Here is a 50,443-nt window from a genome sequence, read left to right as displayed (position 1 = left end):
AGCCGGGCTTAGGGGCGAGCGTAGCGGTACTCGTTTTCGGATAAGATTCTTCCTTGCTCGTCACGCACGCGTTGCAAACGGCCTAGCGCGTCGTATTCATAAAAGAGCGTGCGTCCGTCTGGGCCCGTTTGGGAACTTAAGCCTACCAAATGTCGGTAGGTGTAGGTCGCCAATTGGCTGCCGACCAAGTGCAGCCGCACCTCATCCACCCGCACGCTTGTTCCCTGACTATTGAGACGTATCGAACTGCGAATCGGAACGCGAACCTGATAGAGTGCCCAATTGCCGTGGCGGGCAACGGGGGCAGACAAGAACTGTGTGGTCTGATCAGCCACTATGGTCGGCACCCCCATTGCCCAGAAACTGAGTTGATAGATGCCTGGCGCTAGACCTGCGCGCGTTAACTCGCGACCAGCAGCCAAGTCATAGGACCACTCCCCACTTAGACCTCCAGGCACGCGGCCAGCCTCGGTAAATGTCCAACTGCCCGATGCACCCGGCTCGAAGCTACTGAAGGCTAATTGATCTAACGACAAGGCTTTACCTTCAGCTAGGAGTTGCCCGCTGAACTGATCCCAGAGGTAACTAGTACTGACCCCGCGCGGAGTGTGGGCTTGAGTGATGCGCGCCTGCGTATCATAGTGGTCTACGATCAACTCGGGCTGATAGGCAGTCGCGTAAGTTAACGCCCCCTGTCGGATGGCGGAAAAGGTAAAATTCTTTACGGAAATCGGGGCCGCCAAGCGCAGGGCCAGTTGCTGGTTGGGTACTACTATCCCTGGTGAGAGAATACGTGGCAGGAGCAGACTACCTTGCGTGACGAGCGTGTCGGTACCACGGATTCGTAAGGTTGTCTGTTCCAAGACTTGACTTACCTGATGATTGCGCAGCCATTGCCGGATTGCTAGCGCCTCACTACTACTCACTTGCGCCGTATCGTAGTCCGCTGCGTAGCGAGTCCGCTGCTGGCGCACTTCGCCCGATACAGTGGTTTCGACTAGGGTCGGTTGCTGATGGCGAGGGTTAGCATACTGGTAGGAGGTCGTACTCAGGTGGTAGCTGGTTGTGTCTCGTATGTTGTACTGATAGCGTTTAGTCCGATGTAGAGCTTGCCAGCCAATCGTCTGCCGAGTCTTCTCCCACCCGTAAGCATACACGCCATCTCGTTCAGCGGTGGAGAAGGGGTCGTAGGTGATGGTTGCGTTAAGGCCTGCACTGAAGCCCATGATCTGTACGGAGTCAGTCGATACTTTGTATTCGTTTTCCAGACGGGAAACTAACTGCTGTCCCGTCCGCTCAGTTGTATAGACGTCCTGCCGTAGCAGGTGGTCTCGTTGCCAACTATTGCTGATTTGTGGAACAGGTGGATTCCAGCCTCCACCATCATCACTCATACTTCCATACCAACTGATCGTACGACCAGCCGTTTCGCCCGTACTGGAGCTATCCACTACCTGCACGACGTAGTATCCTGCTACCCGGTCACTGCCCGACAATTCTGTGTAGGAATTAGAGCTGAGTACGGTATATACGATGTCAACTGGTGGCGGTGGCGGACCACCCATGCCGCAGTCACTACAGTTATTAAATACCCCGCGTACCCGCGTAATTTGCTGGCGGCTATATAGGGGCACAGATTTGCCAACCAGATAGCCACTGCTTAACGTCGAGCCTGGAGCTTGGTAATAGTAGCGCTTGATGGACAGGGGTTGTTGTGGTGCAGGCTGCAGATGTAGCTCTCGTATCCGTACGCCACCTATTACCTCGTTTCGATAGGCATCTAGCCGAACTCCGGACTGATGTGTCAGTACTAGGCGTGCCGATGCACTACCACAAACTCGCAGTTCTACTTGATAAACATGATCTTTCTTCCAAGGAATACCGCCCTGCCCCGCCCAAGTAGCCGTCGTCCCAAACTGCGTCGTTATAGTCGTGACAACGGTCTGGCTATATCCAGGGGTAATATCCGTGATAGTAGCTACGGCGTTGTGGTGCCCTCGGCCCTCCGTTGTAAGAGGGTGGGAGGCATACAAACTATACGTTCCAATAGGCGCTTCTTCCGTTATTGTAAGCGTTTGAAACTTGCTTTGGCACAGTTGATCCTCTGCATAATCACCGGGACCATTTCCTTGCAGCTCGACCGTTGTCACGGGCGTAGGTACAGTATAGCGCTTAGCTACAGTGTTAGGTTCGTAGACTAGCTTTTGGTAGCCCCCTGTCGGATAACGAATCTGAGTAAGCAAGCCGGCCTGCACGAACTTGGGATTCGGCTCCCGGTCCGCTCCTGAGTATACGTAGGGACTCGTGCTAAAATACCGGCCAACCAGCGTTGTAGGGATGTGTAGAGGAGTGTTCTTAGGTGAGATAGGCTGCGCAGCCCCATTCGTATAACCCCAATGGTCCCGAGCTCCGGTTAGTCGGTTAGGCAGCGGTTGTTGATTATACGTGAGCACATAGGCCGGATAACGCAGCCCGGAGGCCTGCGTGCGTACAGAATCAAGACGCAAGCGGGCATCATCCCCTAGTTTGTCACCGCCGAAATACGAGTGAAATAGCCGTACATGCTGCAGTGTATCGCGACGGGAAGCCGACAGTACTGTCAGAGATACCAGGCGCATGTCCCCTGGAATATCGCGCCGGCTGGCATCCGTAGCCACGTCGATCACTCCCCCGCGAAAATAAATATGCCGCACTTTCAGCGTTTGCTGACTGGAAATCGAAGACGTTTCATCAAACGACTCTGTAGGGTTTCGATCCAAATGTGATGACCCATCCGTGCGTATCTCCGTCACAAAGGTTTGTTGCTGCGAAATAGATCGTTGTTGCAGGCCACGCGATTCATAAGTAAACCGGATCGTGTCGGCTCGGTCTGCCGAGATAATCTGGTTCAGGTACCAGGCCGATTGATAGCTAATAGGTGCTTTACCCCGTACGAACATGTACTCTGGGCTCCGGAAGTAGTAACGCGTTCCACTGGCATCCGTCAGTTCGAATGCTGAATCCCGCCGCTGAATATGCAAGGGCTGCAAAGGAAGCGTGTGAAATTGCTTGTCATTTCCTAGCTGGAAGCTGCCGGACTGTCCCAGCATCGTGAACGTATACAGATCCGGCTGGTAGTCAAGTTCATTCTTCGCCACTCGGTCTAGAAAGCCGCCGTGAGTGGCTATGCCGATATCTCGCATATAGGGCACTAGGTCGGCGTAGTGTTCGAAGCCTTGGGGACCATCGTCGGGTGCCCCGCGCACAATGCGGGTAATGGCGCCGCCCGCCTGCAAGCTCCACCCTAACCCCGCCCAAGAAGCCCCATCACTGACGCGTACGCCCGAAGCATGATAACTCAGCGAAATGGGCACAGAGAGCGAGCCGCTACGCACCTGATACAGGGGTATAGAAACGCTGGGCGTACCGGCTGCCTCATTCACGGGCATAAGCGCATAGCGTTCTAAAGCCGCGGTGGTAGGGGCCGGGGGTACGTGCGGCAAGAAGGAGGTTGTGGGGCTAGTTGATTGGGAAATGGCGCGTAGGCTAGCAAGTAGCAGCCAAGCCAAAAGAAGGGCGCGGGAGCGCATAGGAATAGAGGTGTTTGCGGAAAGCAAGTAGATAAAAGAGACTGCCGGTACGCCTACCTAGACAAATAGTAATGCAATGATTAATCTATTCGCTCGCGTAGAATCGGGCGGAATATGGTGACAATACTAGAGAAAAATGAGCGATTTATAATGTCTTAGCACCAGACAGCTTCTGCTTTTATTTTTTGGACTATAGCAGGACAAGTTCATTTGCATCCTATCAAAACAATTGATTTCATAAGGAAGTAGAGAACTGATACAATTAATAGAGATTAGACAAAATCCTGTACGTGGACAGATGCCCAGGGCTATTGACCGGAAAAATGTTTATAATTACATTGAAAGCTCCATACCGCATTTACTCTTTTCAACTGCACCGTTATAGAAAGCTTCATTGACCTTATCTACGTTTAAGGCGATAGTCCCAGTAATGAGAATAGCTCTGGAAGCACACAGGTAGAATACTGTGTACCTCCAGACCCTTTCGAAAGCTCTCGTCTAGTGGTTGCTATGCTAGCCTGTAGTCTATACTACTCTCGCTTCACTAGCCAGTCCTCTCCACCCCGCTGCTCGACAGCAAACCCGTCCTGCAGATACACTTGATACAGATGCTGCTCAAAGGTGGCGGCCCGTTTCTGGCGTTGGGCATAGGGCCCGGGGTTGTCATACATCTCTTGCGCCTCGCTCAGGCGTAAAGCAACTTCGATGCCTTTGCCGGCTGCTTGTCCCTGAGGGTTCTTCTTTGTTTCTACCGCCGCTTTCGCCTGCTGGTAGTCAGCATAGAGGTATTTCTCGATCAAGGCTTTGTAAATAGCTCCGGCGGGCTTTTTGATCTTGCCCTTACGGAATTGCCCTTCGACGATACGCACCACGTAGGCGATATAGTCTACATCATACTCTCCTGCCTCAAGCTGCTGACTAACCACTGCTAAGCTCCTCTCCCCCACTCCTATCTCGGCTAAGGTTCGCGTCCAAGCCGGTACTTCACTTGAGGGCGATTTTGTAGGCATGACTTGCTCCGCCTGGGGAGCACCTAACAGGAACTTTACCTCTGACACCGCCTTACCCTGCTTCTGTAACTCATAGGTAAAGGACATATCCGTCTGCTGCATCTCCGTCTGCGCCTTGTCCAGGATACGGGTGCGCAGATTATTGAAGCGTGGGTATTCACCCTCTTGCAGATCCAGCAGGAAACGCAGCTGGGCAACGGTAATCGTCCGTTCCTTGAAGGTAGCGTACTCCTTCAGCAGCCAGTAGATGCGGTAGGAGTAGAAGCTCTTGAGCTTATTGAGTTGCTCCAGCTGCGCCAAGGTAAAGTTGCCGCTCTCCCTCAGTTGGAGTAGGTAGGGCATAATCAAGGGGTTAAAGGAGGCTACTACCCCTCCCCGATCGCTTTCGTAGGCCGCCTTGGCCATGAGTGGAATGAACTCGAAGTCCGGTTTCTTGCTGCGTTTTCGCGTGCCCTGTTGCGTATCTACCAGCTTTTCAATGTAGAGGCGACGGGAGGTAATGTTGTTGCACATCTGTTTCACCTCTTCGTAAGCTGAGCCGCCCGTGCGCTCGTGAATGATCTCGGCCATGGGTACGAAATGCTCCCGAAACTGCGCATCTCCCGGCTCAATACGGGTAAGCAGAGAGATAAACAAGCGCATCTCCAGCGGTACAAAACTGAAGCGCGCGTTGATCAGCGCGTTGTGTTGCGCAACCGTTTTGTCGATAGCCGGAATCAAGGGCGATTTTGTAGGCATAAGCAGCGCAACCGGGCGATTTTGTAGGCGTGAAAGGGCGATTTTGTAGGCATCAAACGTCGATTTTGTAGGCATAAGAGGGCGATTTTGTAGGCATGTATCCCTTTAGACCACACAAAGACAATAAGTTACGGCCTCCGTAATTACTAATATAGTATATGTAAAAAGCTAGCTTGCTTAGGGCGATTTTGTAGGCATGAAATCAAAGTATTCTTGCAGGTAAAAATTAGTACAACTCAAGAATTTTCGCCGCGATTTTTTTACCATTTTACACCTTTGTAAACGGCACATAATATGCGTATTACGTGCTGAATATCAGCTATGTACCTGGGTACGGAGGGAGCTTCCGCTTCACACGTTCTTTTTCCGGGAGTGGCTTGCCAGCATCCGGGTTTTTCTCGAAGTGCGCAAGCAAGGCCTCTTCCAGAATGGTGCTCATATCCTCGCGTGACCAGAACGAGAGTTGGTGTAGTTGGCGAAAGACCTCGGTAGGCAGTGTATTAGTGAACCGGGTCCTCTCCTCTACTGGCTGCTCAACGGGAGTCGACGTAGTGGGGGCTGATTTGGGTGTTGCCGTTCCTAGCAACAGGTCGTCCGGATTCTCAGCGGTGTTGGAAACTAGCTTGGTAAGCCCGAATTTGGATTTAGCAGCCATATGATACAGCTTGTATGGGTAATGCAGATGATGTTTATAAGGTAGACATTTTGCGTATTTCCTGTGTCAGCGCTTCGTAGTCCTGCAGGGCATTACTATGCCGGGCCCACTCGTACAAGCTTTGACGCTGCACCTGGGCTTCTGCTACCGACACATTCTCCCGGATAGTGGTCTGCATGACCAACGGGCCCAGCTCTGGGTGCTCCTTCATCATCGCAACGAACTCGTGGTGTAGGCTACGCCGGTAGGAAGGAGAATATTTCGTCAGGAACAACCCGCCTACCCGCAGGCCTGGGTTGTAGTTCTTCTGAATACGCCCTACGATATCAAGCAAACTTTGCAGCCCCTCGTAAGCAAAGTATTCCGGCTGTACCGGTATGAATACGTAGGTTGAGGCAGTCATTGCCGCTAACGCCAATGGGGAGTTAGGGGAAGGGCTGGTATCGAATAGGACGTAGTCTATCATCTCCTCTAGTCCGTCGAGTGCGTTGCGAAACAACATGGGGTACGCCATGTCCGCACCCAGCACTTTTTCAGCAGCTGTCAAAGACTCCGTAGCAGCTACCAGCCACAGGCGTTCCCCTACTGGCTGCATCATCTCGGCCAACGAGGAGGAACCTTCGGCTATTTGAGTTAAGGACTTGTCCTTCGCTACCTGCGGCAAGCACATCGTCAGATTGCGTTGTGGGTCGCAATCAACCATAAGCACCCGGCTTCCGGCATTCGCCAAGCAATGGGCTACAGCCCATACGCTGGTACTTTTTCCAACACCGCCCTTCCTGTTTGCAAAGGTCAACAACTGCATACACTGCATAGTAAGGTTAAACCATACCATGAAGGTCATGTGTATACTCTGTATTTGCAATATTATCCACAAAGTATTCCTTATGCATATTATATGCATAAGGAATACCTCACACATATACTGCATTATATTTACTATACATATTTAGCATTTTAAATCAAGCATCCATATGTCACTATTTATCTAATAATGACCTGGATACGGGGCACACAGCCTGCTATGTTTAGCTATCCATTCATATATCATTCCTCTATTATGAAACACGTATCCCTTTTCAAAAGGGCCACCGCTTTGCTTTGTGGTGGTCTACTCTTTACCAGCCAGCTTAGTCACGCACAAGAAGCTGACCCTGCTTGGCGCGCTTATTACCGCACCAGATTGCGTGAGGTAGAGCAGGAACTCAACAAGAAGCCTGGCGCCATTCAGAGAGCAGGAGCACCTGCCGCCACCTCCGTAGCGCAACGGGGTGCCTGTGATCTGGTCACGAATGGCGGGTTCGAAACCCAAGTTGCCGCTCCCAGCCGCATTAACAATATGGGGGGTGGGACTTGGGCCAGCAACAACCCCGACTCGAATCCCATGACTTCCCAAGTATCCGGTTGGTCAAGCCCGACGGAAGGCACGCCAGAGTATTATGCGCTGAACGCGTCCAACCCTGCTAACCCAGCGGCGGCAGCTTTAGTGAACCCTAATACCGCTTTGATGGGGCAGTATCCGGTATACATGGACCAGGCAAATATCGGCTTGTTTCAAGCGCCAGCCAGTTCGTATTATGGAGGGCCCTATGCGGAGTATGCCAGCTCGCAGCTAACGCAGTCCTTGACAGCCGGGCAATACTACGCTGAGTTCTACGTCTATCGGGCCGCCAATACGGTGTGGTCGGCCTATGGGATCAACCGGGGGTTCGGTATTAACTGTACAGCCAGCCCTGTTGCCATGCAAAATGGTGCCGGCGGCTATCAGACATTACAGAGTGGCAGTGCCAGTGTCCTGAACAATGTAGGCAACGCCCGGGGTGGAGCCATCACGGCCTCCAGCTGGAACCGGATTTCCGGCCAATTTACGGCCGCCGGAGGGGAGCAATACCTCACGGTGGGACAATTTCAATCGGACGCGGGAGCCTACGGCTACATCAATGGCGACAACACCCGGGGAAGCTACGTGTATGTGGACGAGGTAGCCCTGTATCGCATCCCGACTGCTGGGCAAAACCGGACGGTGTGTACCCCAACTAACGTCACGCTTGGCGAGGGGTGCCCGATCCCCGGAGCCACGTACAGTTGGCGGGTAACCGGCAGTCCGTACGTGTTTGCCGGTACGTTGAATCCGAGCGTCAACGTGCCAAGCACGACCTCCTTCACTCTCACCGTGACGCTGCCGGACCAGAGCACGGCTACCAGTACAGTCATCATCACCGCGCTGGGGCCTCCCCCCACGCCGACCTTTAGCATGACGTCCAGCACCTCGCAGTGCACCTCCACCAAAAACTACCAGATCACCAACTACGACTCGCGCTTCAACTACGTTATCTCCGCGGGTAGTGGAGTCTCTGTCTTCCGGACCAGCCCCTCCACCTTCGTGCTGCAGGCTACCAGCGGCACCAGCAGTAGCTTCACCGTTACCATCACCGGGTGTGGCACGAGCACGACGACTGTGCCGATTGATTTTCCGGCGGCCGAGGTGGCCGGCAACTACTACTGCGGTTACAGCCCCAGTTACAGCAATCAAATCCCGATGAACACGTATCAATCCCTGGGCATTACCAATCCGCAGGGAGCAGATGTCGGCGTATTTTTGAATTCGCCTTATCGATTTAATTTCACCACGAACGTCCCCGGGTTTTATCTGACGGAAACCAGCGGCGGCGGCACCCACTTTATTTTGAAGCCAGGGCAAGGCATCACCCTAACAGCTACTTCCATTAACGCACCTTGCCCGATAGTGGGGCGCTGGGCCTTCTATGCTCCTAGTTTGGGAACAGCGTACCGAGTCGCCTCCAACCCGGTGAGTTCGGAGGTGCAGGTAGATGCGTTGGATACGAACTCGACAAGTGTAGTTCCCAGCGCGTCGGCTGAATCATTTGAGGCAAGGCTGTACGACAGCTTTGGTCATCAAGTAAAGACGCAACGTAGCGCCCAGGGTAAAGCGGTATTGGACGTACGTAGCCTACCCAATGGACTTTATATCCTACGCGCCGGGAAAGGCAAGGACGCCATCTCCGAACGGATTCAGGTGACGCACTAAGTAGTATTACATCTATAAGAAAAGGGCCACCCAATGGGTGGCCCTTTTCTTATAGATGTTATGATAGCTACCCGTTAACGGGTCAGCACCAGGCGCGTGTGCAGCGGTGGGCTGCCGCCACCGCTCACGCGCAGCAGGTAGGTCCCCGCGGGCAGGGTAGGGGGCAGGGCCAGCGGCACTTGCTCTTGCTGCGCGGCTGGCCGCAGAGGCTGGCGATACTGTACCCGGCCCACCTCGTCAAGCACTTGTACTTCCACTGCCTGGCCGGCACGGCCCGTCAGCGTGAGCTGTACCGGCTGGCCGGCCACGGCTGGGTTGGGGGCCACCTGCAGGGCTGCCACGGAGCCATTGGCGACGCGGGGAGTTACGGTGACGATATCACTCTGGTGGCGTGTGCCATCCTGGTCTTCCTGCTCCAGACGGTAGTAGAGCAGCCCCGCGGGGGCAGCCGCGTCCAGTAGGCGATACTGCCGGGCCTGGCTGCTGGTGCCGGCCGCCGGTAGGCTGCCCACCATGGTGAAGGTCTTTCCATCCAGCGAGCGCTGCACCCGGAACGAGCGGGCCTGCAGCTCTTGGGCTGTGGTCCAGGCTACCTGAACTTCCCCGACCGCAGTGCGCTGGGCCGTCAAGCGGGTGAGTGTCACGGGTAGCGGGGCCACAAAGGCGCGGGCAGCGGCGTAGCTGTTGGCCACATGCAGGCCATCGAGCAGCAGCGGAGAAGTGTTAGCCCCCTGGCGTAGGGCAACGGCCCCGATATTGTCCGGGGCGGAGCTGGCGGCCTCCGTGCTGATGGCATTGGCCGTGGTGGGCTCTGTCTGCCCGGGGTTCACGTACAGACGGGTCTCCGTGCCCGAGGGGCCAAAGGTGTAGCGCACCAGTAGTAGGTAGGTCTGGTTGAGCTCGTAGGATGTCGGATCGTACTGGGTCGTGGTGCCGCTGCCGGAAACCCCAAACTGGATTCTGCCCCCGGCGGCAGAGCGCACGAACAGGCGGGCCCGAAACGTAGAGACTACCGGGTCGGGGCTCAGGTGCAGGAAATAGTCGGCCGTGCCGGCGCTGCTCACGTTCACCAGCACGGATGCGTAGACGGCCGTGCCAGCCGGCTGCGGAATGAAGGTGCGGTGCACGTCCTCGCCCGTCGCCGTAAGGGCCGCGGCCGCGCTGCCGGCCGTCAGGCCGTAGCTCGGGTAGCTAAGTCCCGTCGCACTTGCCTGAATAGAGTTCGTGCCCGGAACGCTGTGGGCTGTCCAGCCGTGATCGGTGAGCCGCTCCCCGGCCGGGTAGGCGAAGTCCTCGGTCAGCAGCAGGCCGGCCGGGGGCGCGGGTGTGGATAGGGTCAACTCGCCGTAGGGCGTGAGCAGGTAGTTTTCGGCCCCGCTGGTGTTGTCGTCATTGTAGTCGAACACGGCGAAGGTGTACTCCGTGTCAGGCGTCAGACCAGTCACCGTAACGGTGGTGGCGGCCGAGGCGGCAACCACGTAGGTGCCGGGGGCCGGCTGGTCGCCTTGGCCGTAGGTGACGTTGGCGGCGTACGTGGTGCCGTCCTGGGGCTGGAACGAGAAGACGGGGCCTGGGGTAACGAGCAGCAGCTTCTTGGCTCCGTTACCTCCGCTAATGCGCAGCGTCACGCTAGTGGGGGCAACGGTGGTGGCCGCCAGGGTACTGCCCTGGGTAGGCTCGGCGGCCAGGGCCACCGGGGCGGTCGTCAGGCTGACCTGCGGGCCGTAGCTGGTGCCCTGGGCGTTGGTGGCGTAGGCCCGCACGTAGTAGGTCGTGTTGGGCAGCAGATCCGTCAGCGTGCTGGTGAAGGCCCCCAGGCCGCTCCCGGCTAAGGTAAAGTCGTCCTGGGTGGTGGGGGCCTGCGTAGTGGCGTAGACCACGCCGCGGGCCGTCACGGGGCTGCCCCCATCTTCCAGCACCTCGCCTCCGGCCGTAGCGGTGGTGGCCGTCAAGGCGGTGGGCGGGGCCGTGCTCAAGCTGGGCGGATACACCGGACTCGTGCCGGTGCCCGATACCTGAATGCCGGGGAGGGAGGAAGCCCCGACAGAACTGACGGCAATCGTGGCCGCATAGGCCTGCGCCAGGGCGGGCACGAAGCGCACTTCCACGGTGGCCGAGAGGGTGCTGCCAGCGGGCGTGAGCGTGAGCGGGGCGCAGCTGAAGGCGGTGGTGCCGGTGCGCAGCTGAAAGCCGCTGGGCGGGGTGAGCGTAACCGGACCGGAGAGGTTGCTGCCACTCAGGCTCAGGGTAGTAGCTGAAGAGGCGGAACCCACCACGACGCTGCCAAAGTCGGGCACGGGGTTGGGCGTGACCGTCAGCGTGGGCTGGGGAGCAGAGACGATAACGGTAACCGGGGAGCTGGTGGCCGGCACGCTGCCGCAGGTGCTGGTGGCCTGGGCCACGACGTAATACGTACCGGCCGTGCCGAAGTCGCTGCCTTTGGGCGTGTAGGTGGCGGCGGTGGCGCCGGGCAGGGTCGTGGTGAAAGGGCCCGTGCTGGTGGTGGCGTACCGCCACACGAACGAGGACGGTGCCGTGGCCGTGGCCGTGAGCGGCGTCCCGGTGCCGGTAGTCGTCAGGCCCTGGTCCGCGGGTGGGTCAACCGTCACGGCGTTGCTGGCCGGCGGGGTGATGAGGGTCAGGTCCGCGGGGTTGGGCGTGCCCATGGTGCCCGAGGCGGCGTGGATAACCCGGATGCGGTAGCCGGTACCGGCCGGTGTGCCCGCCGGTAGGGTCGCCGCGATCGGCGAGGTGGAGCCGGTGCCGATCAGGTTCTGGGTTAGATCGGAAGAGAAGGCGCCGGCAGCGTCGGAAAACTGGGCGCTGAAGGGGCCACTCAGACCGCCGCTCACCGTAAAGGGTACGGTGACCGCCGCCCCGGAGCTGCCCACGCAGAAGGGGCTGCCGCTAATGGTACCGGTCGTCAGCGTGGGCGTCGCGGGCGCAGTGGACAAGGTGGGGGTTAGCACCAGGTTGTCCAGGCCCAAGGCCTGGGCGTTGGTGCTGCCGCCGCTGCCCACGTAGGACCAGCGCAGGTAGAGCGTGGCGCCGGCCTCCAAGCGGCCGAGTTCAACGGACTTGCGGATGGACGTAGGCGTAGCCAGTACGCCCGTTGTCGCGTCTGCCGGGTAAGTCTGAGACCCCTCCGTCACGAAACCAGACCAGGAATTCGCTTCCCCGGTCCGGCTGAGCCGAAGTTGCCAGTCAAAGGCCCGGGTACCGGTGCGGTATTTTTCAATGTCATACTCCAGCAGCAGCCGGGTCATGGGCTGAGCCGTCGCGTTGCGCACGGCCAACAGTAAGTCGCGGGGAGAAGAATAGCTGTTGGAGGACAGGTAACCCAAGGCCCGGTCCGTACTCGTGGCCGTGGCACCGGAGGCGAAGTTGTACGCCCCGCCGGTGGAGGTGCTGTTCAGCGCCCCGCTACCAGAGGTACCTGCGGCCTGGGTAGTGACGGTTGTGTTGCTAGCCGCCCCATAGGCCGGGGAGCTCCCTCCGGAGGATAGCTGAAAACCGGTGGGGACGGGAGCTGTGGCGCTGGTGCCCAAGCCATCAAAGGTTTGGGTAACAGGGTCGGCGCTGGTCAACTGTATTTGGGCCTGGCTGCTGAGACTCAGCAGCACTAGCAGGGCCGTGAGCACGCGCGTCAGGGAGGAAAAAGCCTGCATATCGGAAGCGGAAAAAGTCAGAAAGGGAAAGGGAATCGACGCACCTAGTTGGTAGGACCGTTGTCGACCTGGGCCTCCACGACTTGCTGGACGCTCACAGGCAGGGCCGAGAGCAGGTCCAGGCCCGTCGCGGCTTCAATGGCATCGACCGTGGTGCGGAACTGCCCCCAGTTGGGGCTGATCGAGTTGTCGTTGGGCGTATCAATGGCGATGATGCGGGTGTTGGCATTCACCCGGCTCACGTCCCCCGTGCCCACGGGCAGCACCACAATCACTTTCCACACGCGGGCGGGCACAGTCACGCGGCCCTGGTCGATGGTTTCCAGGTAGCCGTTGCGGCCGGTGCCGCCCTTGCCGTAGCTGCCCATGATGATATAGAGTTCGTTGCCCTGGCCTACCAGCGTGCGGGAGTACCCCTCCAGATTGTTCCAGGTCTGCTGGTTGTTGTTCGGCGCCTGCGGAATCATGTTGGTCATCAGGAAGGTGGCTGAGTTATCGGCTACCGAGCGGGTGCGGTCGGCCGAAGGGGTGTTGTGCCCCCGGTCAAAGCCCGAGCCGGAATAGCTGGTGCCTTGTACCCGGTACCAGCCGGCGGGTAAGGTCTCATCGGCGCGGAAGTCGTCCTGCCGGGGTGCCGAGCCCTGCCAGTCGCGGGAGAGGTACCAGCTCACCCAGTTGGGGGTGCCTCGGTCCCGGTGGTAGCTCAGCGCATACTGCGGCTTTTCCAGCAGGTAGTTAAAGGGCTGGTTCACGTCGGCCACGGCCCCGCTGGGGTTGCCCATCGTCAGATGCTGATTGTCCCCGGCCACGGGCAGCGGCGGCGTGGCCGCGAAGGCTGCCACGGTGAAGTTGTCGAGGTTAAGGCGGGCGGCGGTGCCGGTTACCTTGCGCAGCTGGAAACGCAGGCTACCAGGCACGTTAACGGAAAAGGAAGCCGTTTGTAGAGCGTAGCTGCTAGCTATGACTGGCTGGCCCACGCGCACCCAGTCGGCGCAGCCCTGGGTCTGGTAATACAGTTCAAAAGCAGAGCTGGCATCGGTGCCGTAGGCAGCGTGCTGCACCGTAACAGTCGAGGCGCCGTCAGCCAAGAAGAAATCCATGGTGAGCGTACCGCGCTGCTGCAGGCGCGCGGATTGGGTGCCCATGCGATGGTCCTCGGCGCTGGTACCCAGCAGGGCATCGTCCAGGGTCCAGGAGCCGGAGCTAAGCGCCACTTGGCCGGCCGGATAGGTAGTTTTCGTGCCGGTGTCAAAGGATTCCTGGGTCGCCGTCTGTGCGTAGGCGGACCGGCCCGCTAGCAGGCAGCCGACGAGTAGCAGCAGTTTCCAGGCGCTCGGCCAGCGCTGGTAGGAGTGTTTCATGCAACAGGTAATAGATGGAGGAGAGATGACGGGCTGAAAGCCACCACAAAAATAGGATGCAACTCACGCGCATATGTTATCCTAGTGTTACCACTTCAATTCTGTATGGAATATGTTATATGGCTGAGCATAGCGTAGTTACATCTGTTGCCTGCGTACAGGTATTAGCACTAGGTTAGAATTAGCTGGGCAAGCGAATGGGGAAGAGATGCACTTAGCAGAGCAGTACCGTAGAGGTGCCGCCGTAGGATAAGCTTTGTATCAATTCAGGATAAGTTCACGTAGTTTCACCTAGCCAAGCAGCGAGCTCTCCGTTCGCGCATTGGCATGTAGTCAGGTATGGAAGACCCACATGCAATGGCCCCGGTGAGCCGGCCACTCTTTCTGGATCCGAGCCGATCTATTTCGTACGAGGTAGCTGTGCGAGTATGCCAGCATGTGCTTGGCTCCTTTGCTCACGGAACTCTCAAGACGTGGGCACAAGCCCAGCAGCCTCCCATCAATTACACGATGCTGGTCAATTTCAAAAACAATCATGTGCCAAAGCCAATGCCTCAACTGGTCCAGCGCATTCTGCAGGGACTAGGCTTGCCTACCCATCTATTTCGGGAGCCCCATACGACGTACTTCCTGTTCCAATACCAGGCACACTTTGATCAAGTACAACAGCATCTGATCCAGATAGCGACCCGGCTGCAAGCCGATATGGGAAACTCCGCTAGCTAATCATATATATAGCCTTTGCCAATAAAGTAGTCGGCAGAGGCTACAAACCCAGAATATAACATTATATAAACGGGCGTTTGGAAAACGTTACAGCCTCGGTCTTTCTCTTTTCGAATGCAGTGGGCGTTGGAATCCATGGGCGTCTAAGACAACAACTCATGAGGGTCGGGGTGTGATTATGCTACACTTTCCCCAGTCGTATGTTTGCACCGCTTGCTCCGGGTTAACAGGTGTGTGTCCTGGAGTAGTAGAGCCTACCTACTGCAACAAAGCCCCACCTGATATCAGGTGGGGCTTTTCTGTATATCTATTTTTTCTAAGAGAGCCTCTATAGGCATTTTCATATTAGGGTGCCTACCGCGGTGGGTGGGCTGAGTATGGCATAGGCTATTTAGTCGTATCGGAGTTGGTATTGGGCAGTAGGATGCTTTCCTCTGGCAGCGTGGCGGCGTACTCGCGGGCCTCGCGCTGGATCATTTCAAAGTAGGCTTGCTGATCTTCTACGGTGCCGTTATCCCGTTCAAACAAGGGTAGGATCTGCAATGCTAGCCCCCGCAGGTAGCTGTCCGACTTTACTTCTGGGTGGTAGGTTTCTCCAATTAGGGTGAAGAGCATCTGCCGCCACACTGGCTCGTCTTTCGTGCGTTCAATGCGTTGGCGTCGCAGTTCAGAAGTGCGCGCCTGCTTCAGCGTGGCCGTTAGAGAGGGAGTAGCTGATTTCGCAGGCCGGCCAACTGCGACCGTCGGCTTAGGCATCTTGGGTCGGTTCGTACTGCCATCGCCCCGGATGATATAGAGTAAGTCTACTTCAAAGTACGCGTCGAGCATAAAGACAAGTTTAAGCGTGCAGTGATAGCGGCCGGACTGAATTTCGGAGATAATGCTGCGGTGGGCCTGCAGAATGGTGGCCAGTTCCGAATAGGTATCGAAAGCACCCTCATAGCGCAAGCGCTGCACCTCCTCCAAAAATCTAGCATCTACATCCGCCTGGCTAAAAGTAGGCACCTGCATTTCATAGGCTACAGCAGGATCTCGCTTCAGCATGTCACCATCGCCGGTTAGCAGCCATTCTGCACGTAATTCCGGATAAGAAGAGACGATTTTTGACAGAACATCGTAGCCTGGCTTACTCTGGCGCTTGCCCAGAATGTCCCCTACCGTGCCTGTTCGCACGTCTATTTTACGTGCAAACGAAGCTTGTGAGCCTTTTTCCAAGTTATCAATCAGATGCTGAATGCGTTGGTTAATAGTTGATTGTGGTTCTTCCATAGTTTTTGTGCAGGGTTTTGTTCGTTATTTCTTGCTCTTTGTCCGTATATGATGTTCATTTGCATTAGTCATCATCATCATCACGAGAACGGCCGCAATGTACGGCATTTCTAATATTCGATATGGACACCCACATTCCAACTATCCGCGAGCTGATGCCTGATGGGTTTCTGCGTACGCTCGTTTCGCGTACCAAATGCCGTCAGCCTGCATACCTGTCCAACGTGGTACTGTCTGAATCAGTCGCCTCCAAGTATTGGGGTGCCGTTGAAGAACTGGCTCAAGAGAATAATCCGGAAGGATACGCTCGCTGGAAAGCGGCCCAGGCCGAACCTGTTAAGGCTTAAGGCAATGCGGGAGCTCGTGTTTCCTACGGAATCTGGCAATGCGGCAACTGATACGTTGCGGGTAGCCGCTGCCTTTGAGAAGCAACACGAAGACGTTCTCAGCATCTACGATGAACTGAAGCTGCTGCCTTCTATTCGCAGCTGCAACTTTGGGGAAGGGTTCTATACCGATGCCCAAAATGAGCGCAAGCGTAGTGTGCTGATGACTTGCACCGGCTTCAAAAGCTTGGTGAACGGGTTCTCGGGAAGAAATTATGCCCACATCAAGCGCATGTTTCTGGCTGAATTCGAGCGCCTGGAAGCCCAACTGCGCGGATACGAACAACCGCTGCAGGGCTTGCCTCTGTTGGGGTTAACCAACCGGTCCACTCAGGTTGACGCCGAAACCCAACTCGCGCAACACTTACTGGCTCAGCCTGCGGGCGCACACGGCCTAGCTGCTTATCACAACAACATTATGCGCTGTCTGACGGGTAAAACAGCCGCAGAATATGTGCAGGCAGGTGTATTCGCGGGCATTTGCCCACCCTCCACCTCGGGCCGAGAGTTGCTGCGGCAACTGGAGCCTGCCAAAGCAGCAACGGCGGCATGGATGGATGACCAGATGCGCCGCGGCCGCACCCTTACTCAGCTCACAAAAGCTGGGGTGCACAAATACCTTCCGCTGGCCTTTGAAGCGATGCTCCGGGCGGGCATTGCACCGGCGGAACTACAAACAGAATCACACTCAACCCATGGCGACTGGCCTCGCCTTAACGCTTAATCAACCTTCACTCTTTTTCAATTCCTCATTCTATGAAAGCTTCTCGCAAAATCACCGCTGCTACTGTAGTAGCTCCTGTTGCCACTGCTAGCGTTTCGGCTACGAAAGCCAAAGCAGTCAAGGCTGATGCCCCTGCCAAATCAAAGCGCGCACCTCGTGCGAAGCGAGCTAAGCGGCCCCAAGCTCCCCTTCAGTATCATGTGGTAACCCCGGAGGGCAAGAAGGTTTCGCTTTCGTCGGTTCGTCCTGGTGACCAACTCGCCGTGTACACCGTCACCAATAGCTCTACTGCGGTGCCGGTGCAGGTTACGCCCGCGCCAATCATCGGCTGGGCTCGCACGAGCACCGGTATCTCCCTCTACCTCCCCGGCTCCACCAACTCTTCCTTTCGCTCGGCTCTGGAAGAAGAAGAAGGGACTCTGGTAGAAGAGTGCTTTTTCACACCGGCTACCCCTACTACCCTCTGCGAAGTAGCCATACAGGAGCATAGCGTCGGTGAGCTGGTGTACTACCCAGCTGTCAATCAGACACGCTATGTAACGACCTCTACTATTCGCCCCTAGCAGAGCAAAAAAAACGGGCATCCCTGGCCGGATGCCCGCATTTCAATTCTTCATGAGCAGCTAGCTCACCACAAAGAAAATGAAAACTCGCCAGATCAATGTAATCACTGCACAGAGTACTACCAGTACATCTACAAAGGCGCTGGATCCTGATTTTATCAGTATACCTGGCTTACCTGATACTAGGTCCGCAGACGAACCGCAACCTCTACAAAGCTGGTTGAAAGACTCTTTGCTTTACATGGCCAATAACTCCCCATTGGACTGTGTGGAAACGGCTAAGGTCTCCAAGCTACTCGCCAGGCCTGGCTTCACTCAGGAAGCCGGACTTCAATTACAAGAAGTTCTGATTCGCGCTATTCGGCAAGCAGAAGCGAACCGCATAAAGCAGCTTAAGAATCGGATCGCTGACCGAATCCATGCTTATCCTGAATTATTTACTCAGACTTATTTCGGACGGGGCCGGGCTCAGTCTTACTTAAGTTCTATTTCCAGCGATTACATATCCTGGAATCATCTGGAGCGGATTGACGTCGAATCCGAAGAAGGTGTGCAAGCCTGGCTTGACTTGTACACACTGATTGACCGGGCCTTGGTAGACGGGGAGAAGATGCAACAGGAGATGCGCCGGGCCATGCGCAAACCTGGCACGACGGAGGCTGATGACCAAGCAACGATTGCCCAGCATTTAGAGTGCTTCCTGAAAGGTCGCGCTGGTCAGGGCAAATACCAGATGATGGAAGCAGCTCGCCACCTCTATGAGATGCTGTTGGATGCGAAAGACCCTAAACGGTTTATTAATCTCGTGCTGCTCCAGTTAGCGACTGTGAAAGACAACTTGCCTGAACTCATGGCCAGTGGACAAGGCCCGGTTTCGACGTTAGTAGATATTCCTGAGTTGAAGCATTTGACTCAGAATCTGTTTGTGGCTTATACAGACGGCGCAGATTCAGAGGCTATCTACAGAACCATTTCGAGAATTTATCGCATCCTCCTGCTCTTGCCCGCGCACGATAAGTCTATAGATCCGCTGCAGCAATTGATGACTGATTATAGAGCGTCCTAGCCTATGGTGCTTGCCTTTTGAAGTCGCCACTGTACGGCTCCTTGTCTATTCTTGCTCGCTGCCATGGTTATCACTCCACCTCTGAGGTTTACCAGTTAAGTAGGAAACCAGTTCCGCCGCCCTCCTTTCTATAGTTCAATTTCCTGCGGCAACAGGATTGACGTCTCTCCTACCCTTGGTCTCGCGGCTGGCTCCTCGTCAGCCGCGCACCTATTGCCCGCCTCATGTCCACTACCGAGACCTCCAACCGTGCTCTAATCATCCCGCCCGAAGTGCTGGCCTTGCCCATCGACCTGATTACATGGTCGGCCCGGCTGGTTTTATCGGAAATCATCGACTTGCACCGGCCGCATCACTGTGTCTTTGCCATGGATGATCATTTCGCGAAGCGTTGTGTGATGAAAAAGCGCACGGTGGAGGATGCCATGACCCAGCTGCATAAGGCAGGGCTTATTATCCGGGACCTGGATCAGAAAAGGCCCGCTTGGTGCCGGCGTATTGTTACACCCAAAGTACCTGGTCTCGTGTTTGGGCCGCCTACCTCAAAAGAACCGCTGGCCTTTGATCCACGTCGCTCCCTACCTACCGCAGAATTTGCGGTAGGTAGGGGAGGCAGTGACGCTCACGAGGGGGAGTCATTAGCTACCGCAGAATCTGCGGTAGATTCAGAATCAGTAGCAGATGCCGAACCCAGTTCGGCTATAGCTCCCGCAGAATCTGCGGTAGGTAGTGATAAGCTCCCGCAAAATCTGCGGAAGGCTCCCGCAAAATCTGCGGTTGACCTACCGCAAAATCTGCGGGAAGCTCCCGCAAAATCTGCGGACATAAATAACAGTTTAAATACCAAGGGAAATATCAGTGAAGAACCTATCCATACCGCGGCTTCGCCGACGGGTAATGGCTCATCTTCTTCGGATAGTGGGAAGTTGACCCAGGACCGTTTTGCCAAGTGGCAGACGTGGGCCAAAGAGCATGCCCCGCAGGTTCTGAAAATGAAGGTACCGTTAACGGCCGAAAAACTTGCTGATCTACGCAGTAAGTGGGGAGTGGCCTTACTCCAGGAGGTCTTTTCAGCGATGGACAACTGGGAGCCCCTGCTGAAGAAAAACCGCAATGCCTGGAAAACGGCCAACACGTGGTGCCGGAACCGGCAAGGCAATCCTCAACCAAAGGGGAAAACAACTGCGCCTGTCACCCCTGCTCGGACGTCGGATAGCATGGCCGATAAAATTCTGGAAATGGAAACCAAAGACATCGAATGAAAACGCCCCAACGTACCGAAACCCTGCCCCCGCCCAGTGATATAAAGTTGGAAATCGCCACGCTGGGCGCCATGCTGCTTGAAAAAGCAGGTTTGCAGACGGGCATGAGCCTGCTGCGAAACAATCACGAGGTATTTTACGAGGACAAGCACCAATATATATACCAGGCTATTGTCAAGCTCTACAACCTGGGGAGGGCAGTGGATATAGCCACCGTTGCCCACCAGCTGCGGGTAGATGGCAAACTGGATAAGGTAGGGGGCGCGCACTACGTAGCAAACCTAACCCTGCAGATTAACTCGGCTGCCCACCTGCATACTCATTGTGCCTTTCTGCTGGAGTTATACACTAAACGCACGATGGCCGACGTGGCCAGGCGTATTCTGGCTAAAGCATATGACCCAGTGTATGATGCTCACGCCCTGATCAGTGACTCCTATTCTGACATGAATGGGCTGCACGATGTGTTGCAGATCAAGCGGCCGATGTATGTACACGAGCTACTGGATGCCACACTGGACAAAATAGAGCTGGCAGCCCAGCAACCTGGGGGGATAACAGGCATACCAAGTGGCCTGCGCACACTGGACCGCATTACCGGGGGGTGGCAGTCGCCGGATCTGATCATTATTGCCGCGCGGCCGTCGATGGGCAAGACTACCTGGGCTCTGTACATGGTGCGCCATGCAGCAGAACAGGGCTTTCCCGGCGTGTTTTTCTCGCTGGAAATGAGCGACACCCAGCTGATCACCAAGATGATTGGCACGGTGGCCGGCTACTCGACGAATCGCCTGACGCGGGGCAACTTTCACGGCGGTGTTGACGAAGCCCGCTCTATTCGGGCCAAAGCGGAATCCTTGCGGCCCCTGCCCATGCTCATTGACCAGACCCCAGGCCTTTCGATCAGCGAGTTTCGGGCGAAGGCCACTAAGCTGAAGGCGGAAGCCGGTATACGTTGGATCGTTGTTGATTACCTCCAGCTGATGCGAGGTGAGGACCGTGGCTCGCGTGAGCAGGAAATAGCCAGCATTTCCCGCACCCTGAAGGAAGTTGCCAAAGAACTCAACGTCCCGGTGCTGGCCCTCTCGCAGCTGAGCCGGGAGGTGACGAAACGGGACGGTGAGAAGGAGCCGCAGCTGTCAGACCTGCGCGAGTCCGGAGCCATTGAGCAGGATGCGGATGTGGTTGTATTTCCGCATCGCCCCGAGTACTACAAAATCACGGAAGATGCTCTGGGGAATCCGACGAAGGACACTACCAAGATCATCTTCGGCAAGCATCGAAACGGCCCACTGGAAGAGGTAATTCTGTATTCAAACCTCACATATGGCCAGTACAAAGACCTGGGGGACTCTCCCCTGGCGATGACGTTCAACACGTTGGAGCAAAGCGCCGGCAGTAATCAGGATGATGAGCAAGACCCGTTCTAGCCCACCTGATGCCCCCGATGCATTTATTCATTCACGACATCAATTCCACCTCCATGGCCACTACCAATCTGGATTACCTGACCCGCCTGCAGAATGTGCTGATCGAAGCCAAGCAGGAATACGATGTATTGCAGTATATCTCGCTCGATGGCATGATTGAAGTAACGGCGGGCTCTGCCAAGCGAACCGTGAAAATAGCCCTACAGCCTGGGCCTGCGGTGGCCGTGTTCACGGAGTTATCGCAGGCTGCTTACGAGCGCGTCCAGGAACTGGAAAAGGAACTGACATCAGCAATTAATGAATTCGGTGACGAGATCGGGGCTGATCATCCCTTGATTGTTACGGCGCGCGCCCTGGCTAATGGGCAGTCTATTCCTACCCAATTCACTGCACCTATTTCCCGCGCCGGGGCCTAGCCCCAGCTGCGCTACCTTCTTCATTCTTATTTCCTCATAGCCATGCACTACCGTATCCTGGAACCTATACAGGCAGAAGATAATTTGGCGCAATTGTTCAACGCCTACACTCGCGGTCTTTCTACTTATGAAATCGTGACGGTGCCCCGCGAAACCATGCGGGAGTATCAGCAGGAAATGAAGCAAGAGTTGGAGGCGGAGGATCTGGATACCCCTTCCGCTATTGTCGAACGCTCCTTGCGATATTACGAGCTGGCCGTACTGCGTAATGCGCTGCATGGGCTGCACCAAAGCGTTGTGCAAGCCGTTGGCACGCTGCATAGCTTCTTCACCACCTATGAAGGTGACCTGCAGCGATTCGCTATTGAGAATCGAATCAAGACCCTGGAGCAGTATGGCGATGGGGAAGATGATAATTGGGAGTGGAATGGCATAGGAGACAGGTAAGACACAACCAACTGGAAGCCGACCTATAAAGAGGACCTGGATAGTATTCGGCCCTACTCCCTGCACGAGGAGTTGGCCAGCTGTTTCGCTGGTTACGACGGCCGGGGAGAATACATCGGAACCAGTGGCCCAGCCGACTTTGAGCTATCTAGCCAGGTGGTTGCTATCCAAACCGACATGTCTTTCCGTCGGATCATGGGGGCCCGCTTGGGAGAAGATCTTCCGGTATATCGGGTGGAGCCAGGGGGAGAGTTTGTGCCGCTATCCTTGGCCGACCAGATAGAGAGCGAGATAAACGAGGACTTAGCTAACGCCCGACTCGTCGAGGCCTTCAATAGCGTACTGCTCCTAGGAGCAGAGGCCCTGCAGTTGTATCAAACCCTGGACCCAACCCAAAAAAACTCCTATTATCACCTCCAGTCCCTACTTACGTGGATGCTGGACTACAAGGTAACGCTCGCCACCGGTGCCTGAACGGAGCCAGGCAGGGATTGCCGCATGCCACCTCGGCCGTTTCTCATAGAGATTCCTTGTATCACTGCGGTGAATATAGTCGCCGCGCTGAAAACCTGCTCCACTGCATGTAGGATGCATATTTCAGCAGAATGACGTCGACGCACTGGGGCGGTTTCAACCAAAGTCCGGATTTCGGACCCTGCCCAACACCCTCACTATCTCGCTCGCACACTCTTCCAATTCGCCCCAAAGCCACTGAGGCCACCGTTACTTTTCGTTACCTGTTTGCCAATTCAGCAGGTACACACCTTTTTTCGATAAACCCCGCACCAAGTTCAAGGCAACGCTGGTGGGTGTAGGAGGGCACGTGACCAATTTCAGGCCATTTCTTAGCAATTACACCGATATATCGTATCATTATGCCGTAAATCTCGACAATTAACCCTACCTCGAATACTTATTCATCTCGGTATGTCATCTTCAGCTTCTGGTGCTCCCTTGTCTCGTCGCAAAAAGCGCTTTGTTGATCTCTTCGCCGAAAGCGGCCAAGCAGTAGCCTCGGTCGAGAAGGCCGGGTATAGCCCGCGGCGGTCAGCTGAAATAGCCAAGGAGTTCCTGAAGGATCCTGCCATCATCGCAGCTGTAGAGCAACGCACCCGCCTGGCCAGCATCACCCGACCCGAAGCACTGATGCGCCTGACTCAGATCGGCCGTAGTAGCATGCAGTCATTTCTGGAGGTGGTTACCACACCCACCGGCGAGCAGGTTCGCATCAACCTGACTACTGAGGAAGCCCAGGAAAACCTGCACCTGATTAAGTCCGTGACGCAACAGCGCTACACGATGCAAACGGCTGATGGGCCGGTAGAGGTAGTCGAAACCGGGATAGAGCTGCACTGCGCTATGACGGCCATTGATTATATCCTGCGGTTGCTCGGGGAATACCCTGCCCAAAAGGTTGATTATACTACCAATGGGCAAAGCATCAACACCATCCTGGACCTTGGGCGCGTCGCGCAGCAGTTGGGAATTGCGGATCAGGATGTAGCCCGCTTCGTGATGGCCGTGAATGCGGCCGTGCAGACCTTGCCGTCGGAGAGTAGTCCCGACACTCCGGAAACCACTGCTCCTGCAGCCGCTGCCGCCTAGCAGCGGCTTTTTCCGCCTACCAGCTTACCAATATTCACCCTCTATTTCCGATGGCTACCGAACAGCCCTCCCAGCCTGAGCTACCGGCCGACACCCGGCCCCTGACCGACCAACAAAAGCGGTTCGTGGATGATTATGCCCAACACTGGAAAGGAGCACAGGCCGCCCGCACAGCTAAATACAGCGAGTCCCGCGCCAAGCAGACGGCCCGCGACCTGCTAAAGGATGACCGGATCCTGGCCGCTATCAAAGCCCGCGCTATTGAGCTGGGTATGAGCCAGGAGGAAGCTACGGTGCGCATGAGCCAGTGGGGCCGGGCGTCTATCGAGGATGTGATGGAGAAGGTGGTAGTAGAGTACACCCCGCGCATTCACAAGCCCTTGAAGGATATCGTAGCCGAGTTCAAGGACCAGATGGAATTTGAGCAAGAGGTTGCTATCGCCACGGAAGCTCTACTCTCGGGCAAGGCTCAGACCAAGTACCGGAAGCGGGCCCAGTCTGTCCGGCAAATGAAAAAGATTGAACTGCTGCGGATGGAAATGGAGTTAGCCCGCAACCCGAAAGCCAAGCGCTGGGTGAATGGCGAAACAGTTCCAAAGGAGGAAGTTCGCTTGAGCCTCGTGAAAGTGTTGGAGGCAAAAGCCGGTGGCATGATCAAGAAGATTACGCCTACTCGGTACGGTATGTCGGTGGAACTGCACGACGCCAAGGATGCTACCACCACCATGCTCAAAGTATTAGGGGCTTTTGCCCCAGTTAAGGTAGATCACACCACCAATGGCAATGATATGCCTGGTTCCAACATCATGATGCCCGACAATGGCCGCGACTGATCTGCTGGATGATTGGGCTACTGCCGCCTGTTGGGCCGTTGAAGACGAGGTAGCCGCGAGCTACGCGGAAGCACAACGGAGCATTCTGGCGTCGGTGCAGACCGTGTCGGCCCGCCTTAACGAACAGGAAGCCGTAGTACACGCTGGCTTCTTTGATCAGTACGAACAATGGTTGTTCTGCCAGTATGGCGACCGTCGCAATGGTGGCGAAGGTTTAGGGCCCTGGGGCAGTCGCCACGTTTGTGAAATGCTTTCTTCCAGCTGGAACGGCTGGCATAGTAGATCATAACCCCATGAGCCACTCACAGACCAATGCCCTCAACCCGGCTGTCCATAAGGCCGACTTCTCTCATCCTGGGTATCAGGCAATGCATCGCTGGTTCGGCCAGAGCTATGCCAACTACCTTATCCTGCCACGTGTTCAGCTCCAGTCAATGCCTGAAGAATGGCAGCAACGGTTTGCCTCCTGCCTGCGGGAGTTTACGGCGGCCTTCGCTGGCAGCGAGCAAGCCCGCAGCTACCAGGTACGGGCCATAGATGCGGAAGGGCACTATGTAAAGGACCCAGTGCCGCACTATGATGGCGGGCGCGCCCGTCTACCAATTAATACCACTGGCCATGAGTAGCCAGTGTATCCGTCGGCAGCTGCTGGCCCGTGGAGCAGTGTTCCGACCTGCCTTGCCTCTCGAATAAGCTTTTCAGCGTTTCCCACCTGCTCGCTTTTCCCATGAACACGTTCACAACACCTCGTAAGCGCCTGGCAACACGTCGGCGCCAACAACGCCTGATTATACTGGCAGGCCATACCGACCGGCTATTTGCCTTCTATGCCAAGGCCTATGCTGAGCGCCCACAATACGCCCTTCCACCGCGGGTACAGCTTCAGTACTGAACTGTACCAGCCTTTTGGTTGAGCCTCTCTAATCCTAGGGAGGCTTTTTTATTCGTCAACCTCCACCACAATAGCACATATCCGGCCCTTATATCGTCACTGTAGGCTGGTTGGGCACGGCATTTATAACGAAGCTATACGTTATATCTTCACTTATTAACGTAATTTACGATCATTAAAACAACACTCGTGCACGATGGCCGGACCTATTAACTACTCTGATTTATTCGAAGGCCTAGGCCCTGGAGCCGCAGAAATCCTTGATTTCACCAAGAATGTCAAAGGGCTCAACTCCAGCTATAAAACCTTTGCGAAGAATCTGGATGGAGACTCGCAGAAAATAGCGGCTGGCCTGGCCACCGTGCTAGCTGCTATTAATGGCACAAAAACCAAGTTTGAGGACGTCAACGTCGTTAGCCGGAAGAGTCGTACTACTCTCGATGAGTTGAGCGGCACGATTGCCAAGCTGGCCAAAGAGCAGCAGGAGCTGAAGGACCAGCTTGCGGGGGTAGCCAAGGTGCAGAAGGATACGGAGGCTTCTACGAAGGGCCTCAATTCGGCCCTGAAGCAGCAGCAGGATGCGTTACGCAAAGCGTTTGCTGCCGGTGACATGGAAGCGGCAAAAGCGGCGGCCCGCGAAATCCTGAAGCTCAAAGGAGAAACGGACAACCTGAGCCGGGCCCTGCGGGGGGCTAACTCCGACTTCACCGCGGCGGCCGGCAGCTTCCGGGCCATGGAGAACGAGGCTCGGCAGCTCGACATGAAGCTGAAAGGTCTCGCCGGAGGCATGGACAGCAACAGTGCCGAAGCCCAGCAGCTCAAAGCCCAGTTGGCCGACGTCAACGAACGGATGCGGGTGTTTACCCAGGAAACCGGCCGGGGCTACCTCAACGTGGGTCGTTACGCCGAATCCTTACGGGAAGGTGTTTCGGCCCTGAACACCCAGCGTACGGAGCTACTGGCCAATGCGGCGGCCCTGCGCACGCAGATGCAGGCTACCGGCTTGTCAGCCGAGCAGCAGGAGCGGTTGCAGAATGAGCTAAAACAGACGGATGCTGAGCTTGCCAAGAATACGGCTAGCCTGCGGCAGTATGGCGTTGGAGTAAAGTCCGGTAGTGGCCTTACGGCTGGGCTGAGCAACAGCATGGGTGGCCTAGTGCAAAGCTTGACCGGTGCCTATTATGGTATTCAGGGCATTGCCACGGCCATGCAGCAAGGCTTTGCTTCCAACGTCAAGTACAGCTCGGAACTGGCTGATGTGCGTAAAACCACAGGTCTGACCGGGGAAGCGGCTGAACTGCTGGCCGACAAACTCAAAAGCCTGGATACCCCCACCACGCTCAGTGGCCTGCTGCAAATCGCGAAAGTGGGCGGCCAGTTGGGTTACAGTTCGGAGCAAATCTTTGATTTCACCCGGGCGATCGATACCGCCGTCCAAGCATTAGGGGATGACTTCGGCGGTGGGGTCGAGTCAGCTGAGCGCATAGCGACAGAATTAGGCAAGATTGCCAGCGTATTTAAGAAAGACTTGGGCCCGGACAAAGCCCAGAACCTGCTCGCTATTGGTTCCGCACTCAACCAGATTTCAGCCGACGGATCCGCCACGACCGTGTTCCTTTCCGATGTAACGCAGAGGGTCGGACAGATGGCCTCTGCGTATGGCGTTGGATTAGATAACGTACTGGCAATGAGTGCAGTACTAGAAGAAAGCGGAGCTTCTGCCGAACGAGCCGGCACAAGTTTGAATAGGCTTTTTTCAACAATTGCAGGCAAAACCAAGGCCTCTTTCGAGATTGCCAAGCTCGGCGATGCCAACCTCACGCTTCGCCAGTTTACCAAGCTCGTCAATTCAGACTTTAACGGGGCCATCCAAGCCTTCCTTCGTGGGTTGAATTCCGGGGGAACAAGTACGACGAAAGTAAACCGTTTGCTGAGTACGTTGAAGTTGGAAAGTGGGGAGGCGAAAAACACGATCCTGGCTCTGGCCCAGAACACGGAGTTATTCGCTCAACGGCAGGCCACGGCCAATGAGCAGTTGCGTGAGGCTACCAGCTTATCGGCAGAAGCCGCTATCAAGACGGATACGCTGGCCGCCGCGTGGGAGAAGCTCAAAAACAACATCGTGGCCACCGTCACGAATGGTACGGTAGGGGCCTTCCTGAAAGGAACGATTGAGTTCTTTAACGGCGGTATTCTCTACAGTGAGAAATACACGAAAACCCTTACTCAGACGGTTAATGAAACCGTATCGGCCGGTAAAGCAGCCAAGCAGCTCGCCACCGACGGCAAGAGCCTATTCGATACCTATCAGAAGCTCTCTTCCTCGGCGTCACTCACGACGGACGAACAACGCAAGCTGCAGTTGACGATCAACGAGCTCCGCAAAAAGTTTGGCGATTCGGTAGCTCCCATCAACCAGCAGACGGGCGCGTATGAGTTGAACGCCAAAGCCGTGCAGGGCCTCATTGAGAAGAATGAGCAATTGGCCAACGCTCAGGCTATCACCTTGGCGAAACAGCTCTCCGATCTGGACAAGCAGAAGAAGGCCGTAGAAGCTACCACGTCGGCGTTGACCAAAACCACCGATGCCCAGGCTCAGCAGTTAAGCGAAATTGCTACCCCGGATCAGCTCAAGCGCATTCAACGTTACCTCGACCTGGCCCGGGAAGGCTCCTACCTCTCGAAGGTGGGGCTACCCGTGCAGGTAACGAATGAGCAGGTAGCGTTGGTAAAAGACCTGGAGCAGGGCACTGCCCAGCTAGGGAAAGAGGGGCTGAAACTGGAGACGATTGACCGCGACAGAGCTGAAGTACTGCGCGGCCTGGCTGCTATGCACCTCACCGCGGAACAGGCCCTGGCCTTTCTAGCCGGCACCACGAAGAAGGCTACTAAAACCGTAGATGACAGCATCGAAGCCGATAAGGCTAAGAAAAAATCCGTGGCAGACGTAGCGGCGGAAGAGTATAAGCGGCGCAAGCAGCTGCTCGAATTCGAAGCCGATGACCTGGAGCGACAGTCAAAAAACCCAGCTAACAACGAAGAGATTCGCTTACGGGCCCTGCGCAAGGAGCGGGGTGTTCGGGAGGAAATAGCCAAGCTGGATTTGGCAGAGGGAATTCGGCAGGCGGCCCAGTCTAATAAGGACAAGATCAATGGGCAGAAGGCGACAGAAACCACGAGCCTGCTGCTGACGGAGAAGTATAAGGAAGATGTGCGCCGGCTGGGCGTCAAGCTCAGCAAGGATGAAATTGCTCTGCAAAACCTTACCCTCGATGCTCTTTCACGAGCTGACCAAGCCAACGTCGAGGAGCAGATTCGGTCAGCCGAGCTAGTGCGCGACAACATCAATCGCACGTACGAAGAGCGGCAACAGGCCGCGCAGGACGTAGCCGACTATCAGATTCAACTCGCCCAGCTTACTTACGACTCAGAGATTCGGGCCGCCGAAGGGGCGTTGGACAAGATTGCTGATGCTGAGCGTAAGTTCGAAAAGGCCAAAGCCGAGGCAAAACGGTCAGTAAAGTTCTTTGACTCGGACAAGGCGATCGACGACATCGAGAAGGATTTTGCCGCCCAGCAGCTGGCCTTGGAAAAGGCACGCAGCAAAGGACTCGTCACGGAGAAGGAGTATCACAAGCAGTTGGAAACGTTGGATTACCAGCGGGAATATAGCGTTATCGCCGCCCTGGAGCGGGAGTACGGGGTTACGGAGGAAACCTTACGCCGCAAGCGTGATCTGTACAATAAGTACAACGAGGAGGTTCTAAAGGGGGAGCAAGAGGCCTTCGATAAGCGCATGGAGCTAATTCAGATGGGCCTGAGCTTCACCGAGGAAGTAGGTAATGCTATTTTCCAAAGCAAAGCCGACTCGCTCAGCCGGGAGCAGGAACTGAATCAGAAAACGTACGATTCGGCCACCAAGGCGGCCGGTGAAAACTCACTGCTGAAACAGCAGGCTGAAGAGCAGTATTTCAAGAAGAAAAATGATCTGGCCCGCAAGCAGTTCGAAAACGATAAGAAAGCGGCCCTGTTCCAAATCGCACTCAGTACGGCCATGGGCGTTGCCTCAGTACTCTCCACCGGTGGCCCGGCCCGGTATGCCGATGCGGGTATTGGTGCCGGTATCCTGATAGCTGGCGTACTGGCTTCCGGTGTTGCGCAGGCTGCCGTCGTACTCTCGCGTCAACCTCCTCTGCCAGAATACTTCAAAGGTCGGGAAGGCGGTCCAGCTGAATTTGCCTGGGTAGCCGAACGGGGCCCAGAGCTTATTGAGGGCAAGAGCGGCGGTAGTCGGCTGGTGGAAAAGAAGCAGATTACCTACCTGCAGGAAGGTGACAAGGTGTACACCGCCGACAAAACCCGCCAACTGCTGGCCAATGTGCCCCTCCTGCGGGAACCAGCGTCCGCAGCACGTCAGGATATAGAGAATACCGCTGCCTATACCCAGAAGCTTCAGCAGCAAACCCAGGCATACTTATCTCCTTTTGCTCAGGATGCGCAGGCTCAGGCCCGCGACACACGTATGGCACAGATCATTGTGAATGGTGTCGTTGAGGGCACCCGCAAAGCCCTGCATGAGCGACCAGAATATCAAGTAACAGAGCAAGGCATCTTTCTCTTTACGAAAACCTCGTCTGGCGTTACCAAGCACCTGAACTCACGCCACAAGCGCAACGGATAGCATCAGGCCAAAAACGAAGAGGGGCCGTTACGCAAGTCGTAACGGCCCCTCTTCGTTTGAGGTAATGACCCTAGCTATTCTGCCGATTTGTTCTTGGAGGCCATCTTCTTAGTTATATAGTCAATGCGTGCCTGGAACTGGAATAAGGTCATTTTTTCGGGTTCTGGAGTGCCGTGGTCCGCCAACACCCCGCAAAGTTGTGAGAAAGCAATGCGGCGCATTACAAGTGCATTTTCCGGATGACCCGTTTCGAATACCTCTGGCTCCATCATGTCCAATAGGGCATTGTCTACATCTTCAATGGTTTTCAGATGCTTAGGGTCCTGATCCAACAGGTAATTGCACATGGCTAATCCGCGCCGTTTCAATTGAACGGCTTTGTTTATTTCGCTGCCATCCTGATCATATCGGGAAGGGAAGTGCTCAGCTAGTTCGCTGCCGAAGGCTTCTCGCACAGAGGCTAATGACTTATTTATCAGCTCGTCGGTCAGGCCTAACACGGTAAGTTGGGTAAACAGCGACTCCAGCCCATGCTCTGTAATGTCAGTTGTAGGCACGCCGTCTACAGTCTCGACCAGCACGGCAAAGGCCAGCCGCCGCGGCGAATAGTTCATCTCGACGAAATGTTGAGCATAGTGAGCGTTAGATTTCTCTAAAAACTCTTCATACTCCTTCCCTTTCCGTGCCCCGAAGCGAGCAGATAAAGCAGTATGCCTTTCCACGTCTTCTGGGGTAGAGCCAACGCCAGCATCCAAAGCCATATAACACTGATACTCCATGTGTCGCCCGGCCGGCAGCTCCATAATGGATTGATAAAAGCGAAGGCTATGCTGGGGGCTGAGTTCAAGGGTGCGCATGAGTGAAGCGATATGTACGATTGTGTAATAATAACCGTAATTTACGTCATAAATATACGATATTTCGTCATGATCGAGACCAATGCGCCCCAATTCCGCTTTATATTAACCTCCGGCGTCTTCGGCCGCCTGTTGCTTAAGCATGACCCTATCGGCTGGGATACTATGGGCCTGTCGGTGCATCGAGATCAGAAATATCATGGTATTGCTACCGAGTATAATGCGGAAACGCTGGGCTTTATCAAGGAAGGAAAGCAGTATTTAGAACAAGCCAAAGAACTGCGGGGCATTGAAGCCGATATTGATCTGGAGGTTCAGATATTCCAGCCCAACGACTGGCTGTGGTACACTTACCGGCACTATCGAATTGATATGACGGCCGCCGAAGAAACGGCCAATGAGTTCCGGTGTGGGCTGGACAATGCCGGCCTGATGCAGAAGTTTCTCAATCGCGATGACACGAAAGTAGACCTGTTTGGGCGGGAGACCGTCAGCAACTATTCTTCCAGCCCGGTAACACCTCTCCCGGTGGAGATGCACTCGCGCGCCATTTACCAGCGCTACGAATCTTTTATTAAAGATGTGGACGTGGTGGCCGCTCCCAACTTTGTGACCGACGGCGAATCCCGCTTTCAGACTCTGTATTTCGGTTTTGGTGAGCCAACTATCAATGACTTTAAGCTTGAATCCGTCTATGGAGGCTTCTTTACGGTGCCCAGCGGGGTCAACAACCCGGAGCAGCCTATCTATGTCACCAAGGAAGCCGGCGAGTTTAACATTGAGCTAAGTATCCTTTGCCAGTTATCGATCAGCCGCGGCGGCAACGGGTTCGGAGACTTTGATAAGGTGGAGGGTCAGATCTACTTCCGCATCAACGACGAGGCTCCACAGCGGATCTACAACTTTCAGGACCAGAACGCGAGCCAGTACCAGCGGCTGCTATCTACTTCTCACCGGCTTATTCGCACCCTGGCTATCGGAGACCGGATCTACCTCTACGGCCGCATCCACGTCTTTGACATCCACGAAGGAGTGTTTGGCTATCGGTTTCAATTAGATGCCCGTTTCCTGCCGGGTTCCTTCCTCAAAATCAGCGCCCACAGCACCACCCCACCCAGCATGGCTAATGGGCTGCTGATCTATGAGGCGTTGGAAAAGCTCGCTCGTGATATCACCGATGAACACGATTGCTTCCGCTCGAATTTTTTCGGGCGTACCGATAGCGCGGATCCTTATCCGGTTGATGGGCCTGGTAGCCTACTGTTCGTCACTGGAGGCTTTCAGTTGCGTGGGTTCCCCCTGGAGAAAAAGTCCCTGTTCGCTAACTGGAAGGAGTTGATCGACTCACTATGTGCCATCTACAACCTGGGCGTAGGGGTTGAAAGGAAGCCGGACGGGCAGGAAGTAATTGTAGTAGAAGATGTGACCTACTTCTACTCTGATGAGATTGTACTGGACCTGACCGACCCACAAGAGCAGTATTCCTCCCTGCGTCTACCAGGTAAAGGAGATGAAAATTCCCAGGAAGCCAAAAAGGTGACGATAGCTGCGGAGCATTACAACGCGGTGGATATCGGGTATCAAAAGTGGCGACCAAACCAAGTCAACGGCCTGGATGAGTTTAACACTCGCCATGAATACTCCCTGCCCCTTACGCAGGTAAAGAACAAATACACCCAACTGAGCTCCTACATCACGGCCGGTCACTACATTGAAACCGTGCGCCGGGACCGTTACGATATTACCGCCACGACTGACACCGGTTCGGATGATGAGGGTTTCCTGATCTGCGTGCTTCGGAACCCCACTGCTCCCAGCCTCTTCATAACGGAGCGTAACCAACTAGCACTTGGGCCTATTGAGGAGATATTTTCACCCGACACAGTCTACAACCTGCGTCTTAGTCCTAAGCGGATGCTGTTGCACCATGCACTGAATATCGCTGCAGGTCTAATTAGAAGAGACGACAAACGGATAAAATTCATCTTCGGCGAGGGCAACACCTTGCTGAAAAGCTGCTTAATGGGGGAAGATATCCCTGTAAAAGAGAATGTGGACCTGCGGGTTGCTCCTACGGTGGTAAGCAATGATCAGTATGCATACCTGAATCTGGGTATACCTGAACCGCTCTGGCTCCCCTTGCAGTACATATTCGATCATCCCTTACGGCATCATCAGATGCAGCGGATATTAGAAAACCCACGGGGGCGGGTGCGCTTTCGCGACGCAAAAGGCAGGGCTTGCGAAGGCTGGATTATTGACATAAAGCATGAGGCTGCCGAAAATCGCGCCTCCTTTACCTTGCGTGCCTGCGCCCGTTTGGTAGGAGGCAACTAGATTGAATTAGGGGTCCTACCGCGGCGGGCCCGGCGCTTGGCCCCAATCGCAGCGGCTTTCTCCTCGAATGCTTGTTGCTCCGCTCTCTTCAGCGCGTCGATCAGGTTGCGATCCTGCCAAGCTCGTATGTCGCTTAGCCGAACACGGTAGCCTCGGGCGGTGTCAGTGCATTGAATAAATGGTAACCGGCGAACATGCCCTTCTGGTTTTTTGAAATAAGAACGCACAGTGCTTACTTCAAGAGCCAGCAGCTCCGCTACTTCTTGGGCAGTATATTGTGGATCAGGTTGGGGTCTTTGGGCAAAATACTGGCGCAACCAACTGTCTGTTATCTGTTCCATTGAAGTAGTCAATGGGCCATTAACTTTCTCAACGAAAGATTTTAGCACCTCTTCCATGAGCAAAGTATTATTCTGAGACATAAACTGCTGGTCTTAATTCGTTGAACGCCTCCTGTAATCCGTAAATTGGCTCCACCACGTTATCTCTCCGTTACCAATTAGCAGCCCATATGCCTCGCGAGACACCTGCCTCCTATCACACTCGGCAAATGCAATTGAGTCAAACGTTACGAGATACTTTTCCTGGCTTCGTAGACTTCTCGGACCGTGTGATTGTGGCGGGTGACTGGGTCTATACCTATCGGGATAAGTACCCCAAGGTTGATAAAATGGGCCTAGATCAATCTCACCTATGGCGAGTAGCCGAGCGCAAAGACGGCAAGCTGGTACTGGTTGGCCAGGACAAACAGGTGACTCTACTGCTCACCAAGGAGCGGGCCCGGTGGTGTCACGTGTTTGAGCCAGCTGATGCGCTACCCCTAGCACTATATCCAGTGGAAATGCAGCGCTGGAAAGCGGCCGGCTGGGATCTCTTCTTACAAGTAAATACTGCCGGTGGCCTACAGTTGTGCTCGCATAGTTTTCAGAAAGGAACTAGTAGCGGCTGTAGTGCTTCCGCAGAGGAGATGGAAGCTATTCGCCAGGATCCTGAGAAAGCAAAGCTCTTTCTGATGGAAGCGCTGTTCTACCATGTTCATCACATCAAGGCGCGCCGACTGTTGACCGCTAACAACGGCCAGCTACCTAGACAGGAGCTAGACGCTTTTATCAAGAAGATGGAGCGACGGGAGAAGCGTGTAGCATAACCCTAAACAGCAAGACAATTTACTTACCTATCCCCTTCATGTTTAAGCAGCTAGGCTCTCTAGAAATCACTGTACCTACGCTTCTCTTTCTTATATATTTAACGGGATTCCTCTGCCTAAACGCTCATTTGCATCCTTATGGACTCTACGAGACCAATGCACTGAGCTTTAGCTATGTGAAAGCAGGGGCTTTATTCCTTCTCTACAACTCCAGCTTAGCTGCACTGACCCACCTAGTTCATCAGGAACAGCATAAGACCCCTCTATGGGAGTATGGCTTTAATATTCTGTTAGCTGCTGTTCTCTCAGTCGAGGTTGGCGCAGCTGCTATTTACCTCTATGACACAGTGACTATTACTAGCTTCCCTTTTAACATCACTGCCGAGCACCCGTGGGTAGCAGGAATAGTAACAGGAGCAAACATCACAATGCTAATCTGCATTGTCAACCTATCCGATGGAGAGGAGATAACATCTAAGGATAACAAATTGCTTTGGGCACTATTCTTTAGCCTCATCATTACTGTCATCCTATTGACCTATTTCGAAAAAAGCATTCTCTTGAGCTTGGCTGCATACCACACCATAGCTATCGGAGGATTTTTACTACTTGTAGCCGATGTTCGCTCAGTGCTTAAGGACCCAGAGGACTCTATCGGCTCCGTTATTCCCACCTTCGCATTGGTGTTGCTGTTTGCCAGTTTAGCGTTTGGGAAACTGGTGTACCCACTAGTTTCGGTGGCAGTGGGAGGAGGCAAGCCTTACGCTTCTCGCCTATATCTAACCCCAATGGAGCAAAAGGCACTCATCCAGAGTCACCTGCTTCCTTCAGCCACTCGACTAGATAAGCCTGTATTCATCCTCTATCAGACAGAGAAGACGGTGTATGTGCGATTAGGGCAAAAAACAGTTGGCATTGCAGCCGACGGAATCAAAGCATATGAAGCGATTCCATAACGCTAGTTATATCAAAGAGTACGAAAAAGTGTCTATTCCTTAGCGTGGTGAGTCACTTATTCGCCCAAAGTCCTTACTATCGTAACACCACAGGATAAAACAAAAGAAATGGCAAAGCAGAAGGCTTCGGCGCAAGCTCTCACTGATGAAGAAGTTCTAAAAGAGTTTGTTCGCCGATTTGAGTGTGATGGTGCTGTGCTAATATACCTCGACTCATCTACTGAATTCGGCTTTGGCCGGTGGCGCAATTCTAAAGGCAAACACTGGGCTGAAGATGTATTCAAGCGAGTAAAACAACCTGTGTTCGTTCCATCGGCTTCTCAGGACCTAGATGGCGGTGTAACTCTTTGTCTCACAGATTAAATATCAACATATATACTCCTCTCCATGAGCAAACGTAACCCTTTGCCCTCTATCGAATATTCTTCTCCCGCTAAACCAATAGGGTCTTCGGGTGACAGTTGTGCAGATCTTTCCTTCACAGATGACCTAGGCTCCATCCAATCGAGCGCGTTAGCCAACGTCCAGCCTGGAGATGTATGTAGAATCGAACTCAATGGTAGCATCCCAGAAGTATTGAACTCTAAAGGCGAGGTGTGTGGAAGAGTTATCTCTTTGCGAAGCATGGAATTGGTTGAATGTCTAAGAAAAGGTCATCCATTTAAAGCTATCATACTGAACATTACTGCTAGTACATGTTCAGTAATAGTCGAGTCTGCTAAGAAGTAGGGTATGTTAACTATTGTTGGTGGCACATACTTGGAGCTGTGTCGAGAACCTCATTCTGAGGAACTTTACGGCTCCGGTCTTAGAGCGGCCGTTGCCTTGTCTGGTAACATAACTGATATTCATTTTCATAGTTGTGTTGGTGCTGACAAGCTTGGGATTGCTGAGTTTTATGCAGAAGCTTATCGATTCAGAGCTTCTTTTTCAGAAATACCTAAGACTATCGCATTCCATTACTATCATCCTTTAGCGCCACCATACGTCAGTCCAAGAGAGGTATTAGACCAACCTAAACTGAGGCTACCAGCTATTCAGGCGGAAGCTGTTTTACTCTATGGCCAAGTTGAGGCTGAAGTAGAGGTGACTGGAACATATGTGGTGTATGATCCTCAGAACCATATCCCATGGAAGCAGGCACTTTCAACTGCTAAACATCTAGCACTGGTTCTAAACCGAAAGGAGGCTCTGTTGCTCTCAGGCCTGCCAAAAGATACTGAGTTGGCGGCGGTAGGCAACGCATTGTTGTCGAGTGAACAAGCTGCAGTCATCATCATCAAGAATGGTTCACAGGGTGCTTTAGTAATAGATCACTCCGGGACTCAGTTCATTCCAGTCTTCAAAACCACTTCCGTTTGGCCTATTGGCTCGGGAGATATTTTCTCTGCTGTCTTCGCGTGGCAGTGGGCAGTTAACCACGTTCCGCCTGCTGAGGCAGCACGATTAGCCTCGCTATACACCGCACATTACTGCCAAACGAAACAGCGTCCCCTGCCTGTCACCCATCCAGTGCTTGAAGCTTTAGATAGTAAGCCTCCAGGTCAACTGATATACCTAGCTGGCCCGTTCTTCACAATGGCAGAACGCTGGCTAATAAATGAGCTACGTGACAAGCTTCTAGAGTTTGGTAATATGGTGTTCTCTCCTCTTCACGATGTAGGAGCAGGCCCTCCACACCAAGTAGTTGAGCCCGACTTAAACGGCATCCGTCGAGCTGATGTGGTATTAGCCGTAGCTACTGGTTTGGACGCAGGAACACTATTCGAAATAGGCTACGCCAGGGCACTTGGTAAGCGCGTCGTTGTATTTGCCGAGAATACAACAGAACATGACTTGACTATGCTGATTGGATCAGACTGTGAAATTACCAGTGACCTTTCTAGCGCTGTGTATCGAGCATCCTGGTAAGCCTTATTCTATTCATAACAAGCCATTATATTAGGTGATCTATTTATGCACAAGTCTGCATTCATTGTTGTAGGACTAGGATTTGGGGACGAAGGCAAAGGATTAGCAACAGACTACCTCTGCCGGCATTCTCCTGATCCGTTAGTTATTCGTTTTAATGGAGGGCATCAGGCTGGCCACACTGTTGTAACTGAAAGTGGACATCAACATATATTTTCCACTTTTGGAGCTGGTACTCTCCAAGGTGTTCCTACCTATTGGTCTAGGTACTGCACCTTCTCCCCGGCAGTCCTGCTGCCTGAATACAAAAGCTTGCCTATCCGACCTAGACTGTTGGTAGATCAACAATGTCCTGTTACAACTCATTACGATATACTCTACAATCGTCTGCTAGAATCTACGCGTGGAGATAGTCGTCACGGAAGCTGTGGCTTAGGGTTTGGCGCAACAATAGAACGTCATCAGTATCAAGCCCTACGCTTGTATCCTACTGATCTCCTCGAAGTTGCAAAATTCAAGCACAAACTTCAATTGATCAGATCGTACTATAAAGCTAAAATTGCTCAGGACACCCACTTCTCCTTTCGCCAGTTTGATCATGACACGGCTGACCTAGAATTTGAGCGAGAGGCGAAAGAAGTTAGAGAGTTAGTTGAGCAGCAAATTATTCAACTAGTATACGAAGAGGATATCTTTTCACTAGGTACTCCTTGGCAAACCTTCATCTTTGAAGGAGCACAGGGAGTGCTGTTAGATATGGATTTCGGTATTGCTCCTCACGTGACACGCAGCAATACTACATCAAAGAATGCTTTGCAGCTCTTACACGAATACCTCCCTACTACGGCGGCATCAGCGACTATACTCTATGTCACGCGAAGTTACCAGACCCGTCATGGTGCTGGCCCTATTATAGGTAAAGAGGTTTCTTTAAGCCTTATCAACCGAGAACATGAAAGCAATCAATTTAATGAGCATCAAGGCGAGTTTAGAGTAAGCTGTTTAGATCTTGACGCCTTAAACTTTGCATTGACTTCCGATAATCAATTCTCTAAGGGATTATCCAAACAGCTATTAATAACTTGCTTAGACCAGTTGAACGCTGAGAAGGTGCCATACCATCATAATGGCACTGTTGAAACGGTACATTACACTGCCCTTCCTACTCTGCTAAATGTGAAATTTGACCGTCATTTATTCAGCTTTGACAGCTGTGCATCTTACTTATAGGAATAAGTGCGTCGATCTAGAGAATCGTATCTCGTAATGAAGAAACACCTACTCCTCTGGCTTCTGTACCTGCTCCCATTCGCTCTCTGTGCTCAAGTAGTTGATACGACGGCCCAGGTAGCGCCCCAAGAACAGACTATCGCCTACCGCTACGTCAACGCCTCCTCCCTTACCCTACGAGCCCTACCTTCTGCCTCTGCTGTGGCCCTGGCCAAGATCGATGGCGCCGGCCGGGTAACGGTCCTTGCCGAGCGTCCCGACGGCTGGAGCAAGGTGCAGGTGGATACCTATCTGGGCTTTGTCAAGTCCGAATACCTGGTCGCCCAGCAGCAGGATGTCACAGCGGAAACGATTGACTGGTCCTCTGTGGAAGCCAGCGGTGGTGAGGCCTATGCCCAAGTAAGCGCTGTGGATGTCCGCGCACCTCAGGTTACCCTAGCTCGTCCCGTAGTTCGTAAGGCGGCGCCGAAAGCGTCTGCTGGGCCTAGAGTGTATATCTGCAATAACGGCCGCACGGAGGTATATCACAGTAGTGAGGACTGTTCCGCTATGCGTCGGTGCACCTACACGACGAAGGTGGCCAGCACCGGGGAGGCGCGTGGCTTAGGGTTGCGGGAGTGTATGAAGTGCTATTAAAGAAGCCCCAAATAATATTCGAGGCTTCTTTAATTCAAACGGGTGCTTCAACTGCGAATTATACTTTGACAAACTGATCTGAACCAGTATAAGTATCCTTCCAATTCAACTCTGCTTCGTCTCCCTCTTCTACGTTAACGATGAGGTGCCACATGGTAACGAGTTTTTCTTTGCCTTCCTCATCCTTTTCAATCTGACCAGACCAAGTTGCTAGTGATCTTCCAAAATTGACAGTAAAGGTTATTATATCCTTGAGCGCAAAGCCCATCAACTCTGACTCTTTTTGCTCAGGTTTCCCAACAGCCGTAATGTACTTGCCAGTTACTTTGCCATCAACTGACACGTTTATCGACATACTGGATTTCAACTGGTTTTTCCATTGTCCCGAGAACAAATCTGTGTACGTCTGTGCTTCTGACTGATCTGCTATGGCATTCAGTTTTGTAAGTAAACGATCCATGGGATAAGTAAAGTGGTGAAAAGGAGTGCTCTAATATAATAGCTTTCCTATACAGAGAGCATAGATACAATAGGGGATAGCCTCGCTGTTCTCAAGTCATCAACTTTCTGTCCACCACTTGTGGACACTTTCTTGGTAAGCTCGTATGTTTGTACTGTCTGACAGACATATGGTCTGCCAAAGACAAACGGCGGCCAGAGCCGAAGCCCTGACCGCCGCCATCCTTAGGGATGTCCGAGCCAGTAGCTAACTACCGCTCGAATCGCTCCCCCTAGTGCGGCCTTCACCAGCTCTAGGGAAATCCGAAACCAACCAGCCTTGCTGGTTCGTTTCGCCTTCGCACGTTTACCCATTTTGCATCGGGAGTAAGGGTGCTGAATCCACCCACTTCCTGAAGCCCCGAGGCCTGCCAGCCTTGGGGCTTCGTCTTTTCAGACAAAGCCGGCTGGGTGACTTACCGTGCTAGTACGTCAAAGGTACTGGCTATTTTCCCTATTTCCAGCCGTAAAGCGGCAAACAGCAGGATATCGTCTCGTTTCGGTCACTACCTGTTCATGCCAGTTCATAATAGACCGCGCGGGCTACGACAAGCCACCAACTTTGAGCAGATACCACCGAGGCAACCGGTAGCTGTTGCCAGCAGGTGACAGGGCAAGCCGGGGCAATTAGTTACACCGGTGAGACTGTGAAGACTTGGTGCAACTCAAAAACTGCGGTTAGTATGCGGAAACAGTAACCATGATGAGACTAGCTTTTCAGCATGTATGTAAGCTATCTACATCGAGATTCCCTGGTCCCGCTCCCGGGGCTGCCGATCTCGCTCCAGCGTGCGCACCGCACCGGTACGGGTTGCTTGGTTACCATAGCTCTCCTCCACTACCACGCCCTCGGAGCGCTGAGCCTTCTCCAAGGCCTTGCTGATCTGCTCAATCGTCTTCCAGTCGAAAGGATAGGCAACACTTAAAGATGTTCGTTTATCCTCCAGGGTGCGCACCTGCCAGACGCTGGCACCCGCTTCCTCGAAGGCAGCCCGGATACGCTCCGCCTTCTCGGCATCCACTACCGTAATGGTGGCCTTAAGCGAGAGAGGATCTTTGGCTACTTTCATTCTCTCCTCTTGCAACTGCTCAGCTAGGGTACGATCGATCGCTCCCCGCAGTTGGGGGGCTAGCGGCAGACCATTGGGGGTAACTTCCTCTCCCTTGAATCGAGCGCTGGTCAGCGTATCCACAACGTACACCTGGCCAGCCTCCCGCCGGACGGTGTAGCCGATCTCAGCCAGGTCCTGCTCGAACGCCTTGACCGTCGGCATAGGCTTCTGCAGGGTAAGAGCAACCTGCTCGCATAACTCGACGCGCACCCGCTCCCGTAGTTCCCGACCGTACTGTATCAACGTCTGTCCTTCGGGATCGCCCTGAGCCTGCTGCACGGCCAGGCGATTGGCCCGGCTGGTCATCCCGTCCACTTGCTCGGTCTTTTCGGTAACCTGCTGCTGCAAGGATTTAACCTCAGTACCTAATCGCTGCTCATGCTCCTTGCTGGTAGCGAGCTGCTTTTCCAGGACCCGTACCCGGTCCTGCGCCAGGGTGTTAGCCGTGGCAATAATGGAGACCTGTTCCAGCTTGGCATTGACCGCGGCGACCTGTCGGGCCAGGTGCTCGTTCATGCGGGCCTGCTCGCGCTCCAAGTAGGCCTGCGGGCTGACCCGATCCATGGCCTTCAAGGGCGGTAGCTGAAAGGGCTCATGCACCAGCGGCTTGGTCAGTTCCGCGAGTTCTTGTTGGCTGGTCTTCTGGGCTCCATAAAAGCGGCGTACATCTTGATGAATGGCTGTGCTGTATTCAATGCCCCGCTTCAAGCCATAGGGCGCCATGGCTTGAGCGTAGTCAGTCTGCAGCTGCCGCAGGGCTACCGGGCTGAAGAGGTCCCGGGCTGAAAGCCGCTCTTTAGCCCCAACGCGTTCGCCCTCGTGTAAGCGTTGCTGCTGGGTAATTGGGACAACTATCGCGTGTAGGTGCGGGGTACTCTCATCCTGATGGAGCATGCAGCCGATCACGTTTTCGGCTCCGTAGCGCTTCTGCAGGAAGGCTAGGTTATCCTTCACCCACTGGGACTCCCGTATGTCCTTCCGTTGCCCGGTCGCGGGGTCTTTCGGAAACTTCTCCTCGCTGGCGGTGAGCAGAATCTCAACGGCCCGTACGGCATCCTTGCGGAGGCGGGGTAGCTGCAACTCGGCAATGCGTTCGCCGGCGAGGTCCCAGTAGCTGCGCTGCTCGTGGTTGACGAGCTCGTGATTCAGGTGCCGTAGAGCCGGGTCGGCGTTGGGTGTTTCCTGGGTGCGGTAGTTGTGGTGGGCGACGCTAATAGCCTGCTCACGACTGGTAATTTTGGTGACGCGGATAATAGCGAAGGCCATAACGATAAGCTGAAGAATTACATCTTCACTTACGTGCCAATGTATAGTGAGTTATACATTGAACAAAATCGTCAGCTCCGTAGCACCGATCCTATTTACTTTAGTGCTATGCTCATCTTCCGAAGGAAGTGCACAGTGGTCGTTTTAGAAAAGGAAATGAAGCGTTACTTACAGCCCAATCAGCCAGTTCGCTAACGGAGAATTTCCGGCAGCCGCGTTTAGGAGTTTCCTTACCTCGACGGCTACTTAGACTCAACTAGTGAGGTGAACACGTTCAGCACAAGCCATCCCTAGGTCAGGTCGTGTTGATGGCATCGGCATCCTTAAGCGAAACCAGAGCTACGCCTTTAAATTTCGATTCAACCATTATGTTCAGCAGGTGTTGAGCGAGCGGCCCAAACGCTTACACGCTACCTTATAATGGTTAGCAGCACTTGGTATAGGTTAGCCAACATCGCATCCGGTTGTCGCCCGACCTACATGACCAGCCACGCTTGCGTAGCCGCTTCTATGCACCGCGACACAGTCCCCGTCCGGGCGGGGCCGCTGCCGAGCCTGTTTGCAGCTATCGTAACACGAGGTTGCCTACGAAGGCCACACTCATACAGAAGTGGGTAGCCACCTGCACTTACTGATTCCTCAGTTCGGTCAGCGTTTGCGCCACACTCTAGTGCAAATTCAAGAAATACACTTGCATCTATACGTAGCAAGTCCATTAGCTGCTTATCTGTCCCCGAAGCTTCTATTGTTATTGGCGAATATTATCAATGAGGCACTATGGCCCGCACCACTATTAATATTCCTTGTTCATTAAGCAATTCTGTTTGCTACACCCGCTTTCAGGATGAAGACTAATGTTGTATAAATTTATTATTTTATCATGTGAAGCACAATATTCAGGATCTACATAATAATATTCTCTTTTATTATTTAATAATGAGTCAATCATTATAGACAATTTGAACTTAGAATTATTTTTTGAAAAACTTCTCATTTCAATACAATCATCATAATTCAAGCATTCAGTATAAGTCATAAATTTTTTGTTATAGTACTTTTTAAAATGCACATCAAAGCCATAATTAAAATTAATATAGCTTAATGCTGTATTATCTTTTACAAATACAAATCTGTTGATATTATCAGGACAAACAGCGCCATCTATTACAATATTATTCCAATTAACCCATGATAATCTACTCTTCACCGAGAGCAACGAATTATAATCAAAAAACACATAAACTGAATCCCAGTCACTGTTGTTAATAATAGCAAGATCTACAGATTTACTCTTACCTTTTTTAGCATCATTAATTACATTCTCAATATTAGCATCAAACGCAGATTGCAATCCATACTTATTGTTGCAAGAAAATAGCAACAAAAAAAAGCACATTATTAATTTTTGTATATTTTTCATTTTAAAAATCTATAGAATTCTGGCACCATGTGCATTTCCCTCTTGCTGTACTCTATCCTCTATTGCTTTATCACTAGCCTGCTTTTTCGTACGACCGCTGTTATCCATTGACATAATTGCAGCTTTTGCGTTCCTGTACTCTTTTCTTGTCATAGAAGTGTGAGTAGGCTCTGTTTTCTGTTTATTATTCATTTTCAGCCACCCTTCTTGGGCCAAATCTAATACATACATAGCCATTTCCTTAGGACTATATTCAGCTAAGTTAGGATCAACTCCAATGCTACGTCCAACAGTATTGTTGTAATAATCAATCTTACTGTCCAAAATCGGTGAATTGGGATCTGTATCACCATGTGCCTCATTTGCCTCTAGAGTTATGGCCTGACCCAGCGATCTCGCAGTAAGAGCAGACGCTAAAGTATGCCTTATAGCATTAGGAATTGATCCACCTCCTGTATCATTAAAACCAAGATTGTCTGCCATTCGGGCTGCTACACCTGCGTATCCTTCTCCATCCAGGGTACCTATAACTAATGCTTCATTGGGATGTCTTATTCCAAACAAAGCTTCATCATAGCTAACTCCTTTCGCTTTGGCCGCAATATTTACCACTGTTGATGCAACGGTTTTCCACACTGTTTTAAGCATATCACCAATTCCTGCTTGCCGTCCATCTAAATCGTTATAGCGGACAGCATTATCTAGCCCGAACTGGTAACTTCCCCAACTTTCTTGTCCCCCTTTTTCAGCATCCGGGTCACTCACTACCCATCGTCCCAGGGTCGGATCATAGAAGCGCCAACCATGGTCGTGCCAGTTCAGGCCAAACTCGGTCTGCTTCTCCTTGCCATTCCACGTGTACTGGTTTTGCGGCGTAGCTGCTTTGCTCAACCCGGCCAAATCCAGTCCATAGGGATCATACTGATTCTCCTGCACCTGCAGGCCTTGGCGGTGCTCGACGGTGATGTCGTCAAAGAACACGTCCGTGTCGCTCTCATTGGCCACGTAGGCCTGCACGTAGCCAGAACGGGGTACGACAACCGAGTCTTGCAGCTGCTCATATCCGCCCTCCGAAGCCAGTGAAAGCTGCTTTGTCTTGACGCGTACTAAGACCGAGTCACTATTAAAGACCAGTACCCGCAAGTAGGCCTTGGGTACACCGCCGGCCAGTTGCTGCAGAGCGGGCAACGTCGCCGCGGTCAGGCCGGCATTCAGCAGGGGCAGCACCCGTACGCGTCGAGTACCCTCTGCCGAGGGCGTCGCGGTCGGCTGGGGTTGTTGCAGCAGTGAAGCGACGAAGCCGGCCAAGGAGAAGCCCCAGGTAGTATTCGTATTTACCTTCTGCTGGTACATGCCGAAGGCCGTTACCAGCACCGTATCGCTCTTGGCTACCGCTAACTGCTTCAAAGGGCCCAGTGGCCGCGGTTGCGCGCCGCTGGCATTGAGCAAAGCCACCCCGTCGCCGCCATGGGCAAACTGCCCACCGACCACCTGTCGGATAGGCGCCGATACGCTCACTGAGTCAAACTGGTGCTGCTCGCGCCGGGTTTGATCCGGGTCGGAATCGAGCATAGCCATGTAGGTGGTCCGCTCACCAGGGTGGAAGGCCACGCGTAGGTTGCCCAGGTGGTCTTTCAGCGTGTACTCATACTGCACTTTGGAGTCGATGCCTTGGGCGGCATTACGCCGGTAAATCATCAGGGCCCGGCCTTCGGCGTGGTTTAACCACCTGAGCGAGTCTTTTTCGTATTGCCACGCCCCCAGGTAATCCGTGCGCACCGGTGCCAGCGTGGGCTTGCCGGCCACGGCGGCCGGGGTGGCTAGCTTCCCTACCTTTTGGCCTGTCGCAGTGTAGACATACTGCAGCTTATTGCCGTTGCTCCACTCAATGAGCTCGGGCAAATGCAGGTAGTTGTACTGAATGTGCGTAATGCCTTTGTTTCGATCACTCAGCAGCGAGCCGGCCGCATCATAGGTGTAGTCCGGGCTCTGGCTGCCACTGGTGCTACCATCCGAGAAGTCCGGACGCTCGGGCAGCTTACCGCCAAAAGCCGTCGCGGCCGGGGCCAGATCATCCACCCGCTGCAGGCGGTTGCTTACCGGCTCGCTATTGGTAGTGGGCTGGTAGCGGTAGCGCAGGTTGTCGGTTTCGGCATACTGAGCCGCTGTGGTGCGAGTCGCCGCAGCCACTAGGCCCCGCCGGCGCAGGGTCAGCAGGTTGCCGCCCGCGTCGTAGGAGGCAAACGCGAAGCGGTAGTTGCCGCGCTCGGCGCCCCAAGAGCTAGTCGGACTGGTGCTGGTACGGGCCACAAAGTCGCCTTGCAAGAGGCGGTTGACGTTATCGTAGCGGTAGCCATAGGCCCGCTCGATGCCGTCGGAGAGGGAGCGCCAGGTCTGACCGGCGATGTTGCCGTTGTATTGCTTCTCGTCGAAGCCGCAGTCGTAGTGCAGCGAGAAGTTCCACAGGTCCTCGGCGTTGGGATTCTGCACGTCGTTGATGCTGGTGAGCCAGCCGCGGATGTTGTAGCGGTAGTCCACCGTCTGCAGGGCCTTCGGGCCCGCCGTGGGCGGCGGTGGGGTCACGGCCGCGCCGGTGCTGGCCGCCAGGTTGCCCCCGAGTTGTTTCTGCTCCAACTGACCCAGTTCGTTGTAGGTGTGGCGGGCCAACACCTGTGGGGTGGCCTGGTCCAGCTCCTGGGTGACCGTCAGTAGGCGCCCGGCATGATCGTAGCGGCTTTGCTCGCGCACCGTGTGAGCTGCTTGGCCCGGCACCTGGTGCACGGCGTAGGAGGCCAAGGCCTTGCCCGTAAAGTCGTAGCGGGTGCTCACCACGTCTGTGCCCCCGCGGGCGTTGGTGCTTTGCACCTGAATGGGGCGCAGCTTCTCATCAAAGAAGGAGGTAGTCGTCAGCCACGCGCCGGGCGCGGATTCGGCTACTCCCAGCACGCGCACCAGGCTGCGGGTCGTCTGGCCCGTTACGCGCAGGTCCACCGGCGGCACCTCACTCGGGGCGCAGGCCAGCTGCGTAGCCGTGGGGGCCTGGTAGCTGGCCTCGGCCTGCCCGTTCTGGTCAAAGTCGTAGGAGTCGTAGTAGCTCACGGTCAGCAGCTGGCTGCCCGTAAGCTGGGTCACGTCCGGAAAGGAGGTGTGCGAGTAGTAGGCCTGGGTGAGCGTGGTCGTGCTGCTGGGCGCCTCCCACAAGGCCGCGGTCGAGGCCGTGGCCTGCCGTTGCAACTCGGCGCGCTGCTGGGCGCTGGTGCCCGAGAGGGTAGGAAAGCGCACCAAGGCTGTGTAGACCACCCGGCCCAGGGCATCATACTTGGTGGCCACCCATTCTTTGGTGGCCTGCTGGGCCACGTCCTGGCTGAGGATGGGCTGGTCCAGCTCGTTGTAGACCGTGTAGCTGTAGCCGTCCTGGTCCGGTATTTTCTTTTCAATCAAGCGCCCTTGTTCGTCGTAGTGGTAGCGGAACAACAAGTGCTCCACCCCCGCGCCCGTCACCTGCCAGGGGCCCAGCGAGCTGAGCTTGCGCAGGCGCTGCACGGCTTTGGGCGGCAGCACGGCCCGCAGGCGGCCGAAGTCATCGTAGACGTAGTAGGTCTTCAACCACTGAGTAGCGGGCTGGGCGTACGTACCGTCCAGGCCCACTTGCTTGAGCACCACGTGGCCTTCCTTGTCCGAGAACTCCTGCACCCAGTGGCCCTGCTCGTCGCGGGTCTGCTTCATCCACAACTCGCCGGAGGCGTAGGCGGGCTGCAGCACTAGGTCCTCGCGGTTCGTGTCGTAGCCGGGCTGCCAGCGCTGGACCGAGTCGGCCAGTGTATTGGGCCGCTCCTGCTGCATGACCACATTGCCGCGACTCAACATCCAGCTCTCGCCCGGGCTGGCTTGCAGCAGGGGTCGGTTCAGAGGCGAGGCCTCGAAGACGGTTTCGCTGAACGGTACCCCCGTCTTCGGTAAGGTGTGCACCAGGCTGGCGAGGGCCGGATCACTGCCTTGGTAAAAGTCATACTGCTGGCGCAAGGCATTGGGCTGGTATGCCCCCTCTGCTGTCGCAATGGCCGTATACGGCAGGTACTGCTTGGCTTGGCGACCCAACGCATCGTAGGCCACGGGCTGCACGATATCGCGGCCCGTGGGCGATTCCTGGCGTAACACCGTCTGCACTTGTCGGCCCAGCCCATCGAGGTACTCGGTTTTGATCTGCACTTGCTCTTTCGTCCAGTTGTCCGCGAGCAGGGTCGCTGAACCAGCGGGGCTGCTCTCCTCAGCCGTCACGGGAACGTAGGTGGAGAGGTAGCCAGTAATCGGACCGGCAAACGTGCCATCGGGCAAGCGCCAGGCCACGGCCAGGTTATCACCGCCGCCATGCTCGTGCTGCTGGGCCTCGATATAATAATACTGCCCCGCAACCAGCATCACGCTGGCGGATTGTTGTTCGGGGTACTTATACCATTCTCGCTGCTGAGTCCACCCGGGTACGCCAGCGACGTGCACGCGGTGCGTGGAATCCGCATCGGGGCTGAGCCATAACTGACAGTCGTCATCGCCGGCCACCCAGAAGGTATACATCCCGGTTTGGGGTGCTTGCACATAGCCCCGCAGGCGCGCCGTATAGTTGTCGGCGATGTTACTGAGTCCTTCGGCGGCAGAGACCGTTTGGCGGCGGGTCGGGGGGGCCAGTTGCGCTCGATTAGCGGTAGGGGCCTGGCTGCTGGCCTCCCACATCTCCCACCAGAGCGTGCCCGAACCCGTAGGAGTTGTGATCGCCGCGGGGGCCGGAGAGGAACCGGCAGTTCCGGAAGAGGAGGTGAGGGTGGTCAGGGGTACCCGGGGGATATAGGTGCGCACGTAGTTGACCGAGTCGCGAGTACCAGTACGATCAGTTGGGGGCATTACCGTGGCCGGACTGGGGCAGCCCGTGGTCACCGGCTCATTCAACGCCAGCGGCGCATAGGGTAGCATACTTAAGTGAATGCTGCGCGAGTAGAGCGTCATCTCCGGCACCCAGTCGTTGATCACCCGGGCGCGGTACTCGCCTTCCTGGCCTTGCTCTTGCAGCGTGAGCGTATACTGTGCCTGGGTGGCACCGACCAGCGCAACCCAGGCCGCGCCGAGTTTGCGCTCCCATTGGTAGCGGTTATGCTGGCCTGGTATGGTCGCTTCTAAGGTCATGATCTGGCCTTTCACACCCGCCTTTGTCTCCGGCAGCCCTGTTTTAGGCAACTGCCACCGCATTTCCAGAGCGGCATGCTTGGGGTAATTCGGTTCCTTATACAGTGCCTCCAATGCGGCGAAATCAAGTTGATTTCGGGCGACATTCAGGGAAGCCGGGAACGGACCGGGACCGGCGTCCTCCGTGCCGGTGAACAAATTGTCATGCAAGGTTAGCAACGAAACACGGGGGAGACGCAGCACACCGGCCGGCAAGGAGCCATTCAGACGATTGCCCGAGAGGGTCAGATGCACCAAGTTTGACGCATTACCCAACTCAGCTGGCAGTGGACCACTAAATTGGTTGCGATCGGCATAGAAGTAATTGAGGGCTGTCATCTGGCCCAGCGAGGTAGGCAAGGGACCAGAGAAGCCGTTGTCGGACAGATTGGTGTGGGATAGCTTCTGAAGCGCCCCGAAATCAGCGGGCAGCGAACCGATGAAAGTATTGTGGGATAAGTCGGCGTAGGAGAGGTGGCTGAGGTGCGTATAGGATGCGGGCAGCGGACCGGAGAAGCGGTTGTTGGCCAGATCTAAAAGGCGCAAGTGCTCCAACTGGCCGAATGTGGTCGGCAACCACCCACTGAATTTATTGTTCTGCAGGTAAAGGACCTCCAAGTTAACCAACTGGGTTAACTCAACTGGCAGCGGCCCAGATAGCTGGTTACGATCTAATCGGAGTTCTGTCAGCGCGTGCAGTCCTCTCCATTCCATCGGAATGCCACCGGTGAGTTGATTACCCCATAAATGCAACTGCTGTAAGTGGACAAGCTGGCTTACGGAGGGAGGCAAGGCACCGCTGAATTGATTATCGGCCAGAAACAGGCCCCGTAACAAGGGAATTCGTCCTAGTGAAGCGGGAAGCAGACCAGTAAGCAGGTTGTGGTTTAGATTCAACCATTCCAGTTGAGAAAGCTCGCCGATCCACTCGGGTAGCCCTCCGGTGAAGCGGTTCTGGTCGATGGAGAGTTCCCGTAGCTTGGTCCAGTTGCGGTAGGTTCCAGGGATAGGACCGGTGAGCTGGTTTTGTGTCAGAGTCAGGGACTGCAGTTGTCGCAACTCGCCCAGGCAAGGATGCAGCGGCCCCTGTAGATTGCTGTAGCCAAAATAGATGGATACCACGTCGCCGTTTTCGAGGCGAATGCCAGGCCACTGCTTCAAAGGCAGGTCTTTCACCGTTTGCCAAGTTGCGGACGGAGTCGTAGCAAAGACAAATTGGCGCAGCACACGGAGTTCGGTGGAGTCGGGCACCAACCCCTCCGTGGTTTGCGCCTGACTTCGGGCAAAACCGGCCCAGAAGCTGCACAGGAAAGCAACAAGAAAGCGAAAGGCGTAGCCGTGCCGCATAAGATAGAGCTAGAAAGGATATAAAAGCAGCCTGGAGCCGGGCTTAGGGGCGAGCGTAGCGGTACTCGTTTTCGGATAAGATTCTTCCTTGCTCGTCACGCACGCGTTGCAAACGGCCTAGCGCGTCGTATTCATAAAAGAGCGTGCGTCCGTCTGGGCCCG

32 protein-coding genes are annotated in these 50,443 nt (G+C 54.5%); 20 read left to right on the top strand and 12 right to left on the bottom strand.

All coding sequences use genetic code 11. The annotated features are described in order from the left end of the window. Positions 1-8: 8 nt before the first annotated feature. The 3 genes from K3G63_RS23120 to K3G63_RS22070 all read right to left on the bottom strand — a co-directional run bounded on the left by K3G63_RS23120 (position 9) and on the right by K3G63_RS22070 (position 6,777). On the bottom strand, positions 9-3,353 hold the full coding sequence (locus K3G63_RS23120; RefSeq protein ID WP_220616324.1) for an RHS repeat domain-containing protein: 3,345 nt from the start codon (positions 3,351-3,353) through the stop codon (positions 9-11). 746 nt (positions 3,354-4,099) lie between these two features. Further along, positions 4,100-5,392 (bottom strand): replication initiation protein, encoded by a 1,293-nt coding sequence (locus K3G63_RS22075; RefSeq protein WP_220616323.1) that lies wholly within the window; start codon positions 5,390-5,392, stop codon positions 4,100-4,102. 614 nt (positions 5,393-6,006) lie between these two features. Further along, positions 6,007-6,777: a ParA family protein gene (locus K3G63_RS22070; RefSeq protein ID WP_220616322.1), complete on the bottom strand. Its 771-nt coding sequence runs from the start codon at positions 6,775-6,777 to the stop codon at positions 6,007-6,009. Between the two features lie 255 nt (positions 6,778-7,032). Here K3G63_RS22070 and K3G63_RS22065 point away from each other — a divergent pair, with 255 nt between their 5' ends. Further along, on the top strand, positions 7,033-9,021 hold the full coding sequence (locus tag K3G63_RS22065) for a T9SS type A sorting domain-containing protein (RefSeq protein ID WP_220616321.1): 1,989 nt from the start codon (positions 7,033-7,035) through the stop codon (positions 9,019-9,021). A 74-nt stretch (positions 9,022-9,095) separates the two neighbouring features. Here K3G63_RS22065 and K3G63_RS22060 read toward each other — a convergent pair whose 3' ends face one another. From K3G63_RS22060 to K3G63_RS22050, 3 genes are all read right to left on the bottom strand, one after another. Beyond that, a complete protein-coding gene (locus K3G63_RS22060; RefSeq protein ID WP_220616320.1) occupies positions 9,096-12,689 on the bottom strand; it encodes a fibronectin type III domain-containing protein in 3,594 nt (1,197 codons plus the stop codon). 44 nt (positions 12,690-12,733) lie between these two features. After that, entirely contained in the window at positions 12,734-14,050 is a 1,317-nt protein-coding gene (locus K3G63_RS22955; RefSeq protein WP_259404644.1) for a DNA/RNA non-specific endonuclease, read from the bottom strand. Positions 14,051-15,163: 1,113 nt separating this feature from the next. Then, on the bottom strand, positions 15,164-16,045 hold the full coding sequence (locus tag K3G63_RS22050; protein WP_220616319.1) for a hypothetical protein: 882 nt from the start codon (positions 16,043-16,045) through the stop codon (positions 15,164-15,166). 267 nt (positions 16,046-16,312) lie between these two features. On the opposite strand from K3G63_RS22050, the gene K3G63_RS22045 reads away from it, so the two are divergent. From K3G63_RS22045 to K3G63_RS21985, 13 genes are all read left to right on the top strand, one after another. Then, positions 16,313-17,155: a Rha family transcriptional regulator gene (locus K3G63_RS22045; protein ID WP_220616318.1), complete on the top strand. Its 843-nt coding sequence runs from the start codon at positions 16,313-16,315 to the stop codon at positions 17,153-17,155. 32 nt (positions 17,156-17,187) lie between these two features. Then, on the top strand, positions 17,188-17,718 hold the full coding sequence (locus K3G63_RS22040) for a hypothetical protein (protein WP_220616317.1): 531 nt from the start codon (positions 17,188-17,190) through the stop codon (positions 17,716-17,718). Positions 17,719-17,797: 79 nt separating this feature from the next. Further along, the gene (locus tag K3G63_RS22035; RefSeq protein ID WP_220616316.1) at positions 17,798-18,784 is read left to right on the top strand and encodes a hypothetical protein; all 987 of its coding nucleotides are present in this window, start codon (positions 17,798-17,800) and stop codon (positions 18,782-18,784) included. 224 nt (positions 18,785-19,008) lie between these two features. Next, entirely contained in the window at positions 19,009-20,046 is a 1,038-nt protein-coding gene (locus K3G63_RS22030) for a hypothetical protein (RefSeq protein WP_220616315.1), read from the top strand. Further along, positions 20,043-21,476 (top strand): replicative DNA helicase, encoded by a 1,434-nt coding sequence (dnaB, locus tag K3G63_RS22025; RefSeq protein ID WP_220616314.1) that lies wholly within the window; start codon positions 20,043-20,045, stop codon positions 21,474-21,476. Before K3G63_RS22030 ends, dnaB begins: the two co-directional genes overlap by 4 nt. A 53-nt stretch (positions 21,477-21,529) precedes the next feature. Further along, positions 21,530-21,892 (top strand): hypothetical protein, encoded by a 363-nt coding sequence (locus K3G63_RS22020; protein WP_220616313.1) that lies wholly within the window; start codon positions 21,530-21,532, stop codon positions 21,890-21,892. Positions 21,893-21,934: 42 nt separating this feature from the next. Continuing rightward, positions 21,935-22,339 carry a hypothetical protein gene (locus tag K3G63_RS22015; protein ID WP_220616312.1) on the top strand — a complete coding sequence of 135 codons (405 nt, stop codon included), beginning with the start codon at positions 21,935-21,937 and terminating at the stop codon, positions 22,337-22,339. 177 nt (positions 22,340-22,516) lie between these two features. After that, positions 22,517-22,813, top strand: coding sequence for a hypothetical protein (locus K3G63_RS22010; RefSeq protein ID WP_220616311.1), 297 nt, complete (start codon positions 22,517-22,519; stop codon positions 22,811-22,813). 480 nt (positions 22,814-23,293) lie between these two features. After that, complete coding sequence (locus K3G63_RS22005; RefSeq protein WP_220616310.1) at positions 23,294-23,944, top strand: terminase small subunit; 651 nt, start codon at positions 23,294-23,296, stop codon at positions 23,942-23,944. 50 nt (positions 23,945-23,994) lie between these two features. Then, on the top strand, positions 23,995-24,777 hold the full coding sequence (locus K3G63_RS22000) for a terminase small subunit (protein WP_220616309.1): 783 nt from the start codon (positions 23,995-23,997) through the stop codon (positions 24,775-24,777). Continuing rightward, positions 24,764-25,066, top strand: coding sequence for a hypothetical protein (locus tag K3G63_RS21995; protein ID WP_220616308.1), 303 nt, complete (start codon positions 24,764-24,766; stop codon positions 25,064-25,066). The genes K3G63_RS22000 and K3G63_RS21995 overlap by 14 nt, the downstream gene beginning before the upstream one ends. Positions 25,067-25,070: 4 nt before the next feature. Then, complete coding sequence (locus tag K3G63_RS21990) at positions 25,071-25,403, top strand: hypothetical protein (protein ID WP_220616307.1); 333 nt, start codon at positions 25,071-25,073, stop codon at positions 25,401-25,403. A 462-nt stretch (positions 25,404-25,865) separates the two neighbouring features. Next, positions 25,866-30,350, top strand: coding sequence for a phage tail tape measure protein (locus K3G63_RS21985; protein WP_220616306.1), 4,485 nt, complete (start codon positions 25,866-25,868; stop codon positions 30,348-30,350). A 74-nt stretch (positions 30,351-30,424) separates the two neighbouring features. Here the strand turns inward: K3G63_RS21985 and K3G63_RS21980 are convergent, their stop codons facing one another. Next, positions 30,425-31,207 (bottom strand): hypothetical protein, encoded by a 783-nt coding sequence (locus K3G63_RS21980; protein ID WP_220616305.1) that lies wholly within the window; start codon positions 31,205-31,207, stop codon positions 30,425-30,427. 69 nt (positions 31,208-31,276) lie between these two features. Between K3G63_RS21980 and K3G63_RS21975 the strand changes: the two genes are divergently transcribed. Next, complete coding sequence (locus K3G63_RS21975) at positions 31,277-33,544, top strand: hypothetical protein (protein WP_220616304.1); 2,268 nt, start codon at positions 31,277-31,279, stop codon at positions 33,542-33,544. On the opposite strand, the gene K3G63_RS21970 is transcribed toward K3G63_RS21975, so the two are convergent. Then, positions 33,541-33,966, bottom strand: a complete 426-nt coding sequence (locus K3G63_RS21970; RefSeq protein ID WP_220616303.1) for a helix-turn-helix domain-containing protein — start codon at positions 33,964-33,966, stop codon at positions 33,541-33,543. The genes K3G63_RS21975 and K3G63_RS21970 overlap by 4 nt on opposite strands. 128 nt (positions 33,967-34,094) lie before the next feature. Here K3G63_RS21970 and K3G63_RS21965 point away from each other — a divergent pair, with 128 nt between their 5' ends. The 5 genes from K3G63_RS21965 to K3G63_RS21945 all read left to right on the top strand — a co-directional run bounded on the left by K3G63_RS21965 (position 34,095) and on the right by K3G63_RS21945 (position 39,424). Beyond that, positions 34,095-34,691 (top strand): hypothetical protein, encoded by a 597-nt coding sequence (locus K3G63_RS21965; protein WP_220616302.1) that lies wholly within the window; start codon positions 34,095-34,097, stop codon positions 34,689-34,691. Positions 34,692-34,729: 38 nt separating this feature from the next. Beyond that, a complete protein-coding gene (locus K3G63_RS21960; RefSeq protein ID WP_220616301.1) occupies positions 34,730-35,647 on the top strand; it encodes a hypothetical protein in 918 nt (305 codons plus the stop codon). Between the two features lie 732 nt (positions 35,648-36,379). Continuing rightward, positions 36,380-37,558, top strand: a complete 1,179-nt coding sequence (locus tag K3G63_RS21955) for a PfkB family carbohydrate kinase (RefSeq protein WP_220616300.1) — start codon at positions 36,380-36,382, stop codon at positions 37,556-37,558. Positions 37,559-37,603: 45 nt separating this feature from the next. Next, positions 37,604-38,788: an adenylosuccinate synthetase gene (locus tag K3G63_RS21950; protein ID WP_220616299.1), complete on the top strand. Its 1,185-nt coding sequence runs from the start codon at positions 37,604-37,606 to the stop codon at positions 38,786-38,788. 36 nt (positions 38,789-38,824) lie between these two features. Next, positions 38,825-39,424, top strand: coding sequence for an SH3 domain-containing protein (locus tag K3G63_RS21945; protein ID WP_220616298.1), 600 nt, complete (start codon positions 38,825-38,827; stop codon positions 39,422-39,424). A 58-nt stretch (positions 39,425-39,482) separates the two neighbouring features. On the opposite strand, the gene K3G63_RS21940 is transcribed toward K3G63_RS21945, so the two are convergent. From K3G63_RS21940 to K3G63_RS21925, 4 genes are all read right to left on the bottom strand, one after another. After that, the gene (locus K3G63_RS21940) at positions 39,483-39,884 is read right to left on the bottom strand and encodes an avidin/streptavidin family protein (RefSeq protein WP_220616297.1); all 402 of its coding nucleotides are present in this window, start codon (positions 39,882-39,884) and stop codon (positions 39,483-39,485) included. Between the two features lie 775 nt (positions 39,885-40,659). Continuing rightward, positions 40,660-42,300, bottom strand: coding sequence for a MobV family relaxase (mobV, locus tag K3G63_RS21935; RefSeq protein WP_220616296.1), 1,641 nt, complete (start codon positions 42,298-42,300; stop codon positions 40,660-40,662). Positions 42,301-43,093: 793 nt separating this feature from the next. Next, positions 43,094-43,720: a hypothetical protein gene (locus K3G63_RS21930; RefSeq protein WP_220616295.1), complete on the bottom strand. Its 627-nt coding sequence runs from the start codon at positions 43,718-43,720 to the stop codon at positions 43,094-43,096. Positions 43,721-43,729: 9 nt separating this feature from the next. Then, positions 43,730-50,281 carry a DUF6443 domain-containing protein gene (locus K3G63_RS21925; RefSeq protein WP_220616294.1) on the bottom strand — a complete coding sequence of 2,184 codons (6,552 nt, stop codon included), beginning with the start codon at positions 50,279-50,281 and terminating at the stop codon, positions 43,730-43,732. Positions 50,282-50,443 lie beyond the last annotated feature (162 nt).

This window comes from Hymenobacter sp. HSC-4F20 (assembly GCF_019599275.1).
Taxonomy (GTDB): Bacteria; Bacteroidota; Bacteroidia; order Cytophagales; family Hymenobacteraceae; genus Hymenobacter.
This window is presented reverse-complemented; position numbering and strand designations above follow the sequence as displayed.

What these genes read in the sequence shown, in the direction of transcription:
- dnaB (WP_220616314.1), top strand. Translation starts at nt 20,043, where the DNA reads ATGAAAACGCCCCAACGTACCGAAACCCTGCCCCCGCCCAGTGATATA.
- K3G63_RS22075 (WP_220616323.1), bottom strand. Translation starts at nt 5,392, where the DNA reads ATGCCTACAAAATCGACGTTTGATGCCTACAAAATCGCCCTTTCACGC.
- K3G63_RS22020 (WP_220616313.1), top strand. Translation starts at nt 21,530, where the DNA reads ATGGCCACTACCAATCTGGATTACCTGACCCGCCTGCAGAATGTGCTG.
- K3G63_RS22015 (WP_220616312.1), top strand. Translation starts at nt 21,935, where the DNA reads ATGCACTACCGTATCCTGGAACCTATACAGGCAGAAGATAATTTGGCG.
- K3G63_RS21975 (WP_220616304.1), top strand. Translation starts at nt 31,277, where the DNA reads ATGATCGAGACCAATGCGCCCCAATTCCGCTTTATATTAACCTCCGGC.
- K3G63_RS22035 (WP_220616316.1), top strand. Translation starts at nt 17,798, where the DNA reads ATGAAAACTCGCCAGATCAATGTAATCACTGCACAGAGTACTACCAGT.
- K3G63_RS22010 (WP_220616311.1), top strand. Translation starts at nt 22,517, where the DNA reads ATGTCTTTCCGTCGGATCATGGGGGCCCGCTTGGGAGAAGATCTTCCG.
- K3G63_RS22070 (WP_220616322.1), bottom strand. Translation starts at nt 6,777, where the DNA reads ATGCAGTTGTTGACCTTTGCAAACAGGAAGGGCGGTGTTGGAAAAAGT.
- K3G63_RS21965 (WP_220616302.1), top strand. Translation starts at nt 34,095, where the DNA reads ATGCAATTGAGTCAAACGTTACGAGATACTTTTCCTGGCTTCGTAGAC.
- K3G63_RS21945 (WP_220616298.1), top strand. Translation starts at nt 38,825, where the DNA reads ATGAAGAAACACCTACTCCTCTGGCTTCTGTACCTGCTCCCATTCGCT.
- K3G63_RS22065 (WP_220616321.1), top strand. Translation starts at nt 7,033, where the DNA reads ATGAAACACGTATCCCTTTTCAAAAGGGCCACCGCTTTGCTTTGTGGT.
- K3G63_RS21995 (WP_220616308.1), top strand. Translation starts at nt 24,764, where the DNA reads ATGGCCGCGACTGATCTGCTGGATGATTGGGCTACTGCCGCCTGTTGG.
- K3G63_RS22030 (WP_220616315.1), top strand. Translation starts at nt 19,009, where the DNA reads ATGTCCACTACCGAGACCTCCAACCGTGCTCTAATCATCCCGCCCGAA.
- K3G63_RS21930 (WP_220616295.1), bottom strand. Translation starts at nt 43,720, where the DNA reads ATGAAAAATATACAAAAATTAATAATGTGCTTTTTTTTGTTGCTATTT.
- K3G63_RS21940 (WP_220616297.1), bottom strand. Translation starts at nt 39,884, where the DNA reads ATGGATCGTTTACTTACAAAACTGAATGCCATAGCAGATCAGTCAGAA.
- K3G63_RS22050 (WP_220616319.1), bottom strand. Translation starts at nt 16,045, where the DNA reads ATGGAAGAACCACAATCAACTATTAACCAACGCATTCAGCATCTGATT.
- mobV (WP_220616296.1), bottom strand. Translation starts at nt 42,300, where the DNA reads ATGGCCTTCGCTATTATCCGCGTCACCAAAATTACCAGTCGTGAGCAG.
- K3G63_RS21970 (WP_220616303.1), bottom strand. Translation starts at nt 33,966, where the DNA reads ATGTCTCAGAATAATACTTTGCTCATGGAAGAGGTGCTAAAATCTTTC.
- K3G63_RS21985 (WP_220616306.1), top strand. Translation starts at nt 25,866, where the DNA reads ATGGCCGGACCTATTAACTACTCTGATTTATTCGAAGGCCTAGGCCCT.
- K3G63_RS21960 (WP_220616301.1), top strand. Translation starts at nt 34,730, where the DNA reads ATGTTTAAGCAGCTAGGCTCTCTAGAAATCACTGTACCTACGCTTCTC.
- K3G63_RS22000 (WP_220616309.1), top strand. Translation starts at nt 23,995, where the DNA reads ATGGCTACCGAACAGCCCTCCCAGCCTGAGCTACCGGCCGACACCCGG.
- K3G63_RS21990 (WP_220616307.1), top strand. Translation starts at nt 25,071, where the DNA reads ATGAGCCACTCACAGACCAATGCCCTCAACCCGGCTGTCCATAAGGCC.
- K3G63_RS21950 (WP_220616299.1), top strand. Translation starts at nt 37,604, where the DNA reads ATGCACAAGTCTGCATTCATTGTTGTAGGACTAGGATTTGGGGACGAA.
- K3G63_RS21955 (WP_220616300.1), top strand. Translation starts at nt 36,380, where the DNA reads ATGTTAACTATTGTTGGTGGCACATACTTGGAGCTGTGTCGAGAACCT.
- K3G63_RS22040 (WP_220616317.1), top strand. Translation starts at nt 17,188, where the DNA reads ATGAAAGCTTCTCGCAAAATCACCGCTGCTACTGTAGTAGCTCCTGTT.
- K3G63_RS21925 (WP_220616294.1), bottom strand. Translation starts at nt 50,281, where the DNA reads ATGCGGCACGGCTACGCCTTTCGCTTTCTTGTTGCTTTCCTGTGCAGC.
- K3G63_RS22060 (WP_220616320.1), bottom strand. Translation starts at nt 12,689, where the DNA reads ATGCAGGCTTTTTCCTCCCTGACGCGCGTGCTCACGGCCCTGCTAGTG.
- K3G63_RS21980 (WP_220616305.1), bottom strand. Translation starts at nt 31,207, where the DNA reads ATGCGCACCCTTGAACTCAGCCCCCAGCATAGCCTTCGCTTTTATCAA.
- K3G63_RS22955 (WP_259404644.1), bottom strand. Translation starts at nt 14,050, where the DNA reads ATGAAACACTCCTACCAGCGCTGGCCGAGCGCCTGGAAACTGCTGCTA.